General features: G+C 39.4%; 57 protein-coding genes and 1 riboswitch. Of the genes, 24 read left to right on the plus strand and 33 right to left on the minus strand.

All coding sequences use genetic code 11. The annotated features are described in order from the left end of the window. The 6 genes from Q0R88_RS17460 to Q0R88_RS17485 all read right to left on the minus strand — a co-directional run. Positions 1-1,170, minus strand: a 1,170-nt coding sequence (locus tag Q0R88_RS17460; protein ID WP_295718536.1) for a DNA gyrase subunit A, incomplete at its 3' end; no start/stop codon positions are given. A 160-nt stretch (positions 1,171-1,330) separates the two neighbouring features. Beyond that, positions 1,331-1,729, minus strand: coding sequence for a hypothetical protein (locus Q0R88_RS17465; RefSeq protein ID WP_295718539.1), 399 nt, complete (start codon positions 1,727-1,729; stop codon positions 1,331-1,333). Between the two features lie 9 nt (positions 1,730-1,738). Next, positions 1,739-2,653, minus strand: coding sequence for an oxygen-dependent coproporphyrinogen oxidase (hemF, locus tag Q0R88_RS17470; protein ID WP_295718542.1), 915 nt, complete (start codon positions 2,651-2,653; stop codon positions 1,739-1,741). A gap of 115 nt (positions 2,654-2,768) precedes the next feature. After that, complete coding sequence (locus Q0R88_RS17475; protein ID WP_295718548.1) at positions 2,769-4,001, minus strand: MFS transporter; 1,233 nt, start codon at positions 3,999-4,001, stop codon at positions 2,769-2,771. 111 nt (positions 4,002-4,112) lie between these two features. After that, positions 4,113-4,310 (minus strand): cold-shock protein, encoded by a 198-nt coding sequence (locus Q0R88_RS17480; protein ID WP_091142652.1) that lies wholly within the window; start codon positions 4,308-4,310, stop codon positions 4,113-4,115. Positions 4,311-4,452: 142 nt separating this feature from the next. Next, positions 4,453-5,088 carry a peroxiredoxin gene (locus Q0R88_RS17485; RefSeq protein WP_295718551.1) on the minus strand — a complete coding sequence of 212 codons (636 nt, stop codon included), beginning with the start codon at positions 5,086-5,088 and terminating at the stop codon, positions 4,453-4,455. A gap of 147 nt (positions 5,089-5,235) precedes the next feature. Between Q0R88_RS17485 and Q0R88_RS17490 the strand changes: the two genes are divergently transcribed. Then, positions 5,236-7,020, plus strand: coding sequence for a glycoside hydrolase family 15 protein (locus Q0R88_RS17490; protein WP_295718552.1), 1,785 nt, complete (start codon positions 5,236-5,238; stop codon positions 7,018-7,020). 87 nt (positions 7,021-7,107) lie between these two features. Here the strand turns inward: Q0R88_RS17490 and Q0R88_RS17495 are convergent, their stop codons facing one another. From Q0R88_RS17495 to Q0R88_RS17525, 7 genes are all read right to left on the minus strand, one after another. Then, positions 7,108-9,306, minus strand: a complete 2,199-nt coding sequence (locus Q0R88_RS17495) for a bifunctional alpha,alpha-trehalose-phosphate synthase (UDP-forming)/trehalose-phosphatase (protein ID WP_295718553.1) — start codon at positions 9,304-9,306, stop codon at positions 7,108-7,110. Between the two features lie 150 nt (positions 9,307-9,456). Continuing rightward, positions 9,457-9,936 carry a hypothetical protein gene (locus tag Q0R88_RS17500; RefSeq protein ID WP_295718554.1) on the minus strand — a complete coding sequence of 160 codons (480 nt, stop codon included), beginning with the start codon at positions 9,934-9,936 and terminating at the stop codon, positions 9,457-9,459. Positions 9,937-10,163: 227 nt separating this feature from the next. Then, complete coding sequence (locus Q0R88_RS17505; protein ID WP_295718555.1) at positions 10,164-10,973, minus strand: SDR family oxidoreductase; 810 nt, start codon at positions 10,971-10,973, stop codon at positions 10,164-10,166. Between the two features lie 128 nt (positions 10,974-11,101). Next, positions 11,102-11,881, minus strand: a complete 780-nt coding sequence (locus tag Q0R88_RS17510; RefSeq protein ID WP_295718556.1) for a menaquinone biosynthesis protein — start codon at positions 11,879-11,881, stop codon at positions 11,102-11,104. 17 nt (positions 11,882-11,898) lie between these two features. Next, positions 11,899-12,519: a histidine phosphatase family protein gene (locus Q0R88_RS17515; RefSeq protein ID WP_295718559.1), complete on the minus strand. Its 621-nt coding sequence runs from the start codon at positions 12,517-12,519 to the stop codon at positions 11,899-11,901. 89 nt (positions 12,520-12,608) lie between these two features. Next, the gene (gene mqnE / locus Q0R88_RS17520) at positions 12,609-13,805 is read right to left on the minus strand and encodes an aminofutalosine synthase MqnE (protein WP_295718560.1); all 1,197 of its coding nucleotides are present in this window, start codon (positions 13,803-13,805) and stop codon (positions 12,609-12,611) included. Positions 13,806-13,898: 93 nt separating this feature from the next. Beyond that, the gene (locus Q0R88_RS17525) at positions 13,899-14,426 is read right to left on the minus strand and encodes a hypothetical protein (protein WP_295718562.1); all 528 of its coding nucleotides are present in this window, start codon (positions 14,424-14,426) and stop codon (positions 13,899-13,901) included. Positions 14,427-14,524: 98 nt separating this feature from the next. Here Q0R88_RS17525 and Q0R88_RS17530 point away from each other — a divergent pair, with 98 nt between their 5' ends. The 4 genes from Q0R88_RS17530 to Q0R88_RS17545 all read left to right on the plus strand — a co-directional run bounded on the left by Q0R88_RS17530 (position 14,525) and on the right by Q0R88_RS17545 (position 20,315). Continuing rightward, positions 14,525-15,643, plus strand: a complete 1,119-nt coding sequence (locus Q0R88_RS17530) for an aminotransferase class I/II-fold pyridoxal phosphate-dependent enzyme (RefSeq protein WP_295718564.1) — start codon at positions 14,525-14,527, stop codon at positions 15,641-15,643. Positions 15,644-16,274: 631 nt separating this feature from the next. After that, positions 16,275-16,385, plus strand: a riboswitch (SAM riboswitch). A 250-nt stretch (positions 16,386-16,635) separates the two neighbouring features. Continuing rightward, positions 16,636-17,961: an O-acetylhomoserine aminocarboxypropyltransferase/cysteine synthase gene (locus tag Q0R88_RS17535; protein ID WP_295718566.1), complete on the plus strand. Its 1,326-nt coding sequence runs from the start codon at positions 16,636-16,638 to the stop codon at positions 17,959-17,961. A gap of 87 nt (positions 17,962-18,048) precedes the next feature. Further along, positions 18,049-19,104, plus strand: coding sequence for a homoserine O-acetyltransferase (gene metX / locus Q0R88_RS17540; protein ID WP_295718567.1), 1,056 nt, complete (start codon positions 18,049-18,051; stop codon positions 19,102-19,104). Further along, positions 19,104-20,315, plus strand: a complete 1,212-nt coding sequence (locus tag Q0R88_RS17545; protein WP_295718568.1) for a homoserine dehydrogenase — start codon at positions 19,104-19,106, stop codon at positions 20,313-20,315. Before metX ends, Q0R88_RS17545 begins: the two co-directional genes overlap by 1 nt. Positions 20,316-20,378: 63 nt before the next feature. Here Q0R88_RS17545 and Q0R88_RS17550 read toward each other — a convergent pair whose 3' ends face one another. Further along, positions 20,379-20,864: a hypothetical protein gene (locus tag Q0R88_RS17550; RefSeq protein ID WP_295718570.1), complete on the minus strand. Its 486-nt coding sequence runs from the start codon at positions 20,862-20,864 to the stop codon at positions 20,379-20,381. A gap of 115 nt (positions 20,865-20,979) precedes the next feature. Beyond that, a complete protein-coding gene (gene gpmA / locus Q0R88_RS17555) occupies positions 20,980-21,669 on the minus strand; it encodes a 2,3-diphosphoglycerate-dependent phosphoglycerate mutase (protein WP_295718572.1) in 690 nt (229 codons plus the stop codon). Positions 21,670-21,775: 106 nt separating this feature from the next. Here gpmA and Q0R88_RS17560 point away from each other — a divergent pair, with 106 nt between their 5' ends. Continuing rightward, positions 21,776-22,366 carry an acetate uptake transporter gene (locus Q0R88_RS17560; protein ID WP_295718574.1) on the plus strand — a complete coding sequence of 197 codons (591 nt, stop codon included), beginning with the start codon at positions 21,776-21,778 and terminating at the stop codon, positions 22,364-22,366. Between the two features lie 23 nt (positions 22,367-22,389). Further along, positions 22,390-22,773 carry an SRPBCC domain-containing protein gene (locus Q0R88_RS17565; RefSeq protein ID WP_295718577.1) on the plus strand — a complete coding sequence of 128 codons (384 nt, stop codon included), beginning with the start codon at positions 22,390-22,392 and terminating at the stop codon, positions 22,771-22,773. 103 nt (positions 22,774-22,876) lie between these two features. Here Q0R88_RS17565 and Q0R88_RS17570 read toward each other — a convergent pair whose 3' ends face one another. From Q0R88_RS17570 to Q0R88_RS17580, 3 genes are all read right to left on the minus strand, one after another. Continuing rightward, positions 22,877-23,311, minus strand: a complete 435-nt coding sequence (locus Q0R88_RS17570; RefSeq protein ID WP_295718579.1) for an OsmC family protein — start codon at positions 23,309-23,311, stop codon at positions 22,877-22,879. Positions 23,312-23,403: 92 nt separating this feature from the next. After that, the gene (locus Q0R88_RS17575) at positions 23,404-23,820 is read right to left on the minus strand and encodes a DUF3052 family protein (protein WP_295718582.1); all 417 of its coding nucleotides are present in this window, start codon (positions 23,818-23,820) and stop codon (positions 23,404-23,406) included. Between the two features lies 1 nt (position 23,821). Continuing rightward, the gene (locus Q0R88_RS17580) at positions 23,822-24,256 is read right to left on the minus strand and encodes a DinB family protein (protein ID WP_295718585.1); all 435 of its coding nucleotides are present in this window, start codon (positions 24,254-24,256) and stop codon (positions 23,822-23,824) included. A gap of 86 nt (positions 24,257-24,342) precedes the next feature. Between Q0R88_RS17580 and Q0R88_RS17585 the strand changes: the two genes are divergently transcribed. The 4 genes from Q0R88_RS17585 to Q0R88_RS17600 all read left to right on the plus strand — a co-directional run bounded on the left by Q0R88_RS17585 (position 24,343) and on the right by Q0R88_RS17600 (position 28,388). Further along, on the plus strand, positions 24,343-25,581 hold the full coding sequence (locus tag Q0R88_RS17585; RefSeq protein WP_295718607.1) for a nucleoside recognition domain-containing protein: 1,239 nt from the start codon (positions 24,343-24,345) through the stop codon (positions 25,579-25,581). Between the two features lie 136 nt (positions 25,582-25,717). Next, complete coding sequence (locus Q0R88_RS17590; RefSeq protein WP_295718608.1) at positions 25,718-26,083, plus strand: hypothetical protein; 366 nt, start codon at positions 25,718-25,720, stop codon at positions 26,081-26,083. 302 nt (positions 26,084-26,385) lie between these two features. Beyond that, positions 26,386-27,018 (plus strand): sigma-70 family RNA polymerase sigma factor, encoded by a 633-nt coding sequence (locus tag Q0R88_RS17595; RefSeq protein ID WP_295718611.1) that lies wholly within the window; start codon positions 26,386-26,388, stop codon positions 27,016-27,018. Beyond that, positions 27,015-28,388: a hypothetical protein gene (locus tag Q0R88_RS17600; protein ID WP_295718614.1), complete on the plus strand. Its 1,374-nt coding sequence runs from the start codon at positions 27,015-27,017 to the stop codon at positions 28,386-28,388. The genes Q0R88_RS17595 and Q0R88_RS17600 overlap by 4 nt, the downstream gene beginning before the upstream one ends. Before the next feature lie 63 nt (positions 28,389-28,451). Here the strand turns inward: Q0R88_RS17600 and Q0R88_RS17605 are convergent, their stop codons facing one another. Further along, on the minus strand, positions 28,452-29,066 hold the full coding sequence (locus tag Q0R88_RS17605) for a 2OG-Fe(II) oxygenase (RefSeq protein WP_295718616.1): 615 nt from the start codon (positions 29,064-29,066) through the stop codon (positions 28,452-28,454). Between the two features lie 48 nt (positions 29,067-29,114). Next, complete coding sequence (locus Q0R88_RS17610; RefSeq protein WP_295718618.1) at positions 29,115-29,777, minus strand: NAD-dependent epimerase/dehydratase family protein; 663 nt, start codon at positions 29,775-29,777, stop codon at positions 29,115-29,117. Positions 29,778-29,936: 159 nt separating this feature from the next. Between Q0R88_RS17610 and Q0R88_RS17615 the strand changes: the two genes are divergently transcribed. Genes Q0R88_RS17615 through Q0R88_RS17650 form a run of 8 tightly spaced genes read left to right on the plus strand, consistent with a single transcriptional unit; the run spans position 29,937 to position 39,358 of the window. Next, a complete protein-coding gene (locus tag Q0R88_RS17615; RefSeq protein ID WP_295718621.1) occupies positions 29,937-30,764 on the plus strand; it encodes a glycosyltransferase family 2 protein in 828 nt (275 codons plus the stop codon). A 15-nt stretch (positions 30,765-30,779) separates the two neighbouring features. Continuing rightward, positions 30,780-32,195, plus strand: a complete 1,416-nt coding sequence (locus Q0R88_RS17620; RefSeq protein ID WP_295718622.1) for an oligosaccharide flippase family protein — start codon at positions 30,780-30,782, stop codon at positions 32,193-32,195. 52 nt (positions 32,196-32,247) lie between these two features. Continuing rightward, on the plus strand, positions 32,248-33,939 hold the full coding sequence (locus tag Q0R88_RS17625) for a hypothetical protein (protein WP_295718624.1): 1,692 nt from the start codon (positions 32,248-32,250) through the stop codon (positions 33,937-33,939). Then, complete coding sequence (locus tag Q0R88_RS17630; RefSeq protein WP_295718626.1) at positions 33,929-34,897, plus strand: glycosyltransferase; 969 nt, start codon at positions 33,929-33,931, stop codon at positions 34,895-34,897. Before Q0R88_RS17625 ends, Q0R88_RS17630 begins: the two co-directional genes overlap by 11 nt. Continuing rightward, complete coding sequence (locus Q0R88_RS17635) at positions 34,894-35,964, plus strand: glycosyltransferase family 4 protein (RefSeq protein ID WP_295718628.1); 1,071 nt, start codon at positions 34,894-34,896, stop codon at positions 35,962-35,964. The genes Q0R88_RS17630 and Q0R88_RS17635 overlap by 4 nt, the downstream gene beginning before the upstream one ends. Before the next feature lies 1 nt (position 35,965). Continuing rightward, positions 35,966-37,108 (plus strand): DUF1972 domain-containing protein, encoded by a 1,143-nt coding sequence (locus Q0R88_RS17640; RefSeq protein ID WP_295718629.1) that lies wholly within the window; start codon positions 35,966-35,968, stop codon positions 37,106-37,108. Beyond that, positions 37,071-38,387: an O-antigen ligase family protein gene (locus tag Q0R88_RS17645; protein WP_295718632.1), complete on the plus strand. Its 1,317-nt coding sequence runs from the start codon at positions 37,071-37,073 to the stop codon at positions 38,385-38,387. Before Q0R88_RS17640 ends, Q0R88_RS17645 begins: the two co-directional genes overlap by 38 nt. 5 nt (positions 38,388-38,392) lie before the next feature. Continuing rightward, complete coding sequence (locus tag Q0R88_RS17650; RefSeq protein WP_295718634.1) at positions 38,393-39,358, plus strand: hypothetical protein; 966 nt, start codon at positions 38,393-38,395, stop codon at positions 39,356-39,358. Between the two features lie 47 nt (positions 39,359-39,405). Here the strand turns inward: Q0R88_RS17650 and Q0R88_RS17655 are convergent, their stop codons facing one another. Genes Q0R88_RS17655 through Q0R88_RS17680 form a run of 6 tightly spaced genes read right to left on the minus strand, consistent with a single transcriptional unit; the run spans position 39,406 to position 45,922 of the window. Then, the gene (locus Q0R88_RS17655; RefSeq protein ID WP_295718636.1) at positions 39,406-40,266 is read right to left on the minus strand and encodes a DMT family transporter; all 861 of its coding nucleotides are present in this window, start codon (positions 40,264-40,266) and stop codon (positions 39,406-39,408) included. Between the two features lie 53 nt (positions 40,267-40,319). After that, complete coding sequence (locus Q0R88_RS17660; RefSeq protein WP_295718639.1) at positions 40,320-41,135, minus strand: class I SAM-dependent methyltransferase; 816 nt, start codon at positions 41,133-41,135, stop codon at positions 40,320-40,322. Beyond that, positions 41,132-42,604: a radical SAM protein gene (locus tag Q0R88_RS17665; protein ID WP_295718642.1), complete on the minus strand. Its 1,473-nt coding sequence runs from the start codon at positions 42,602-42,604 to the stop codon at positions 41,132-41,134. Before Q0R88_RS17665 ends, Q0R88_RS17660 begins: the two co-directional genes overlap by 4 nt. A 4-nt stretch (positions 42,605-42,608) precedes the next feature. After that, the gene (locus tag Q0R88_RS17670; protein WP_295718644.1) at positions 42,609-43,715 is read right to left on the minus strand and encodes a radical SAM protein; all 1,107 of its coding nucleotides are present in this window, start codon (positions 43,713-43,715) and stop codon (positions 42,609-42,611) included. After that, complete coding sequence (locus tag Q0R88_RS17675; RefSeq protein WP_295718646.1) at positions 43,661-44,410, minus strand: methyltransferase domain-containing protein; 750 nt, start codon at positions 44,408-44,410, stop codon at positions 43,661-43,663. The genes Q0R88_RS17670 and Q0R88_RS17675 overlap by 55 nt, the downstream gene beginning before the upstream one ends. A 12-nt stretch (positions 44,411-44,422) precedes the next feature. Then, complete coding sequence (locus Q0R88_RS17680) at positions 44,423-45,922, minus strand: radical SAM protein (RefSeq protein ID WP_295718648.1); 1,500 nt, start codon at positions 45,920-45,922, stop codon at positions 44,423-44,425. 186 nt (positions 45,923-46,108) lie between these two features. Between Q0R88_RS17680 and Q0R88_RS17685 the strand changes: the two genes are divergently transcribed. From Q0R88_RS17685 to Q0R88_RS17695, 3 genes are read left to right on the plus strand one after another with little or no spacing between them, the layout of a single operon-like run. Continuing rightward, positions 46,109-46,852, plus strand: a complete 744-nt coding sequence (locus tag Q0R88_RS17685; RefSeq protein ID WP_295718650.1) for a class I SAM-dependent methyltransferase — start codon at positions 46,109-46,111, stop codon at positions 46,850-46,852. After that, complete coding sequence (locus Q0R88_RS17690) at positions 46,849-48,018, plus strand: hypothetical protein (protein ID WP_295718651.1); 1,170 nt, start codon at positions 46,849-46,851, stop codon at positions 48,016-48,018. Before Q0R88_RS17685 ends, Q0R88_RS17690 begins: the two co-directional genes overlap by 4 nt. Positions 48,019-48,020: 2 nt before the next feature. Continuing rightward, positions 48,021-49,133 carry a glycosyltransferase gene (locus Q0R88_RS17695; protein WP_295718653.1) on the plus strand — a complete coding sequence of 371 codons (1,113 nt, stop codon included), beginning with the start codon at positions 48,021-48,023 and terminating at the stop codon, positions 49,131-49,133. Here the strand turns inward: Q0R88_RS17695 and Q0R88_RS17700 are convergent. The 3 genes from Q0R88_RS17700 to Q0R88_RS17710 all read right to left on the minus strand — a co-directional run bounded on the left by Q0R88_RS17700 (position 49,119) and on the right by Q0R88_RS17710 (position 52,496). Beyond that, a complete protein-coding gene (locus Q0R88_RS17700) occupies positions 49,119-50,174 on the minus strand; it encodes a glycosyltransferase (protein ID WP_295718656.1) in 1,056 nt (351 codons plus the stop codon). The two genes, Q0R88_RS17695 and Q0R88_RS17700, sit on opposite strands and share 15 nt — an antisense overlap. Further along, positions 50,167-51,834: an ABC transporter ATP-binding protein gene (locus Q0R88_RS17705; RefSeq protein ID WP_295718658.1), complete on the minus strand. Its 1,668-nt coding sequence runs from the start codon at positions 51,832-51,834 to the stop codon at positions 50,167-50,169. The genes Q0R88_RS17700 and Q0R88_RS17705 overlap by 8 nt, the downstream gene beginning before the upstream one ends. 131 nt (positions 51,835-51,965) lie before the next feature. After that, a complete protein-coding gene (locus tag Q0R88_RS17710) occupies positions 51,966-52,496 on the minus strand; it encodes an OmpA family protein (RefSeq protein WP_295718660.1) in 531 nt (176 codons plus the stop codon). A 319-nt stretch (positions 52,497-52,815) separates the two neighbouring features. Here Q0R88_RS17710 and Q0R88_RS17715 point away from each other — a divergent pair, with 319 nt between their 5' ends. Beyond that, positions 52,816-53,826 (plus strand): fatty acid desaturase, encoded by a 1,011-nt coding sequence (locus Q0R88_RS17715; protein ID WP_295718661.1) that lies wholly within the window; start codon positions 52,816-52,818, stop codon positions 53,824-53,826. 27 nt (positions 53,827-53,853) lie between these two features. On the opposite strand, the gene Q0R88_RS17720 is transcribed toward Q0R88_RS17715, so the two are convergent. Beyond that, positions 53,854-54,435: a GNAT family N-acetyltransferase gene (locus tag Q0R88_RS17720; RefSeq protein WP_295718664.1), complete on the minus strand. Its 582-nt coding sequence runs from the start codon at positions 54,433-54,435 to the stop codon at positions 53,854-53,856. Positions 54,436-54,523: 88 nt separating this feature from the next. Here Q0R88_RS17720 and Q0R88_RS17725 point away from each other — a divergent pair, with 88 nt between their 5' ends. Beyond that, the gene (locus Q0R88_RS17725; protein ID WP_295718666.1) at positions 54,524-54,820 is read left to right on the plus strand and encodes a YciI family protein; all 297 of its coding nucleotides are present in this window, start codon (positions 54,524-54,526) and stop codon (positions 54,818-54,820) included. Between the two features lie 7 nt (positions 54,821-54,827). On the opposite strand, the gene Q0R88_RS17730 is transcribed toward Q0R88_RS17725, so the two are convergent. The 3 genes from Q0R88_RS17730 to Q0R88_RS17740 all read right to left on the minus strand — a co-directional run bounded on the left by Q0R88_RS17730 (position 54,828) and on the right by Q0R88_RS17740 (position 57,545). Then, a complete protein-coding gene (locus Q0R88_RS17730) occupies positions 54,828-55,400 on the minus strand; it encodes a Crp/Fnr family transcriptional regulator (RefSeq protein WP_295718668.1) in 573 nt (190 codons plus the stop codon). 40 nt (positions 55,401-55,440) lie between these two features. Then, positions 55,441-55,617 (minus strand): hypothetical protein, encoded by a 177-nt coding sequence (locus Q0R88_RS17735; RefSeq protein WP_295718670.1) that lies wholly within the window; start codon positions 55,615-55,617, stop codon positions 55,441-55,443. A 167-nt stretch (positions 55,618-55,784) separates the two neighbouring features. Next, the gene (locus Q0R88_RS17740) at positions 55,785-57,545 is read right to left on the minus strand and encodes a glycoside hydrolase family 9 protein (protein WP_295718672.1); all 1,761 of its coding nucleotides are present in this window, start codon (positions 57,543-57,545) and stop codon (positions 55,785-55,787) included. Positions 57,546-57,671: the final 126 nt, after the last annotated feature.

Consider the following 57,671-nt stretch of genomic DNA (forward strand, 5'->3'; position numbering starts at 1 on the left):
TAAACCTTCTAAGATATGCGCGCGTTTTTCGGCTTCAGAAAGCTCAAATTTTGTACGGCGTACAACTACCTCATGTCTGTGATCAACAAAATGATGGATAAGGTCTCTCAGGTTAAGCATCATCGGGCGGCCGTTAACCAACGCGATATTGTTAACGCTGAAAGATGTTTGCAACGCGGTGTATTTAAACAAATTGTTTAATACGATAGCTGCATTTGCATCACGTTTTATTTCATATACAATACGAATACCCTCCCTGCTTGATTCATCACGGATGGCTGATATGCCTTCCAGTTTTTTATCATTAACCAATTCGGCAGTGCGTTCAATCATTAAAGCCTTATTTACCTGGTAAGGTACTTCGGTTACAATAATGCGCTCTCTTTCACCATGATGCATTTCAATTTCAGCTCTTGAGCGAATTACTATCCTGCCCCGGCCTGTTTCTAACGCTTCACGAGGACCTTCAAATCCATAGATGATACCACCTGTAGGGAAATCTGGTCCTTTAACATATTTCATCAGTTCAGAAACCTCTATCTGTCTGTTATCTATTAATGCAATAGTGGCGTCAATAACTTCTGATAGGTTATGGGGGGCCATATTGGTAGCCATACCCACCGCGATACCCGATGCGCCATTAACCAAAAGGTTGGGAAATTTCGCAGGTAAAACGGTTGGTTCCTGTAACGAATCATCAAAGTTTAACTGAAAATCAATAGTGTCTTTATTAATATCAGCAAGCATTTCTTCAGCAAGCTTTTGCAAACGAGCCTCAGTATAACGCATTGCCGCTGGTTCATCACCATCGATAGAACCGTAGTTACCCTGGCCTTCAACTAACAGGTAGCGTAAACTCCACTCCTGCGCCATACGAACCATAGTATCATAAACAGATTTATCACCATGGGGGTGATACTTACCCATTACCTCACCTACAATACGGGCAGATTTTTTATAAGGCTTATTGTTGTTTAAGCCCAGATCAAGCATACCAAATAAAACACGCCTGTGTACGGGCTTTAGTCCATCGCGAACATCGGGTAGTGCCCTGGAAACGATTACTGACATTGAATAATCAATGTAAGCCGATCGCATTTCCTCATCAATATTTATCGAAATTATTCTGTCTTCTTTGTGTGAATTATCGTTTTCTGTTCCTTCGGCCATTTTTATTTATTTGTGGAATCTTCTCTCTATAATTGTACGTTAAAATTGAATTTAAACGACCTGCGAAGTTAAGAAAATAGTTGACTATTGTGCCATTTTTAGCAAGAATATGCTGTCGAATTTATGCACGCAACCTAATTTATTAACGTTGCAGGCTAATTTATTTGATCTTTACCCAGTGATCTTCAATCTTATTGCCATTTGGCAAAACAGTTAATAATTTAAGAGTATCATTACTAATTGAATAGTTATATTTTAAAACCTTGTTAAGTAGCTTTGAGGATTGCAGGCTGTAAGTTTGCGTTTCAAAACAAGTATCAGCCACAAGTTTGTAATCGCCTTTTTCGTAGATAACGTCCTTCTCCCCTTTTTCTTTTAGCACCGCTTTATAATGAGATTTATCATATATGCGTTGTAACGTATATGCGGTTGAAACGCTATCTGTTTTATCATTAAAAAGGCCACCCGCGTACTCCCATGTTCCTTTTAGCGGGTTATCACCTATATTGAAAGAGCACAAAGCAATAATGGCTACAATTGGAAGAATAAGCTTTTTCATACACAGATTTTAAGCCCAGGCAATGCCTTTTTTAAGTAGAGACAAAGTTTTTTCTTCTTCGCTGCCGGGTACTGCCTGGTAGTTATATAGCCATTTGGCTGTTGGCGGCAGGCTCATTAAAATAGATTCAATACGACCATTTGTTTCAAGGCCAAATTTAGTACCTGCGTCATAAACCAGGTTAAACTCGGCATAGCGGCTGCGGCGTTGATATTGCCATTGCTGCTGCTCATCAGTAAACGGATTGTTACGATTGCGGTTAACCAATTCTGTGTAAGTAGGAATAAATGACCTTCCCAGGGCTTTTGAAAAATCAAAGATGTTTTCCCAGCTTAACTCATCGTTAGCGGTTAAGCGATCATAAAAGATTCCGCCAATTCCACGAGTCTCATTACGATGTTTTATATAGAAATAATCGTCGGCCCAAAGTTTAAAACGATGATAGAAATCATGATAGTAGCTGTCGCAAACCGCTTTTAAATTAGTATGAAAAAAGCGGGCATCCTCCTCAATAACATAATGTGGCGTAAGGTCAATACCTCCGCCAAACCATCTTATCGGTTTTCCATTACTTATAAGGGATGATGGCATCTCGAAATACCTGATGTTCATATGTATGATCGGCACCAAAGGGTGGTTTGGATGAATCACTATAGAAACTCCGGTAGCAAAAAAATCATCTGATTCCACCTGCAACGCTTTTTTCATAGTATCGGGCAATTGACCGTGTACCGCCGAAAAATTTACCCCGCCCTTTTCAAAAACATTACCATTTTGAATTACACGCGTTCTACCGCCGCCACCACCTTCACGCTCCCAATTCTCTTCTTCGAACTTAGCTTGTCCATCGGTTAGTTCAAGCGCTGCACATATCTCTTCCTGTATCTGTTTATAATCGGCGGCTATTTGTTCTTTGCTTATCATCAATGCAAATGTAGTTTATTAGTTTTATTTGGGAATTTGAAGATTTAGAATTTAAAAATGGCGTTTGTTTGCTTTCTCAACTATTTTCAAACTTTTAAATTGTTAAATTTTCAAATTAGCTTATCTCCACATAATCCAAATCTTTGCCAAAAGTCTCCTTTAGCTGACTTAATGAAAACAAGGCAATTAGTGTAAGTATCACCATCATTATATACCCGCTTGTTACCATGCCATAGCTTTTTGCAAAAGCTGCAAAAGCCATATTTATAGGAATTAATGATCCCCTCACAAAATTTGGAACTGTGGTGGTTACCGTGGAACGAATATTTGTACCGAATTGTTCGGCCGCAATAGTAACAAACGTAGCCCAATACCCAACGGAGCAGCCCATGAAAAAACAGAGCCAGACAAAGCGAGCATTGGTTAGATCTTTTGAACTTAAATAGAATATAACGCTTACCACAGATAGCAATAAGAACACCACCATGGTAAGTTTTCTTGATTTAGTGATTTGTGCAAGCAGCCCCGCAAAAATATCGCCAATGGCTATGCCAATGTATGAATATAAAATCCCGTCGGCAGCGCTTAGGGTTTCTTTTGCCCCCATTGCTTTACCAAACTCGGGCGATAAGGTTACCAATACGCCTACTACATACCATAATGGTGCACCTATTAAAATGCAATAAATGTATTTTTTGAACCTGTCCCAGCTGGTAAAAAGCATGAAAAAGTTTCCTTTTGATACCTTGCTTTGCTCAATGTTTTTAAACATGCCCGATTCAAAAGTGCCAATTCTCAATAATAATAAAAGCAAGCCAAGTCCGGCGCCTACCTTATAGGCATTTTGCCAGCCATGTTTGGCTACCATAACCGCCGCTGCAGCACCAAATAAACCAATAACTGCCACAATCATAGTTCCGTATCCACGTTTTTCTTTACTTAAGGTTTCGCTTACCAGGGTAATACCGGCACCAAGTTCACCAGCCAGGCCAATACCTGCAATAAAGCGTACTAAGGCGTATGTGTTTACATCATGTACATAAGCATTAGCAAAATTGGCTACAGAGTATAACAAAATGGAACCAAACAGTACCTTAATACGGCCAAGCTTATCGCCAATCACGCCCCATAAAATGCCGCCTAATAAAAGCCCGAACATTTGAACATTGATGATGAAAATGCCTTTGGGCAATACATCAGCTGCAGAAACGCCTATATCCAGCAAACTGGCTTTGCGTACTATCGAGAAAACTAAAAGATCATAGATATCAACAAAATAGCCGAGGGAGGCAACAAGAACCAGGAATATCATATTTCTTGTCGCTTTGGCAGCGGTAGCATCAGTCATAATTGTAGTAATTGGATGGCTAAAGTAGTAGAATTATGTATATAATTTCAAAAAAAAAGCACAAAAAAACCCCTGTGATTGCAGAGGTCTCTTGTTAAGAACTTTGGTTAACTATGCTTTTTTAACATTTACTGCTTGTAATCCTTTTCTGCCTTCTTCCACTTCGTAAGTAACGCTATCATTATCTTTAATGGCATTTACGCCGCCCTGTACATCCTTAAAGTGTACAAAAAGATCTTTACCATCATCGGTAACAATAAAGCCATAACCTTTTTGTGTGTTAAACCATTTTACTTTTCCAGTTTTCATAATTATAATTATCGTATTAAAAATTTTTGTTGTTAGATTAAATACTAAAGCCAAACTGAAAATAAAATGGTTTTAATGTTCAGACGGAATAGATAACCCTATCTTTCTCAAATATATAAAATAAATGATAAACCAAATAAAATTATTTATTTGGTTGTGGAGTAATGCGTAAATAAGGTTTTATGGCTGTGAAACCCTTTGGAAATTTGGCTGGAATGTCCTCTGTTTTTATTGCGGGCACCACAACTACGTCCTCTCCATCCTTCCAATCAACTGGGGTGGCTACTCCATAATTCGCGGTTAATTGTAATGAGTCAATCACCCTTAAAATTTCCTGGAAATTTCTACCCGTTGATGCAGGGTATGTGATAATTAATTTAACTGCCTTATCAGGGCCTATGATGAATAATGAACGTACAGTTGCATTTACTGATGCGTTTGGGTGGATCATATCATAGGCTTCAGAGATTTTACGATCTTCATCTGCAATAATTGGAAAATTAACTTCTACACCCTGTGTTTCATTAATATCATTTATCCAGCCGGCATGTGATTCAACAGAATCAACGCTAAGGGCCAGAATTTTAACATTGCGCTTGGTAAATTCGTCTTTTAAGGCTGCTGTTCTGCCAAGTTCGGTCGTACAAACTGGTGTATAATCGCCTGGGTGCGAAAATAATACTCCCCAGCTATCACCAAGGTATTCGTAAAAGTCAATGTCTCCAGCGGAGGTTTTTGCTTTAAAATCTGGGGCTTTATCGCCTAATCGTAAACTCATTGCTTATATAATTTAAGGTTGATTAAAGACTACTAAGTTAATATACAATGTTTAATAAATCAAAATTATACAGAAATTGTATACCTGCTCAACAACATTACACAGTCAACGGTGTTGAACAGTATACAAACTAAAGCAAAACTATTAATGGAACGACATACCTATGATACCGGGATAATTGGAAACTGTGCGTTTTTGGCCCATATACATAAAAATACGAATGTAGAATGGCTTTGCTGGCCCCGATTTGACAGCACTTTTATTTTTGGCGGATTGCTGGATAAAAAGAAAGGTGGCGAGTTTTCAATTCAGCCCGAAGGAGAATTTACCTCGCATCAATATTACCTGGAGAATACCAATGTTTTAATTACCGAAATAAGCCCTGCCAGTGGCGGTAAGTACCGTGTAACAGATTTTGCCCCTCGTTTTTATCAACACCAGCGCTATTATAAACCCCTTATGCTATTCAGGAAAATTGAGGCCATTGAAGGCTCACCAAGGGTAAGGGTGAAATGTGAGCCTGTATCTGAGTACGGTGCAGTAAAACTAACCGTTAACCGTGGTAGTAATCATATACAATACCTTGGCGGTGAAGAAAGCATAAGGCTTACAACCAATATTCCCATTAGTTATGTATTTGATGAGCAGCCATTTGTATTAAATGAAGTTAAATATCTTGCCCTTACTTATGGCGAACCATTGGAAGCTCCCCTTATAACTACAACCGAGCGTTTTTTAGCGGAAACCATACAATATTGGCGAACATGGATTAAGCACTCATCTATCGCTACTTATTATCAGCCCTTTGTTATCCGCTCTGGCCTGGCCTTAAAAATTCACCAGTTTGAGGATACTGGCGCCATTATAGCAGCAAGTACAACCAGCTTGCCAGAGTCGCCCGGAAGTGGTCGTAACTGGGATTATAGATATTGCTGGTTGCGTGATACTTATTACGTAATTACCGCACTTAATCACATAGGCCATTTTGAAGAAATGGAAAAGTATTTTAGTTATGTAACTGATATTTCTTTTTCCGATGATGACCGTTATCAACCACTTTATAGTATTACTGGAAAAAAAGACCTGGTTGAGCAGATATTGACTGATTTGGAAGGATATATGGGCAATCAGCCGGTGCGCATTGGCAACCAGGCTTCAGAGCATATTCAAAATGACATTTATGGGCAAGTAATGATCTCTATGCTACCACTATATACAGATCATCGCTTTGTTTTTTCTGAACGAAAGGATTCTGTAAGATGGATAGAATCTCTACTTAATAAAATTGAGCGCACGATTGACGAAAAAGACGCGGGCATTTGGGAGTTCAGAAATATGGCAAATATACATTGTTACAGTAATCTATTTCAATGGGCCGGCGCATCGGCTGCAGAAAAAATGGCCCGCACTATTGATAATAAAGAGTTGATTGATAAAGCCATATCGCTAAAAAATCGAGCTGCTGTGCATATTGAAAGCTGCTACAATCCTATCAGGAAAGTTTACACCAATTCGGCAGGTAGCTCAAACCTTGATGCCAGTACCTTGCAGTTGATCATGATGAATTATCTTGACCCGGAATCCCAAAGAGCAAAGGATCATTTACTTGCATTAGAAAAAGAATTAAAAACACCTAATGGGTTATTTTACAGGTATTTATATAAAGATGATTTTGGTAAACCTAAAACAACTTTCCTGATATGCGCTTTTTGGTATGTTGAAGCCCTGGCCAGTGTTGGGCGTATTGATGATGCACAACGTGAGTTTGCCAACCTATTGCAGTATTCAAATCACTTGCTATTATTCAGTGAAGATGTTGATGAGGAAACAGGTAGCCAATGGGGTAATTTTCCGCAAGCTTACAGTCACGTTGGTTTAATGAATGCCGCCTACCGGATAGCCATTAAATTAGACAGACCTATATTTTTGTAATATGATTTAAAGATTTGCTGGATTAACAAGGTTTTAATGTTTGAAGACTAAAAAGCCCTGTAAATCCCGCAAACTTTTGTAATCATGTTATACTTCTTCTACCACAGCATTTTTTGTAAAACTGGTAAGTAGTTTGCGAACTTCTTTGGGATTGCGCAGATAAAACTTGGCTGCCGATAAATTACTTCCAACCTTAATGGTAATTGCGCTATCGGGGAGAGCTTTAAATATATCCTCATCGGTATAATCATCACCAAAAGCTATAATGAAATCATAATCTTTGCCTTCGGTAAGCGTTAAAGCCGCCTTACCTTTGTTAACATCCATATTCTTCACTTCCAATACCTTATCCCCTGCCAGTAATTGTAACCCTTTGTCACTTGCGTGATATTTTAAGTTGTTCATTAACTCGCCTGCCCTGAGTTCGCCCAGGCCTGCCTGAGCTTTGCGATAATGCCACACCAGTGAGTATGTTTTTTCTTCGATGAATGAGCCCGGTGTACGATCTACATAAGTTTCCAGAATTGGGTAGATATCTTGTTTCCATTGGTCTGATAAACCTCCAATTTTATGCCATGATGTGCCCTGCTGCTTAAACCACGAGCCATGTTCAGCAATCAGGTACATGTTGGTATGCTTAAACCAGTCGTCGAGGTTTTCATGCTTTCGGCCACTAATCAACACTACTTGGTTGGCAGGATCTTCGGTGAGTTTGTTGATAATATTATAAAGTTCTCTATCCGGACTCGCCTGATCAATGTTTGATTTAAAACCTACAAGCGTACCATCATAATCTAAAAATATAATGCGTTTCTTGGTTTTAATATAGCGATTAATGATAGATTGCTCGGTAGTGTTACTTACATGTCTTGCTTGCAATGACCGCTGCATTAGTTTTACCTCTTTCAGCCGATCCATAAATATTTTAACCCAGTGCGAAACATTAAATTTGGTTACCAACTGTCGCATTGGTATCATCCGTCTTTTCTGTTCACTCAAAGGCATGTTAATAGCCTGTAATATCGCCCTGCAAACCTCACCGGTATTATTTGGATTTACAATTATAGCGTCAATTAATTCCTTAGATGAACCAGCCATCTCGCTCATAATCAATACACCATCATCTTTTATGCGGCTGGCTACATACTCCTTGCTTACCAGGTTCATGCCATCCCTCATGGGTGTTACTAAACATACGTCGGCAGTGTAATATAGGGCCGAAAGCATCTCAATAGGGAAAGAGCGATAGTAATAATGTATAGGGCTCCAATCCATTGTTCTATAAATAGAGTTGATATTACCCACCTTTTTGTCTATTTCATCACGTAAATGAGCATACTGAGGAACAGTATCCCGCGATGGTACAACAATCATATAAAGCGCTATTTTTCCTATGCATTCAGGACATAGTTGCAACAAAAGCTCAAAAGCCTGCAAGCGCTGCAATATCCCTTTGCTGTAATCAAGCCGATCAACGGAAAGAATAAGTTTGGTATCTTTAAAATTGTCTTTAATTAGTTCTATTTGATGTTGAACATCTTTCTGTAAAGGCAATGAAGCATATTTTTTTTCATCTATCCCCATCGGGAATGATTCAACAACAATTGATCGCTCACCTGTTGTAATGATGTTTGATGACGATATTACTGGTAAAATGCGGGTTGTTGCTCCTATAAAATGCCGTACATCATCAAATGTATGAAAACCTATCAGGTCGGCCCCAAGCATTCCTTCAAGTAACTCTGAACGCCATGGTATGAGCCTGAACATTTCATGCGAAGGAAATGGAATATGAAGGAAAAAGCCTATAGAAACATCAGGCAGTTCATGTCTTACCAGGGCGGGCAATAGTAATAACTGGTAATCATGTACCCAAATCACGTCGCCGGGCTCGGCAACACTAAGTACTACATCCCTGAATTTTTTATTAACGGCCTGGTAATAATCCCAGTTGGATTGTTTGTAATTTGCATAGGTTGAGGCATAGTAATGGAAAACTGGCCATAAAACCTCATTTGAAAAGCCTTCATAGTATTGGTTGATCTCTTCCTGATCAAGAAACACAGGAATAAGACTTAATTCTTTTAACTGGTTGGTTACCTCATCTTTATCATGTTGATCGATAATCTCCACTCCCGGCCATCCAATCCACACATTATCGTCTTGTTTGTATATTGATCCTAAACCGGTTGCAAGCCCACCTTCGCTTGATGATAGTATATATTCATCATCAGTTTTGGAGATCTTTACAGGTAATCGGTTAGATACAATGATAGTCTTTGGCATAATACTTATTAATATTTACAACTTATATATTTTATAAAGGTGTAAACAGCCAAGTTGTTTGCCAAAAGATGAGAATTGCAACATTTGTAACACAAAAAAGCCGCCCAGATTTACTGGAGCGGCTTTAATAATTTTACAATTCCTTAGGAATTATTTCACTTGTTGAAAAAATTCAAGGTTAGCTTGTTGGGTTATCCTTACAAGCACTTCGTGAGCATCATTTTTAAGATCAACGAAGTATGAAGTTTGATCGATGTTTGAGTTTACATCAGTATTAGCCTGGTAAACAATAACTTCGCCAATTTGGTAACCAGCATAATCTTTGTTGATTTGTTTCATTGTTTTTGCAGGGATCGCTTTAGGATCAACACGTTGAGTAACACCAAGGTACTCACCGTTAAGGTTGTAAAAAGCGGTTTTTCTAACGCCATCAACAGTGAAAGTAGCTTTCTGGCAATTTTTAGTTACTGTCCAGTTTACATCTTTTGCATCAGCAAAATCAACTGTGAAACCATGTAAGGCTACGTAAGAAACGTTTGTGCCTCCATCTACTCTTTTACCACCATCGGCAGCAAATACATTAACACTTAATAAAGCGGCAATTGCGGTTGTTAAAAATATCTTTTTCATGTATGTTTAAATTTTAAATCCACAACAAAAGTATGCTACAATTAGTGATTTGGCAAATAAAATTTAATTTTTATGAATATTTGATAATAACAGTCAATTTGACGTATAAAATTTAGATTTTTGCAATCTACTTAGTGTATATTTTACAATATGCTAAACAAAAAACATTTACAAAAATCGGTTTAGCAAGGTTAAAAACAGCTTGTTTATATAAAATTAACCTCAATTTAACCATTCTCGGCGAAGCCTGGGTATAAGGTCATGCCGCCATCCATAAATATTGTGGTACCGGTTATATAATCGGCTTGATCAGAAGCCAGCCAGGCCGCAAGTTGCCCAATATCATTGGGTTGGCCTATCCTGTTATATGGGATGAGGGTGAGTAGTTTATCTAAAGCTTCAGGGGTATCCCACGCAGATTTATTGATCGGGGTTTTTATAGCACCGGGGCCAATACCCACAACCCTGATCTTATGTGGAGCCAGTTCCTGAGCTATACTTTTCATGAACATGCTGATGCCTCCCTTGCTTGTTGCATAATTAACGTGACCGGCCCAGGGAATTATTTCATGTACACTGCTCATACAAATTATCTTGCCCGCAGCACTACTCCTATCTTCAATTACTCCCCTGCGTATGAACTCTTTAGCCGCTTCGCGTGAACATAAAAACTGACCGGTTAAATTAATGCCAATCACTTTATTCCAGTCGTCCAAAGTCATATCCACAAATTTGGAATCTTTTTGTACGCCGGCATTATTAACTAAAATATCAATAGTACCGTACCGCGCAAACATTTGCGCAAACATGGCCTTTACTTCTTCTTCATGACTCACATCTGCCTGGATAGCAAACGCTTCGCCGCCGGTAGCTTTTATTTGGCTTACTACCTCTTCGGCGGCATCATGGTTATGGGCATAATTTATAACTAATTTGGCTCCGGCGGCAGCCAGAGCCAAAGCAACACCTTTACCTATTCCGCTATCGGAACCTGTTACCAGGGCGGCCTGATTTTTTAATGATGGAGTTTGGTTCATTTAACAACAGTTTTAATTGTTCAATATAACCAATGTAATTGGAAGAATAATGTTTTGCCTTCATTAAAGGAATTGACATAATTAATGCTTTTTCTGCTCAATCTTATGCAATCCTGTGCGGTATTGTTTTAATCCTGTACAATCCTGAGCGGCTCAGGTTCATCCTCTAAATGTTTAATAAAGTCAAGAAACATAAACAGTGCTTTCTTTTTGTCTGCTGTCAAATCGTAATCAATCTTGTCCATCAGGTAATCTATAATGTCAAAATCATCGCGCATCGGAATTTCTTTGAATAGCTCGTGGCGGTGGTCGAGGCCGTATTTGAGTGCGGCGTTAAACTCATCCATAAATTCCTGCGGAATGGGTTTGTTGGCTATCCAACCGGCGAACATAAATGGAAGGCCGGTAAAATTTTGCCACTCCCCGGCAAGGTCATACGCGTATTTATACTTCTCTTTTTTGCCAAAAGTGCGGTCGCCTATTTGAACGAATGCGGTATTTGCTTCGGCTGATGTGCCATAATCGGCAGCATCCTTAATTAATTCGGGACTTACTTTCCAAAAGTTTTTAAGTAGCACAAGGGCCAGGTTATTGGATGACCGCGATTGCGGATCAAGCTGCAGGTATTTGATATCCTGCACCGCGCAATTGCTAAAGATGAATACAGAGTTAACTGGCCCTACTGCACCAATGCAATAATCAGATATTATTTCCCACTGCGGCAGATTTAAGGTAGCTGCTACCGGGATTAACCCGATGTCTACCACATCATCTATGAGTTTTTGAGCACAGTCTGACGGCATGTCCAAACTTAGTTCTATCTTATCTATGAACCCGGTTTGTTGTAAACCGTATATAAAGGGCTTGGTGTTGGTATAGCTTACTGCTGATATTCTGATCTTTTTCACAAGTAAAGTACTTTCTTTCAGGATTGTTTTAAATGTTCGGCATTATTGAAATCTACGATTTCGAATTTCTCGCCATCGGTCACAACCTTGTATAAAACAAGATTCTGGTGCGGAAATGTTTCCATTTCTGTTAAAGGCTTGCCGGTTAAAATGCATAGTAATAAACGCATGGCACGGCCGTGCATACAAATTAGCACTGTTTTTTCTTCTGGGTGACTCATGATCACCTGTAACGCTTCACGTTGGCGGATGGCAACCTCATTGGGGCTTTCGCCACCTTCAAATTTACTATCTAAGCGGCCATCGAGCCAATCGCGCATGATCTGTAAAAAGGCCGCTTTGTTTTCGGTAGTACTTGGCTGCCCTTCATGTATGCCCCAGGCCAGCTCATCTAAACCACTTAATTTTTGGTAAGGGATGTCAAGATCAATAAAGGATTGCACGCTTTGCTGGGTACGTTTTAATGCTGATACATAGATCTTATCAAAAGCAACATCTTTATAAGCCTCGTAAAACTGACTGGCTTGTTTGCGGCCCTCGTCATTCAAATCGGTGTTCATGCCGCGTCCTTGTACAATGCCCTGTCTGTTAAGCTCTGTTTGGCCGTGGCGTACTATATATAAGGTTTTTTGTATCATTCTTTTTTAGCAGATTGCTTGAAGCCGAAGCTTAAAGCTTTATCTGCATGTTTATTATTGAAGTTGCGCCCCGGGCTTTCTGCCTTGGGCTAATTAATTACTGGTAGTTTGTAATATTGTGGCTTTTTCTCAGTCTCCGGGAATTCAAAATTATTGTAATCGGTAACCACATTGTAAAGCGTGTCGCGCTCTATAGGGTACCTGCCCACATTTTTAATTAATTCAACCAGTTGTTTGGTGCTCATGCCCGGGTGTTGCTCTTCTGCACCTGCCATAGAATAAATTTTTGTGGTATCATCAAGCGTTCCATCAATATCATCCACACCAAAATTAAGAGAAAGTTGCGCTGTAGTGCGACTGATCATTGCCCAATAAGCTTTGATATGATCAAAATTATCCAGGTATATACGAGCTATAGCGTAGTTGCGAAGATCCTCAACCACACTTGATTCAGGCACATGCGACATCTGGTTATCCTGGTTGCGGAATTTTAAGGGGATAAACGTTTGGAAACCTCCTGTTTTGTCCTGTAACTGCCGCAGCTGCTCCATATGGTCAACCCGATGGTGGAATTTTTCGATATGGCCATAAAGCATGGTAGCATTTGAGCGCCCACCCAGTTTATGCCATTCTTCATGAATAGCCAGCCATTGGTCGCCGGTACATTTATCCTTCGAGATTAGCTCACGAACTTCCGGATGGAAAATTTCGGCACCACCGCCAGGTATTGAGCCTAAACCAGCTTCATACATCAGGCGCATGCCGGTTGCATAGTCTATTTTAGCTTTCTTAAATATGTAATGGTATTCAACAGGTGTTAGCGCTTTAATGTGCAGTTCGGGTCGGTGTTTCCTGATCCTGCTAAAAAGCTCCTGATAAAAAGGTACGTCGTATTGGGGTAATACACCGCCTACAATATGCACTTCGGTTACCGGCTCACCATCGTATTTGGTTACCATATTAAACATCTCATCCATGGTGTACTCCCACCCTTCTGATTTTTGTTTAAGCAGGCGCGAATACGAACAAAATTTACAATCATAAACACAAAGATTGGTAGGCTCGATATGAAAATTACGATTGAAATAGGTTATATCGCCGTGGCGTTTCTCGCGGATGTAGTTGGCCAAAACGCCCAGATAGCCCAGGTCGCACTGCTCATATAGCGTAACACCTTCATCAAAGGTGATCCGTTCGCTCCGTAAAACTTTTTCGGCAATGTGCTTTAAATCAGCAGGCAGATCCGGATTTTGTAATAATAATTGTAAATTACTCTCAGCTTCCATTCAAAAAACTTTGCACAAATGTAATAAAAAGCACAAAACAATACTTCATACAACAGGTACATCACTTAATGATAGCAAGTAATGACATTGAGTTTACAGTGCATTTATATACCAAATATGTATGCCAACAGTACAATCATCCTGACAGCCTTTGGGCCTGTAGCTGCATGTTGATATCATTCCATTGATAGTTGCCTCAAAGAAAATATCATTAGTTTTTTTATCGGCAGTAAGCCATTCATTTTTAGCTTTTTTGTAAACATCATCTAAGGTAAGTACCTGTCCTGCCGCATTTCCGTGTGTATTTAAATTGGTTTTATCTTCGTGCCATTCACTTAAAGTAGTTTTTACACTCCCTGTACCGGTCGTGTTGGGGCTATATTTATAAGACGTATAATCTCTTGCTATAACAACACCTTTATTCACGGTGATTTTGGTTTCTCCACTAACACCTGACACCACCGAGCCGTTTATAGTCGTATATGAATAGGAGTTGTTGTTAGCTCGTTTAAAACTCAACCAGGCCGAATAACTTTTATCATAATCGTTTGTAAGTGCATCTTTTTTACAGGCCGATAAACATATGGTAATAAGCAAGGTAATGATAAGGGGTTTTTTCATGGTTGCGGTTTTTATACCTATTCGCAAAAAAGAGGTTGAGTGCTACAGCAAATCACAAATAATCTTATTTACTTTGAGGCAATAACATACACACGATAATGAAAACTGAAACTATAGCCATACATGCAGGTAACCATATTGATGGATCATCAAGAGCTGTGATACAGCCGATTGTAATGTCTACCACTTTTGAGCGTGGTGTAGATGGCGATTTTCCTGGTGGGCATATCTATAGCCGGTCATCAAACCCTAACCGTTCATTATTGGAAAATGTTATAGCTCAATTAGAGGGTGGTGTTGATGCCGCTTCGTTTTCATCGGGCAATGCAGCTGGTATGGCGATATTTCAATCTCTTAAACCGGGCACGCATATTATTTGTCCCGACGATATGTATCACGGTTTGCGTAATCAGCTTAAAAACCTGTTCGCAGGCATTTTAACTTTCGATTTTATTGATGTTAATGATAGCGAAGTGCTCCAGCAGCACATTAAGCCCGAAACCGGTGTGATATGGATAGAAACGCCCTCAAACCCCCTGCTTAAAATCACTGATATTAAAAAGGTGGTGGGTATTGCCAAGGCAAAAGGACTTAAAGTTGTTGTTGATAATACCTTTGCCACCCCGATATGTCAGCAGCCGTTGGCATTAGGGGCTGATATAGTGATGCATTCGGCAACAAAATATTTTGGCGGCCATAGCGATCTGATGGGCGGGGCGCTAATTACCGCTGAAAAAAGCGACTGGTGGGCAAAAATTCGCCAGGTGCAGGAAATGGGCGGTGCCATCCCCTCCCCAACCGATTGCTTTTGGTTGGTACGCAGTATTAAAACGCTGCCATATCGGGTTAAAGGGCATGTGTACAACGCCCAATTATTAGCTGAATTTTTAGAATATCACCCAAAAGTAGAAAGGGTTTTATATCCCGGCCTGGCATCACACCCGCAGCATGAAATTGCTAAAGACCAGATGCTTGCCTTTGGAGGAATGCTGTCCTTTATAGTTAAGGGCGACGAAAATGATACCCATAATATCATCAATAAGCTAAAAATATTCACCAGAGCAACCAGCCTTGGCGGCGTGGAAAGCCTGATAGAGCATCGTGCTACCGTTGAGGGGCCGGATACAAAAACACCGCGCAATTTACTGCGGGTATCGGTTGGATTAGAGCACATTGATGACTTGATAGAAGATTTGGAGCAGGCTTTAAATGGATAAAGGATGAAAAGATCAAGGAGCAAGGATTAAATAAGTAAAGCATCTTTGCTTATTTGTCCAACAGTCTTTAATCTAATTGGTGTTTAAATAAATATATACTCCTACTCAGTTGTTTGTGTCCTCACAAACAACCATTCCGGCGTGTTAAACTAAGGTGGAACTTACGCTGGCCCTCCCCGCTAAACCTATGTTTACACAATTGCATGCGCCGTTAGGCGCTACCTGTTTGTAGCAATATCAACAAAAAACAAAATTGCGCCGTAGGCGTTACCTGCAAATTAGCAAGGTATAGGCTTTCTTAGCAGGCAGGTAGCTTCTAACGAGGCAAAGGTTAAGGGCGTGGTTTTTCTACAAACAGGTAGCACCTAACGGTGCAGGTAACCTCGATTGATTTGTGCCCTATGCAAATTTTGTTAGCTAACCTGATTTAACCTTTCTCTCCTACTTACCGAGAGAAGAGATCGCAGATACCCACGCTTTTTATTTCTTCCTGATACTTTTGTTCCTTTGTCCACCCATCTTTTATCTAAATAAAATTTAATTTGGTATTTTAATAAATATCCGCTTATCTTTGGAACATTATTTGGTAGCAATACCATAATCGATCAATCCTCCGCATAGTTCGGGTATTGATTTATAAAGAAGCGGCGAGAGATCAGGCTCAATGACCCGCTGGCAACCCTTCAATTTTGAAGAAGGTGCCAATTCCTGTCCCGGCAAATAACACCGGGGAATATAAATTTATAACCATGAAAAATTTAGTTAAAATTACTACAGGCAACATTTTTAATACCCAAAACGGTAATATACAACGTATTAGCTCAAATATTAGCTATATGTGTATGTGTTGCTGCTGTTGATGCTTTAGCACGTTCCTCTTTTTCAAATCCCGAAAAACGCACGTGTTGTTAAACTGATATTCATTTCCTATTCAGCTTTCCAAAGTCCATTTAAACATCAAAGAATTAATTATAATCTAAAAAAACACACCTATGTCTACCAGCAATTTAAAATTCGAAACCTTACAACTACACGCAGGTCAGGAAGTTGATCCAACAACGGGTTCACGCGCGGTACCACTTTACCAAACCACATCTTATGTATTTAAAAATGCCGAGCATGGTGCCAACCTGTTTGCATTAAAAGAGTTTGGGAATATATATACCCGCATTATGAACCCTACTACCGATGTATTTGAAAAACGCATAGCAGCTTTAGAAGGTGGTGTTGCGGCTTTGGCTACCGCATCGGGCCAGGCAGCACAATTCATTGCATTAAATAACATATTACAAGTTGGCGATAACTTTGTTTCCTCACCATTTTTATATGGTGGTACATATAACCAGTTTAAAGTTTCCTTTAAACGAATAGGCATCGAGGCACGTTTTGCCAAGGATGATACTGCCGAAAGCATTGAAGCGCTTATCGATAATAAAACCAAAGCTATCTTCCTGGAAACTATTGGCAACCCTGGCTTTACCATTGCTGATTTTGATAAGTTGGGTGCTCTTGCAAAAAAGCATGACCTACCTTTAATAGTCGACAATACTTTTGGAGCCGGCGGTTATTTATTTCGCCCGTTGGAGCATGGCGCCAGTATTGTGGTTGAATCAACCACCAAATGGATAGGTGGTCATGGTACCAGTATTGGCGGAGTAATAATTGATGGCGGAACTTATAACTGGGCTAATGGCAAATTTCCGCAGTTTACGGAGCCATCTGAAGGTTACCACGGTTTGGTTTTTGCAGATGTATTTGGCATTGGCGGTCCTTTTGGCAACATCCAGTTTATTATACGAGCCCGTGTAGAAGGTTTACGTGACTTTGGTCCGTCGCAATCTCCATTTAACTCATGGCTTAATATCCAGGGTTTAGAAACCCTTTCATTGCGTGTACAACGCCACGTAGATAACACGTTGGAGCTTGCCAAATGGCTTGATCAGCACCCGCAGGTAGCATCAGTTAACTATCCCGGATTGGAATCATCTCCTTACCATCAATTGGCAAAAAAATACCTTAAAAATGGATTTGGAGCGGTGCTATCATTTGAGATAGATGGCGATAAGGAAGATGCCGGTAAATTAATTGACAATCTTTTGCTGGTTAGTCATTTAGCTAACGTTGGTGATGCTAAAACATTGATTATTCAGCCGTCAGCAACTACACATCAGCAGCTGTCTGATGAAGAACAATTATCAGCAGGTGTAACACCTAATTCATTACGTGTAGCTGTCGGTATTGAGCATATTGATGATATTAAAGCAGATTTTGAACAGGCATTTGCCAAAATAAAAAGGGCATCGGCCCAATTAGTATAGTATAGTTTTTTTTAAGTGATATATTAAAGTTGTTACGGGATGCAGCTAAATTAAAATTAGCTGCACCTGTGATAACAAAACAGAAGAATGAACACAGAAATATTTAAGTACACACAACCATTCGGTCTTGAATCCGGCGAGCAATTACATGAATTGGAGATTGGCTTTCACACTTATGGCAGATTAAATAAGGAGAAGGACAACGTGATATGGATTTGCCATGCGCTAACTGCCAATGCCGATGTTTTTGACTGGTGGAAAGGCTTTGTGGGTACAGGCAATAAATTTAACCCCGAAGAGCATTTTATTGTATGTGCCAATATCCTGGGTTCACCCTATGGCACAACCAATCCTTTGAGCATTAATCCGGCAAGCGGGGAGCCATATTTACAGGCTTTTCCGCAATTTACCATCAGGGATATTGTAAAAGCACACCAGTTACTTGCAAATCATCTTGGAATAGGAAATATTCACATCCTTATCGGGGGCTCATTAGGCGGCCAGCAAGCAATTGAATGGGGGATTATTGAACCAGCCAGGATTAAAAACCTGATACTGATAGCTACCAATGCGCGCCATTCTCCATGGGGAGTAGCATTTAATGAATCACAGCGTTTGGCTTTGAGTGCCGATCCTACTTTTCATGATAATACCCCGGATGGAGGTCAAAAAGGTTTGAAAGCCGCAAGAAGTATTGCGCTGCTCTCCTACCGTACCTATAAAACCTACGGCATAACGCAGCAGGAAGAAACAGACAATAAAACTGATGATTTTAAGTCATCATCATACCAGGACTACCAGGGGCAAAAGCTGGTAAACCGCTTTAACGCCCATAGCTACTGGTATTTAACGAAGGTGATGGATTCGCACAATGTAGGCCGTGGTCGTAACGGTGTAGAAAAGGCGTTAAGCCTGATCAAAGCACGTACACTGGTTATTGGCATAAAATCAGATGTGTTATTCCCTATTGAAGAACAGGAATACCTGTTTAGGCATATTCCCAAATCGGCCTTTGCCGAGTTGGATTCATTTTATGGTCATGATGGGTTTTTGATTGAAACAGAAGCATTAACAAATATTATAACATCGTTTTTTAAAACCGATGTAAAAGGAAAAATTATAGAATTGCAACGTACAGCGTAATGAGTAAAAAGTTAAATATAGGATTATTTGGATTTGGAGTTGTTGGACAGGGATTATATGATATCATCATAACAAAAAATTTAAACATCGAAATAGTAAAATTTGCCATTAAGGACCCGCATAAAAAGCGCACTTTACCCGCAGAATTATTTACCACTGATAGAGACGAGTTGCTGAACAACCCGGAGATTAATACCATTGTTGAGCTAATAAATGATACCGAAGCTGCCTTCGAGATAGTTTCAAGGGCGTTAAGCTCAGGAAAAAATGTTGTATCGGCCAGTAAAAAAATGATCGCGCTGCACCTGGAGGAATTGATAGAACTGCAGCATAAACACGGTACCTCATTGTTATATGAAGGTGCGGTGTGTGGCAGTATCCCCATTATCCGTAACCTGGAAGAGTATTATGACAACGAATTGCTGCACTCCATAAGTGGCATTTTTAACGGATCATCAAATTATATACTATCCAAAGGGTTTATTGAAGGTTTGGATTATGATAGCGCCCTCAAACAAGCGCAGGATCTTGGCTTTGCCGAAACTGACCCTACAAGCGACGTTGGCGGCTTTGATGCCAAATATAAGCTGGTTATTGCAGCTGCACATGCCTACGGTGTTATTGTACAGCCGGAGGAGATTTTTAACTTAGGGATCCAAAACCTGGCTGCCCAGGACCTGCAGTATGCCCGTGAAAAGAATTTGAAAATTAAATTGGTACCTGTTGCTAAAGAATTGGATGATAAAAACGTAGCTATGTTTGTATTACCCAAGTTTGTAAATAGTACCGAGTTTTTATACAATGTAGAATATGAATACAATGGTGTAACTGTGCAGGCAGCTTTTGCCGATCAGCAATTCTTTTTTGGTAAAGGCGCTGGTGGGCACCCTACAGGCTCGGCAGTACTATCTGATATTGCGGCGCTGCGTTACAATTACCAATACGAGTATAAAAAGGCTAAAGAAAAAACCGACCTTAAATTCACCAATAACATTGAATTAAACATCTACTTAAGGTACGATGACGAGAGCCTGGTAGAAGCTTTGCAGTTTTTGCACATACAAGAGCGTTATTATTCTGGTAGTTACAAATTTGTTATAGGGAAAGTGAATTTGCAAAGTTTGATAGCTAATCAATTGCGTATAGCTGATAGTGGGGCATTTGTTGCCTTTGCCGATCAGCTAACGGGGGTGAATTTGGCATCGGCATAAAATGAAAAAGGCTCCAAGTCGGAGCCTTTTTCATTTATTAAGAATTCTTTAGGATATCATTGTTTATTTCGCAAAGAAAGCGGCAATGCGTTTTCCATATGCTACGGTTATAATGCCGACGAATATTTTTGTTATCGATGATATTACTGAGTTTTGATCGCTAACGTTTGATAAATTGTATAAGCGGTAAAGCAGATCGGGCAGGCTATTAACAATAAGCAGGCCGCCAATGATGATCAATGCTATCTCATAGATCACTTTTCTATCGGCAAATAACTTTACATTTTCCTGCTTGTCTGCTGTGGTGGTTACTAACCGGGTAATAAATCTTGTACCTGCAATCAGAAAAATGGAAAAGGCCAGCATCAACACAAAATTTGCAATGTTTAACCAAAATAAATTCATTTGCTCACCGGCATGGTCGGCTGATGAAATGGCACCGAAGCTTTTTAAAAATGTAAAAAAGCCGGGTACTTTAGATAAATTGGATACCAAAAGGTAAACACCCAGAATTTTTATGGTTATTTCATAAATATCAGACTTCTTCATTTTTTAATATAGGATATGGTTTATAAGAACGACGAATATAAACAAATACGGCACATATTGAATAAATGAAAACCTGATTTTAGAAAAAGCAGCGAACTAAAAATCAAGATAAATTTCAATCCAGATAATAATGCCTTATCTGGTTTAATCCATGATCCAATTCATAAACCCAGGGTGTTGCCGTAGGGATCTCTAACTTGATTACCTCCTCATCGGTAAGGCAGTCAATATATTTTATTAATGAACGCAGGCTATTGCCATGGGCCACCACAACTACCTTTTGGTTGCGGCGTATGGCATTTACAATGCTTTCATTCCAGAAGGGTAAAACCCTGTCCATGGTTTCGCTTAGGTTTTCGGTTAAGGGTAGTTCGCGGTCTGTTAAATCTTTGTAACGCAGGTCGTGCCCGGGGAAACGTGGATCTTCGCGGGTTATTGCGGGTGGATGTTCATTTGGGTCGCGCCGCCACTTTAGTACTTGTTCGGCCCCGTACTTGGCTACGGCTTCATCCTTATTCATTCCTTGCAGGGCGCCATAAAAACGCTCATTCAACCGCCATGATTTTTCAACCGGGATCCATAAGTGATCAAGCTCCTCCAATACAAAATGCATGGTTTTGATTGATCGTTTGAGGTATGATGTAAAACCGGCATCAAAGTTATAGCCGTTCTTTTTAAGTATCTCCCCTGCTTTTCGGGCTTGCAGGTAACCATTTTCTGATAGATCAACGTCTTCCCAGCCGGTAAAACGGTTTTCGAGGTTCCATATACTTTCGCCGTGGCGTATTAGTACTATTTTTTGCATAGGTGTTTACTTAACGCAAATGTAAGCCGCGAGTTGTAAATAAAATTGTAAAATATTTATAATTCAATTAGCTTGCGGTATAAACCAATTAAATACTAAACCAATTATGATTCCAACTACAACTATCCCTGTAAAGGATGGTATTGCCAACCCGGCCCCACTTGGGCTTTGCGCCTTTGGTATGACAACCGTTTTATTAAATATCCATAACGCAGGCTTTTTTGAAATGAATGGTATGATACTGGCCATGGGTATATTTTATGGCGGTATGGCCCAGGTTATTGCGGGGGTTATTGAAGCCAAAAAGAACAATATTTTTGGGTTAACAGCTTTTACTTCCTACGGCTTTTTCTGGCTATCATTAGTGGGGCTTATTGTGATGCCAAAATTAGGCTGGACAACACCAGCTTCAGAAGGCGCCATGTGCGCTTATTTAGGTGTATGGGGTATTTTTACGTTTCTGATGTTTTTTGGTACGCTAAAATTAAACAGAGCACTTCAATTTGTATTTGGATCATTAACCATATTGTTTCTTTTATTGGTGATAGGCGATGCTACAGGCAACCCTGCTATTAAGCACATTGCCGGTTACGAGGGTATAATTTGCGGAGCCTCGGCTATATATACAGGTATTGCCAATGTATTAAATGAAGTTTACGGGCGTGTAGTATTACCTATTGGCCCTGTAAAGGTTTAAAATAATGTTGCTAAATTGCGCAGGTGAAAGATTTTAAAAAATACTACAGCATACCGGCTACGCCCGATGAAATTTATACAGCCTTAACCAACCCAATTACCATTGAATTATGGACAGGCGAGGTTGCAGAAATGAGTACAGAGCCAGGCTCTGAGTTTTCCATGTGGGATGGCAGCATAACCGGTAAAAACCTGGAGTTTGAACCGGGTAAAAAGATTGTGCAACAATGGTACTTTGAAGGTAAATCTGATAACTCCATAGTAACTATTAAACTACACGCTGATAAAGAAGGAACATCTGCCGAATTAAGGCACACCAACATTCCTGATGAGGATTTTGATGACATAGCCGAAGGCTGGACATATAGCTACTTTGGCGGGTTAATTGATTTTTTTGAAGGCGAATAAAGCCGTAGTAAATACTCTGCCTGGATGACAGGCTTTTAAAAACAACAAAAGCCGCTTAACTCAAGCGGCTTTTGTTGTTTTAATCGTAATTATTTGTAAGATGTTAAATGGCTACCGCAGGGTGCACAAACACCTTTGATTTAATTTCAGCGCCTGCTTTGCTAAGCGTAGCGGCCACCGAACAATATTTATTAAGTGATAACTCAACAGCACGGGCTGCCTTATCTTCATCAATATCGCCATATAAATGAAATTCAATGTCAATATCCTGCCAAAGTGAAGGTTCTTTACCTGCTTCACGTTCGCCGTTTACAACCATTTTATAATCCTTTACTTCCTGTCGTTGTTTTTTAAGTATGCTGATAACGTCAATTGCAGAACAACCTGCCAAACCCATTAAAAGCATTTGCATTGGGCGTATGCCAAAATCATCGCCACCGCTTTCGGGGCTGCTATCCATTTTTACGGTGTGACCATTGGCATCTACAGCCTCAAAGCCGAAATCTTTATGCACACGTTTAAGTTCTATTGTAGACATAGTATTGTAGTTTATAATAATGCTAAGTTAAGTATAAAATTTAGTGTTGCTAATCAGCAGGGCATTATTTACGCTCTCATTACCAAAAAATTTCATATAAATTGCATCCTGTCTTTAACAGGGATCACCAATTTCAACCCCGACCATGTTTCGTCAACGGCGCAAACTTTTATATCCACCAGCCCAATTTCAAGTGCGAAATTCCTGATAATGTCTTCGGTAATATCAGTAACAACCTTTGATGCCTTCTTTGGCCAGGATACCCATATCATCCCCTCGGGTTTAATTTGCTTCATTAATTGGGGAAGCATGGTTAAAAATTCATCCTGTTGCTTGGTAAAAAAATGGATCACATCTTTTTTAACATCGCCTCCACCCACAAAATATACATCTGCAGGCAAATCGATAAGCAATTGCAGGTAATTGTCGGGCGCGTTAATCAGCATTAGTTTTGCTCCCGGTTTTATGCCCAGCTTTTTTGCCAAGGGAGTGCCCGAGTAGCCTGCCATGTTATTTAATTTGTTTTAGGTGGTGTAATAAATGCTCAACGTAATCATTTGCCAGCCATTCAACAGTTTGCAGGTTAGGTTCCATTTTACTGTTATCGCAACGGGCGGTCAATCTTTCTGGTGGGTAGTTTTCCCAAACCCTGATAATTTGCCGGTTAAGTAAGTTCCACAGGTCAAGCAGCTCATTGATGTCAGCCTTTTGATAATGCTGTGCCGCAACCCATTCCACCTGCTCATAAGTAAGCCGGAAATTTTCTTCGTAAGTACAACGCACAAAACGCTGTAGGTTTATTTGCGCGCTATCAATCAGGTGGCCTATGATTTCCTTTTTTGACCATTTACCGGGTGTTGATTTGTTTTCCCAATCAACCTGATGGGTTTTTATCTGCAGGAAATCATTGATCACATTGTTTAAAATTGCTGAGGTAGTAGTCATGATTATGCTTTGGAAATAAGTATTTAAAGATTGTTATTTCATATTAAAATACAAAACCATTAACTTCAAAGCCTTAAACATAGCTAATGGCCCTTAATTATATCTGGATAGCATTTTTCCTTATCGCTTTTGTTGTTGCCCTCGTTAAGCTTATATTTTTAGGCGATGTAGAAGCATTTAAATTATTGGTTGACGGCATTTTTAGTTCCTCAAAATCATCGGTGATGGATATTGCGCTGCCGCTGGTTGGTGCCATGGCTTTTTGGCTGGGCATTTTAAATGTTGGTGAAAAAGCAGGTGCTATAAATTTTCTTTCGCGCATTGTAGGTCCATTTTTCAGTCGCCTGTTTCCCGAAGTTCCTAAAAAGCATCCTGCAGTTGGGCAAATGCTCATGAATTTTTCAGCCAACCTACTCGGATTGGATAATGCCGCTACCCCACTTGGACTAAAAGCAATGGGAAGCTTGCAGGAGTTAAATTCCGATAAAGATACCGCCTCAAACGCGCAGATTATGTTCCTTGTGTTACATACCTCGGGTTTGCAAATGTTACCGGTTACCATTATAGCCCAGCGTGCCATCCTTAATGCTAAAGACCCCGCCGATATATTTTTACCCTGTGTAATAGCAACTTATGTGGCTACTGTTGTGGGCTTATTGGTGGTGGCCGTTAAACAAAAAATCAATCTGTTTGATAGGGTGATTATCACGTGGCTTGGTGGCGTAACCGCTTTTATAACCCTGGTAGTTTGGTATTTCACCACGCACCTATCCAAAGACGAGATCAGCACCGTATCAAAAGTGGTGAGTAACTTTCTGTTGTTTGCCATTCCTGTTATTTTTATTGTTGGGGGATTGATCAAAAAAATCAATGTATTTGATGTTTTTGTTGAGGGTGCAAAAAGCGGATTCGAAACTTCGGTAAAAATTATCCCCTACCTGGTTGCCATGCTGGTGGGCATTAGCGTATTTCGCAGTTGCGGAGCTTTGGATTATATGAACGAAGGCTTACGCTGGGTTTGTACGAAAGCAAGTTTAAATACGCGCTTTGTAGATGCGATGCCGGTGGCCTATATGAAACCCTTAAGTGGATCGGGCTCAAAGGCGATGATGATAGATGTAATGAAAACTTTTGGCCCCGATAGTTTTGCCGGACGATTGGGAAGCATATTCAATGGCTCGGCCGATACTACTTTTTATATTGTTGCGCTGTATTTTGGTACTGTAGGTATTAAAAAATCAAGGTATGCTATCCCCGCCGGTTTAATTGCTGATGCGGCCGGTATTATAACTGCCATTTTCCTGGCTTATTTGTTTTTTGGATAGTATCATACTTTGTTTTACTGTTTTATTTAAGTTTACATATTGTAGTTTTATTATTAATAACAATCTTCATTGGTTTACCGTATAAACCGTTTTTATTTTTACACCCTGTATATTTAAAATCATATAACCTAAATTGATGGAGAAAATCTATCCAAAATCAAAACCTGAACTTTCCTACCTCAAAGACAAACAGCATAAAAAGAAAACGGCTATGACCGGCGTGTGGGTGCTGGTGGTTTTCGGAATTATTTTTACTGCAGTAATAGCAAAGTTTGCTACCTCAGGCGGCTCATCAGATATTTTATCCTTCACAACATTTCCCAATAGCGATGATGCTTACCAGGTAGCAAAAGAATACATCAGTCCTACTGTAAAGGCTGGAAACCTGGTGTTTGCCGAAGATCGTTATCAATTTGCCAAAAAATCCGATTCGGTATTTGTTATTAAATCATATGTTACCTCAATTGATGAAAAGGGTGCGAAGATTAAAACCAATTTTTAGATCATATTAAAATATAATGGTGGCCCAAAAGGTGTTCAGGATAATTGGACTATGGTTGATATGAATGAAAATACTGACTGACCGGGTTAGTTAAAAAATGTTTTTCTCATCTAAATGATGAGTATTTTTTAATTGTTTTATTGTTGCGTAGTCTTGTTTTCTATATATTTAGAGATAAAATAATGCTATAAAACAATATTTATAAATCCTTAAAAAAAGTAAACGTTGTGGCAACCTTTAGTTGCTGAATACCGTGTTAACTGCAGATAAGGAAATTTAAAAAAGGTTGGAAGCCCGCATATATGGGAGAAGCAGAACTACAACAGTTAATTGCAGGCTGTTTACAGCATAACCGGAAGGACCAGAAAATGCTTTATAAGGCGTTTTATGGTTTTGCTATGAGTATATGCCTGCGATATGCCGGTAATAGGTATGAAGCTTCTGAGATCATGAACCAGGGGTTTTTAAAAGTGTTCACCAATTTGCAAAAATATGATACAGGCAGGCCCTTTATAGCCTGGGTAGGCCGTATCATGATGAATACATCGGTTGATTATTACAGGAGTAACCTGAAACTTTCACTCAATGATGATTTGGATGCTGCTGAAGATGTAGGACATAATGAATTACCTGACCAGAAATTAAATTACGACGACCTTATTGGGATGATACAGCAATTACCCAATGCTTACCGCACGGTGTTTAACCTGTTTGCGATTGAGGGTTTTTCGCACGAGGAGATAGCAACACAACTGGGTATTAGCACAGGTACATCAAAATCAAACCTGTTTAAAGCCAGAGAAAAATTAAAGAATATGGTAATTAATTCCAGACGGCTTCCGGATGCAAATTCCGGTGACTCACAACAAACCATTGTTGCAATAGGTGCGGTGAGTATCAGCATGTCTGTTTTGATTCAATTAATAATAAGATGAAAGAGAAATACGAAAATAAATTGGATCAATTATTCAAAGACGGGTTATCCGGCTCTGAGGATCGCTTTGCTTTTCGTGAGGAGGATTGGGAATCAATGGAAGCATTGCTGGATAACAAATCCGGCAAAAAGAAAGTATTGTTTCGCATAATTTATTATGCATCGGGTATTGCCGCATTATTACTGCTTGCTATCGGCTTATATTTATATACCAATAACGATAAAACAGATCCAACAAAAACGAATTTACACAGCAAAAACACTAAAAATAATCCCCAAAAGGATGGCTTACAAAGTGGCGATCCGGTTAAAGTGCCTGCGGCTAAGCTACCTGGTCAGGAGGAAAGCTTGGGTAGTAACAATACTCAAAATCAATCGCTTGATCCATCGAATCATCCTAACACAGGTAAACATCAGTTTAGCCCATTTTCTGGTATAACACCTTCAACTGGTTACAACGCTTTGGCGGTAGATACCAATGCCGCCCGTAGCAATAATTTAATAACCAGGAGTAAAAAAGATACTATTACTGATAAGGTTAATAATTTGATTGCTAATAATGCATTACCAAATAACAAAACACAAAACGTAAATGTGGCGGCAGTTGATACCATAACAGAAAAAAAAGCGGTGCTGGATGCAAAAAAGCAAATGGCGGCTATAAATACGCAGGGTAAAAACGGCAGTGCCGATACCATAACGGATAAAAACGCAGTACAAGAGGCAAAAAAACAAATAGCCGCTATTAAAGCATCTGCCATAAAAAACCGGCCGCAGTTTGCAATTAGTATACTGGCGGCATCTGATGCTAACGCTGTTAATTCATTTAATCGCAGCCAGGCAGGTACTAATTATGGAGTGCAGTTTTCGGTACGCTTAACAAAGAAATTATTTATAAGCACCGGTGCATCTTATGCTATTAAGCCGTATTCAACCAATTATGACAGTTACAATTCGGCATCCTACAATCCATCTGTAATACCTACCAATATACAGGCAAATTGCAAGGTTCTTGATGTTCCTTTAAATATTAGTTATCAACTATATTCGAGAGGAAGCAACGCTATCGCGCTGGGTACCGGTTTATCCTCCTATTTTATGCTGAAAGAAAATTACAGGTTTGATTATTCGGCCGAAAGCGGATGGAAGCCTTATAATCTGGAGATCAAAAATCAAAATACTCACCTGTTTAGTGTGCTTAATATCAATGCAAATTATCAGCGCAAAATAAACTCAAAATTCAGCGCGGTAATACAACCGTATATGAAGCTGCCGCTTACAGGCATTGGCAATGGCAGGGTCGATTTAAAATCAACAGGTATTGCACTTGGTGTAAACTGGAATTTAAATTCGGTATTAGGGCCTAAATAACGTACGGATGTATTTAAATAATGAACGGGATCATTTAATCCCGTTTATTATTTAACCAAACCTTTAATGATCTACCTTTAGCCAGCCGGTTATACTCATCCTTGATTTTTGCGTGCATAAAACTTCATGTAAAAGTTCGTTGCTTTTAAAAAACACCGTTCTTCCGTTTTCGGGGCTGATGTTTTGGTAAGTATTGTTTTGATGAATACACAGCTCGCCCCCATCAGCAGCTTGCCAATCAGTATTTAGATACATGATCATGGAGTATTTTCGGCTATCGTTATTCTGAAACTGATCAAGATGCTTTTTATAAAAAGCCCCCTTTTGGTATAATGTGTAATGGAATTCGTAGCCGGTAATGCCGGTATAGCATGTTTGGTTTAAATAGCCTACAAAGTTATCCATCAGATCGAAAAAAACATTCTCACAAGGCGTATCATGCTTACGGTCGAGCCAGTAAATGCTATCACCCCGTACTAATTGGTTATTAACCACTATACGATCATTACCAATACCGGCAGAAAGGAGTTGATTTTGCTGAAAAAGCGATATGAGATTTTGTTTTAGATCAGCAGCCAGTGTATCACTTAAAAAGTGATCGGCAATGCCCACCTTATTGTTTATATAACTATCAATAAGGCAATTAAAGGTATCTTCCAATAAATGGTGGTTTAGCATGTTACCTGGCAAATACCGGCATGTTGCTAAAGGTAACCTTTTAAAGCGCTATTTAGCCAAAGCAATTATATCTTTTCCTTCAATCACTTTTTTAGGATATGGCTGATTCACAATGTGTATCATGGCAGCGGCAAGCTCCTTTAGTGTACAAAATCCATTGGGGTAAAGCGCACGGCCAATGGGGAATAGCCAGTTTATATATTTGTAATAGCTATGTGTATTTGATAGGCCTTCTATAGGTTTAATAAAACCCGGTCGTAAAGCATACACCTGTTTAAAGGGTAGTTTCATCAGGTCGTTTTCGGTTTTACCTTTTACTGCGGCCCAGCCATTGCCTTTTTCCTTACTATCGGTACCCGCTCCTGATATATAGCAAAAAGTCATATCTGGATTTAGTTTTGCCAATGTTTCGGCCACATGCATGGTGAGTGTATAGGTAAGTTCATAATATTCATCGGCTTTTTTGCCAACAGAGGTTACACCCAAACAAAAGAAACAAGCGTTATACCCGGTAAGCTTATCGCTAATTGCTGACAGATCAAGGAAATCGGCATGGATGATCTCCTTTAGTTTGGGGTGAGAAACTCCGGAGGGTTTCCTGTTAATTACTAAAACCTGCTCAACGTCGGGATTTTGCAAACACTCATGCATTACCCCCTCGCCTACCATTCCGGTTGCTCCGGTAACAATTGCTTTTATTCCAGTTTTCATATGTAAAAGTATCTATATAAAATGGAGTGTTTAGGTTGATTAACTGATATTACTAAAATAAGTTTTTGGTGCTATGGGCAACCTTTTGCGTAAAATCAGCGATATAATTAATAGATACGTGTTGCTTGATTTGCCAGGCACAGCTAAAAATTTAACCGCATGACTTCTATTTCTGTTGTTATTATCACCAAAAATGAGGCTGAGATGTTGGCCAAAAGTATGCCCATACTAAAGCAGATCACCGATGATATTATTGTAATAGATAACGGCAGCACAGATGGTACGCTAAAAATAGCGGCTCAAAACGGATGCAGGGCTTATCATAAAAACTGGGATGGTTATGGCGCTAATAAAAACAAAGGAATTCAACTGGCCCTTAATAATTGGATACTGAGTATTGATGCCGATGAAATACCGGATGAAACGCTTATAAGATCAATAAAAGCATTGAATTTTGACGATGAGAAAGTAGTTTATGATATTGATTATAAAGCTTATTACGGCAATAAACTCATTCGTTTTGGTAATTGGGGGCGAGATCATCATATCCGCATTTTTAACCGGACCCAGGTAAAATGGGCCGAGCCCACAGTGCATGAAACTTTAATCCTCCCAAAAGAGGCTGTGGTGAAAAAATTGAAAGGTCACATTCAGCATTACTCAGTGAAAAATGAGCAAGAGCATGAAGCAAAAACAATTCATTATGCACAGCTTAGCGCTATTAAATATTTAAAGTGCGGCAAAAAGGCAGGTTTTATGAAAATGTACCTTGCGCCTTTATTTCATTTTGTAAAAATCTATTTATTTTTTTTAGGATTTTTGGATGGCAAAGAAGGTTTTAAAATTGCAAAAATGGCATTTAAAAATACAAGGTTAAAATATCACTACCTTAGTGAAGCTTCGCAAACCATTAGGCAAAAAAAATTGTATAAGCCGGCCAGGCAGGTTATGCCTTACAAGTTTAAAGCCAATACGCGTGTTGAATAAACCGGTTAGCCGTTCATGAAAAATAAGCTGGTACACAATCTTTCGGCAAATACGTTGCAGCTTGTCATAAACCAGTTGTTTGGCTTATTTATATTTTACATCCTTTCGGTAAATCTTGATAAAAACAGCTTTGGCCAGGTTAACCTGGCCTTGGCCGTGCTGTTATCCGCATTTAATATTCTCTCCTTTGGTATTGACCAGGTTGTCATCAAAAAAGTAGCCCATGGAGATGATGCTCAAGCTGTATTATCACTTTACGTATTCCATGTAATTTTAACTGGTGCATTCTTTTATGCGATATTGTTAATCAGTAAAATGTTTTTTGTGCAAGACGGGGATTTATACAGGCTGATACTACTGATAGGTATTGGTAAGTTGATGATGTTCTTTTCCACACCGTTAAAACAGGTAACCAGCGGTATGGAACGCTTTAAGTTGTTATCATCCATGTTAGTGGTGTCGAACATAATTAGGGGTGCAGGATTAATTATATTGGCATTATTACACCTTGTTAGCATCAATTTCATAATTGGGGTTTTTATAGCGGGGGATACGATAGAATTACTGGTAAGCGTTCATCTTTTCAGGAAATATATCAAAATACCGGTATTTGCGCGATGGAATAAAACAGCATACTTATTGTTGTTACGAGAATCGTTACCGCAGGTGGGTGTGGTACTCATCACATCGGCTTTGGCCCGGTTTGATTGGTTGTTTATCGGGTTCATGGTATCGGCAGTAAAGCTTGCCGAATATAGCTTTGCATATAAAGTATTTGAGATCTCTACTTTACCTTTGCTCGCGATAGCACCCTTGTTAATTCCCAAATTCACCAAATTGTTTAAAAGCGGGAATTCCCGTCCGGCGGATCTGATGCTGCTGATCAGGATAGAACTCGTTATAGCCGTATTTACGGGCTTGCTGCTAAATTTATGTTGGAATCCTGTGATTGATATCCTTACTAAGGGAAAATACGGAGCTGTTAATACCCATACAATATTTATCCTCTCTCTTTGCATGCCCCTTTTATATTTTAATAATTTTTTGTGGACCATATCATTCGTGCAAAACCGGCTAAAAATGATCTTCCATTCATTCCTTATTACTTTTGGTGTAAATGTAATTGGCGATTTGGTATTAATACCTATTTATAAAAACGAGGGGGCCGCCATTGCCTTTTTATTGGCATGCCTGGTACAGTCTGTTTTTTATTGCTCAAAAAATCAAAGCTTTGGATTTAAGGGCGCTTTTACGTCCTTGATTATTTGTACCGGATGCGCATTAATTAGTATTTTTTCAGCAAGGTTTTTATTTCAAAATTTGTGGGTGGCAGGCGCGCTTTCAGTTATGTTTTATTTTGTTTCCCTGCTTATTACCATGCAACTAAGGGTTGATGACCGTAAAAGCTTAATTAGGATTTTAAATAGCTAAATAAAGCGTTTTCAAGGTTTATAAAGGCAACCAATCCCATTTTGAGGTCGTAATGACTTTAAGAAAACCCAGGGAAATGTTGATTGACAAAGCAATTTTTTATTTTAATGAGAAGATAAAAAACAAGGTGGATTTAAAGCTCCTTGCCTTTTTGCTTTTGTTTTTAAATGTAAAGTTGGTCATTAAAATTCCGGTCATCATCCTGTTTACTTTACTGCAATTCAATTTTAAATTCGGTTTCAGTTTTAAAAACTCCCGTTTACCAATTTTTTATCCTTTGGTTATAGCCATAGCTGTTTTCAATTGGCTTATTGGTAATAACTACGCTAATCTTAACTATACAGTGGTGCTTTTAACCGGCATCGGTTTTTGGATTGTTTGTATCCTGGCCATTCACCAGGTTAAACTGGCAGTTGAGCAAAATGATCCGGCAGTGATTCATCAAACCATTATTGTGTTTTTCATTATAAACGCGCTGTTTTCTGTGGGCAACCTCGCTGTTATTTTTTTAGATACGCATGCCATTAATCCTTATACCTACCAGGCCCAGCTTCAGAAATACTTCATTAACACCGGCGATTATGTAAGGGGGATCACTTTTGATACTTCAACTACCAATGCTGTGTTGAATGCTGCCGGTGTAATATATTTCCTGGTTCGCAAAAATGCGCTCATGCTTTTTGTTTGTATGGCTACCCTCCTGCTTACCGGCAGTAACTTTATCAATATTGTTATCCTGCTGATATTTTTGCTGGTATTTGCTTTCCGGAGCAATCGCTATCAAAAAAGCCTGATCGTAATTTGCCTCGTTTTCCTGAGTGTTTTTATGGCGAAAATATCCCCGCAAAACAACAACTATGCAACAGATACGGTAAAGACTTTGCTTCATAAAGATGTATCTGTAGCAAAGCCCTCGATATGGGCAAACGTCCAAATCAGATTTAGACCAGATAGCGTACTGAACGCTGATGAGCGCAGGCAAAAGATAGCTAAAATATTTATGGATAGCGTTTACACTGTAAAGCATCTACATGATAAAGCGATCACAAACGCCGAGAGCAAGGTTTATGTAGTAGATGGTGGCCGTATTGCCATTAAAGGACCTGATATCAATTCGGCCTCCTATCAAAGCAGTAAACAAACACCCCCCGAACAAGAAAAACTCGTTCAATTTATAGATGCACATAAAAAGGAGCTGCCAATTTCAGGTAAAGAAACTCCGGAGTCAACTCCAACTACGCCAGGCAAGATTAAAGGTTTTTTACAAACTGCCTTTTTTTTGCAAAAACATTTAAACAATACAATTACCGGTATTGGCATGGGGAATTTTTCATCCAAACTGGCATTCCGGGCTACCGGGCTTGGTTTTGCTGGCGGCTATCCGCATAAATTTGTTTATATCAATCATGATTTTATGGTGAATCATCTTGATGTGTACCTTAATTATTTTAGCAAAAGGGCTGGTTTGCATTCACTAACCAATAGTCCTTTTTCTGTTTACGATCAACTACTCGCCGAATATGGATTGATTGGCATTGCAGGGTTTTTCATTTACTACCTGGGCTTTTTTGCCAAACATCACAGCGTGTTAACTTATGGTTTGCCCATTTTGCTTTTAATGCTGGCTGTTTTTTTCATAGAATACTGGATTGAACAACTATCAGTGGTGGTGTTTTTTGAACTGTTGCTTTTGCTTAATATAAAAGAAAACTCAACCCTTAAACCGTTAACAAATGAATTTTGATATTCCCAAAATAACGGTTTTGATGCCGGCTTATAATGCAGAGAAATATATTGGTGACGCCATTGAATCTGTATTGAGGCAAACTTTTGCTGATTTTGAGTTATTGATAGTTAACGACGGATCGACAGATGATACGGTTGAGGTGATTGGGGCATTTAATGACCCCCGTATTGTGGTTATATATCAGGACAATAAAGGTATAGCCAATGCCTTAAATTATGGTTTAAAATATGCCCGTGCACCGTTTATTGCCCGTTTTGATGCCGATGATATTTGCTACCCCGAAAGGTTGCAGCTGCAATATGACTTCATGGTAGCCAATCTCGAATACAGCGTTATAGGTTCGGCAGCAGACTATATTGATATGGATGGGCATTTTCTATTTACACATAAACCTCCGGCATTTAATAATGAGGAGATCCAGAAGCTTAAATATTCGGTTTGCCCATTCATCCATTCCTGCGTTTTTTACAAAAAGGATATGGTTATCAGTAAGGGGGGCTATAATGAGCATGCTTATACCTTTGAAGATCATTTTTTATGGGTAAATATCCTTAAAGATCAAAAGGCTTGTAATCTTGCTCAACCACTTATTAAAGTGAGGCTCAACCCCGAATCTGTTACTATTGATGAAAAGTGGAGGCCGCGCAAATTCAGGCATATTAAATATACTACTCTTAAAAACCGCGCTATAAGTATCAGCGAGGGTAACTTGCTGGCTAAGATTGGCGAAAAACAATATTCAGCTAAAATTAAGCAGGGTTCTTATTATGCGCTTTGTGGTAAAAAATTATTGCTCAATAATTTTCAGCCACAAAAGGCCCGTTTATATGCCGCAAGAGCCATCAGCATATCTCCGCTTAGGTTAGATAACTACCTATTGTACACAGTTAGTTATTTTCCAGCGGGTATAATCTCCTGGTTGCATAAATTCATTTCGGGAGGGCCAGCGTTATGAAAGTAGCATTTATAACCCGGTCTACATTGTATACTGCCCCTGGTGGTGATACTGTTCAGGTTGTTCAAACTGCCCGTCACCTTACATTTATGGGTATCACCGCCGAAATAAAACTGGCAAACGAGCATATCAATTACAACAGTTATGATCTGCTGCATTTTTTTAACCTCAGTCGCCCCGCCGATATTTTGTATCACAGCTATAAGGCGGAAAAACCCTTTGTGGTGTCAACTATCCTTTGCAACTACAGTGAATATGATCAGCAACACCGCAAAGGCTTAGGCAGGCTGCTCAGGTACTTACCGACTGATGGTGTTGAATATGTTAAAACAATGGCAAGATTTCTGCTCGGCCGTGACGGAATGGCCAGCATGTCGTACACATGGAAGGGGCAGCGTAAAAGCATCATGGATATTTTACGCCGTACGGCTATGATCCTGCCAAATTCACAATCAGAATATCAGCGTGTATTGAACAATTACCCTGGCGAAGTAAAGCATATGGTAATACCAAACGGCACAGATCAGCATTTATTTAAATATGATGGATCCGTCATCAAAGACGATAAACAGGTTATTTGTGCCGCGCGAATAGAGGGAATTAAAAACCAGTTGAACCTCATTAAAGCATTAAATAACACCGCGTACCACCTGCTACTTATCGGGGGCCATGCGCCAAACCAGGCGGCGTATTACCGTGAATGCCGGGATATAGCTGCTGATAATATTGAATTTGTTGACCAGGTACCCCAGCATCAGCTGGTAAAATACTATGCCCGCGCCAGGGTACATGTGTTACCCAGCTGGTTTGAAACCACGGGCTTAAGTTCAATAGAAGCTGCGCTGATGGCTTGTAATGTAGTTATTAGTGATAAGGGTGATGTGAGGGAATATTTTGGCAATGATGCCTTTTATTGCGACCCTGCTTCACCACAAAGTATATTCAATGCAATAGAAAAGGCAAGTCAGTCACCCGTTAATAATCATTTGAGAAATAAGATCCTTGAAAAATATACATGGAAACACGCCGCAACACAAACGCTAAAAGCATATCAATCTGTATTATAACATGAAACTACGCATAGCAATATTAGGAACCAGGGGCATACCGAATTACTACGGAGGGTTTGAGCATATATCAGAATATGTATCTGCCGGCCTGGTAAAACATGGCCACGCTGTAACTGTTTATAATTCGCACAACCACCCCTATTCAAAGGATAACTGGAATGGTGTGGAGATAAGGCACTGTTATGATCCTGAATACCTTATAGGTACTGCCGGTCAGTTTATTTATGATATGAACTGCCTGCTTGATGCCCGCAAAAGAAATTTTGATGTGGTAATGCTCATGGGGTATACCAGCAGCTCGGTTTGGGGGCCGCTTTATCCTAAAAACAGTACTATTATTTCCAATATGGATGGCATGGAATGGAAAAGATCAAAATATTCCAGGGCCGTACAAAAATTTCTGAAATATGCCGAAAAACTGGCGGTGCAATACAGTCAGTACTATGTTGCCGATTCGATGGTGATAAAATCATACCTAAAGGATAAGTACAACATTGATAGTAAGTATATTCCATATGGCGCAGATGTTTTCACTGATATTGAACGCGAGCAATACCATTTTACACAAGCTGTTAAAGAAGACTACTTTTTGCTGATGGCACGCATGGAGCCTGAAAACAATATCGAAACCATATTAGAGGGTTTTAATAAAAGTAACTCCACTAAAAGTTTTAAAGTTTTGGGGAATACCGATAACCGATTTGGAAAATTCATCACCAATAGATTTGCCAATGATGAACGGATCCAATTCAAAGGGGCCATTTTTGATACGCCTAAAGTTAGGTCGTTGCAAAACAACTCCTACCTGTATTTCCATGGGCATAGCGTTGGTGGTACAAACCCTTCTCTTTTAGAAGCCATGGCCAGTGAAGCCTTAATAGCCGCGCACAACAACCCTTTCAATAAATCAGTATTAAATAAGGATGCGTTTTATTTTTCAAATGCTGCAGAGGTAACTCAACTAGTGGAGAATGTTCAACGGAAGGATCTGGAAAAAAATATGGTAATGAATAACCTACGCAAAATAAAATACCAGTTTAATTGGGAGCGGGTTATTGATCAATACGAAGAATTTATTGTAGAGAGCTATAAACGTAAAAACTATGAAGCAATTGTTGCTGATATGCGATACCAACGCTAATAAGATAAGTTACTTTCACATCATGTTGCTGATGGCAAGCCTGCCGTTTGATAGGTTTTACAGCCATATTATATTGATTAGCTTTATAATTCATACACTTATCTACTTTAAAAAAGGAACGCTGGTATCGGTCTTTACTGTAAAAACGGCAGTATTACAATCGGTATTCTTAGTATCGCTGATTGCTACGGTTTATTCCCTTTACCGCTCCCAGGCTATTAACGAGTTAACATTACGCTTGCCTGCTTTGTTGTTTCCTGTTGTGTTTGCACTTAATGCCCTCGATTTTAAAAAATACAGATCAAATTTATTGCTGGCATTTGGCCTTGTTTGTACGGCAACCATAATTTATTTATATGTCGATGCCCTTATAACCATCAGATACTACCATTTACCCATAAAAACAATATTATCAGCTGCATTTACCAATCATAACTTCTCGGAACCAATTGATATGCATGCCACCTTTTTTTCCCTTCAGCTGGTAATAGGGTTGGTATATTTATTAACCCTGCTGTTTAAACCCTTGGCGTTATCGTTAAAGCTGCTTTATGGCGTCTGTTGTTTTATACTATTATGTGGTATTATTCAATTAAGTTCAAAATCTATATTGGCAGTGTTGTTCCTGATTGTTAACCTGGCACTTCCATATTGCCTGTTCCTGGGCAAAAAAAGGCTCACATTTATGTTAGTAGGGCTCGCTTTGTCAACTTTGGCCTTTGTTATAGTTTTAAATGGAAAATCGTTCAATGAACGGTATATAACCAGTTTAAAAGATGATTTTGCTGTTGCCAGACCAGGCGAAAGTACCGATCCCCGCCTGGCCCGTTGGCATGTGGTGGTCGAACTAATAAAGCAACGGCCGTTAATGGGTTATGGTTCGGGCTCAGAGGTTTCCTTACTGCATGATGAATTTTTTAAGGCTAAAATGTATAGTTCGTTTCTTGCAGGTTTAAATTCCCATAATCAATACCTCAGTTTTATAATGAAATCGGGCGTTTGGGGTTTGCTTGTCTATTTGCTTACACTGGGCTACGGATTTAAAATGGCCTTTAAAAAAAAGGACCTGGTTTTTATCAGTTTTATGCTGGTAATAGCTATCGTATCCTTATCCGAAAACGTGCTGGATGCGGACAAGGGTGTTATGTTTTACAGCTTTTTCTTTGCGTTTTTCTTATTTTCCGATAGCTCAGAAAAATCATCCCTCGCCGGCAAAAACAAATCACATGAAAATTCAAACGAGATAGCAACCAACCGTTTAACAGTTACGTCATACTAATATATATGCAGATCAGGTCCGCTTTTAGTCAAAATTTAACCATCAATAAAGTGTCAGAAATTAAAAAGAACATATTGGCTACCCTGGCCTATTTTGATGCGTTTAATTATCCACTCACCCGCGAGGAAGTTTGCCTGTTTTTGCCCGTAAAATATGAGTGGAAAACGTTTGATGAAGCATTGGCTTGTTTAGTGGGCGGCCGGTTAATATTTCGTTTTGATAAGTATTATAGTCTTAAAAATGATCAATACCTGGTACAGCGTCGCAACAAGGGAAACCAAAAAGCCTTTGAGATGATAAAAACCGCTTATAAGGTTGGTAACCTGCTAATTAGGTTTCCTTATGTGCGTGGGATTGCCATTTCTGGCTCTCTCTCAAAAAATTATGCAGATGATGCATCTGATATTGATCTCTTTATTATTACGGCCCCTAATCGTCTCTGGATAGCACGTACGTTGATGCATTGTTTCAAAAAATTAACTTTTTTGGTTAATAGGCAACATTGCTTTTGCATGAACTATTACATTGACGAATGCGAGCCTGAAATTGCCGAAAAAAATATTTATACCGCCACAGAAGTAGTAACACTAATACCCATACAAGGCGATACTACCTTTGCTGATTTTTTTACTGCAAACGCCTGGACACTAAAATATCTGCCTAATCATATCATGAGGGTATCAACGGCTAAAGCATTAAAAAAGAATATTTTAAAAAGTTTATTTGAGGTATTACTGAATAATAAAGTTGGCGACAGCCTGGATGATAAATTGATGAAAATTACCGCCGATAGATGGAATCTTAAAACGCAGCAAAAAAGAGTAAACAATCATGGCACCGTATTGGCAATGGTAACCGGCAAACATTTTGCCAAACCAGATCCCGCAAACTTCCAGTTTAAATTGATTAGCCGCTTTGAAGCTAAAGTTGCACAACTATTAGAAGAAAATCAGCACAGTGTGGCTAATTGATCTACTTAATTAACAGCTGAATTATCTGGCAATATTGGATGATTTTCTTAACCCTTCATTTTAGAAATAACCAGGCCCGAAACTACCAGTAATGTACCTGCAATAGCATAAATGGTAATGCTTTCGCCAAGTAACAGGTATCCAAAAGCATATCCAAATACAGGTGTAACATACAGCCAGGTACCGGCTGTAACAGCATCCTGCCCTACCAGGTGGAGCCATAGCTGATTGGCTATAAATGAAAGTACAACGATTAACCAAAAGAGCGACAGAAACAAGTTAAGATCGACATGATGGATGTGATTTTGATGAAACAAGGGGCAAAAAGGTAAAAGTATTATCCCTCCCACAAATACCTGCCAGATGTTAAAGGATACATTTGGTAACGAAATATTTAAAGTTGAAAAATAAACGCTGCTTGATGCATAAGCCAGTACATAGATGGTCAACAATAAGATGCCTATAGGTTTTATAGTGGCATTAGGCAATGCTGTTGCAGAAGCAAGTACCAGGCCGGTAAAGGCAATAAGCATACCCACAATTTCAAACCGTGTAAGCTTTCTCTTTAAAATTAATGATGAAAACAAAGCGATTAATAATGGAGCTACCGCTATAAACAACATACTAATACCGGCCGAGGCGTAACGTTGGGCAGCAAAAAAAGACCCCAGTGTTAAGGTAGTGCATAAAAAGCCGTAAATAAATATGCTTTTCCATTCGTGTTTTAAAGGCCAGAATCGCTCCTTCCTGAATAAACCAAAGTACGGGCCAAAAAACAAACCGGTTGCTATAAATCTTATACTGGCCAACATCAGGGCATCTGCAGAGTGTATTCCTAACTTAACAGCAACAGACCCTGTAGCCCAAAGCATGCTAAACAATAAACCAGGAATAATTTTTTTAAACATGGGCGTGGCGATTTGCCCGGCAAAGTTATTTTTTCAAGGCTTATAATGGTCATTTATTTTTTCTCTAATGAAATAATAAAGTAATCGCCAATATGCTTCCAGGGCCATGTGCTTTTTAATTTGTCTTCTTTATTCTTCAGGAATTTATAAGTTATAGGATGTTTTTCTGCAAAGCCTTCTATATATGAAGGAGGCACTATCGTACATAAACCTTCCAGCTTTAACACTTTAAATGAATTTTGTAAAGTGTTTATAATAAATGAGTTGCTATAATAAAAGCATTTGAAATAAGCACCTTCAACGTGTGCTAATCGTCCCTTGCTGCTAAATAAACGCCTAAATGCTGTTTTAAACTTTCCTTTAAAAATCAACAATGTTTCCCATAAGCAAAATGGAGTAATGATAACCATCGTTACTTTTCCTCCGGGCTTTAAAAGGGCATCAAATGATAATAAAACCTTATCCAGTTCGGCGGTACAATTTAAGCCGCCGAAATTGGAGAAAATATGATCATATGGCCCTTTTTGATTTAATTGACTAAGTTGAGTAAACGAGCAGGTTTCAAAGCTGATATGATCCCGATAAGGTGCGGATTTTTGCTCCAATATATTTTGCATGCCTGTTGATATATCAGTTGCATGTACGTAATGACCTTGCTTAGCGAAGAAGAGGGCATCCTCACCCGTGCCGCTGTTAAGCTCGAGTATCCTGCTGCCGGGCTTTAAATACTGTAATACATGATCTCTTACTCTTGCTCTTTTATAATTAATAATGGCATTGTTTGAGTAAATTTCGTCAAATACCACTGATTGCCTGCTGAAGGCATCAGAAGCATTTGCCTCATTATTTGTAAAGGTGACTTCACTCATAGCGCTTTTTCCAATTTGCTTAATTTAAACCCGGCTATCAGGGTGGCTGGGGCATGGTATATCAATGAAACCGCTTTCCTGATTCGTTTTATATTGGGGTTAAGTGGATTTTTAAACAGCTTGATAAGATTATATTTTGCCAGGTGGGCATGATAGTTCTGATGCACATATTTATGTAACTGCTTGTAATAGGCCGGACTAAAGGTATTACTAAACATCAGCGCCATCTCGTCAGAATCTGTCCAGTTGGTTTTTTGCTGCATGTTGGCTTTTACCTTTTCATAAAATAAGGTACCAGGCAGTGGGTATGATACCGATATGCCGATCTCATACGGTAACAGATCGTTAATCATGTTGATGGTAAGCGCAATATCGTCCTTTGTTTCGCCGGGATAGCCAAACTGTATAAAAAACGATGGTTTTATACCATGGCTTTTCATCAGTTGTGTTGCTGCAGAGATCTGGTGAATGGTAGTTCCTTTATCCATGGCGTCCAATATTTTTTGCGAACCGCTTTCTGCCCCTATCCAAACATTATCGCAGCCAGAGGCCGCCAGCGCGCTTACATTTTCATCATCCAAAAGCAGGTCGGCACGGGATTGAAGCTTGTACCTGAACCGTAAGCCCTCCTGTTTAACAAGTTTGGCAAACTCATTAACCCAACCTGGTTTCAATCCAAAAATATCATCACAGAACCATATGTGATCCATGTTGAACATGTTCTTCAATAGTTTCAGTTCGGTTATCACGTTCTCTGGGCTGCGTGAATTGTACCGGTTGCCATAAATGGGCTTGGCGCACCAGTTACATTTAAAGGGGCATCCGCGCGTGGTACCAATGTTCATGGAAAAATACCCAGCATGTTTTACCCAGCTTTCCTTATAAGGAGTAATATCAATCAAATCCCAGGCTGGTAAAGGCAATGCATCCAGGTTTTTTAATACAGGGCGGGCAACGGTTTTAAATGCAGCATCGTTTTTTAAATAAGCAAGTCCTGGTATTTGTGAAAAATCCTCTTCTCGATTCTTAATCGCACTTGTTAGCTCAAGAAGGGTTTGTTCGGCTTCGCCAATTATTACAAAGTTGGCACCCTCCAGCAAATACTCTTTATATCTGTCGGTAGAGTCTGAGCTTGAAACTATTACCGTGCAGCCGCGGTCTTTAGCCAGTTTACACATTTTAAAAGCAGCCTCCCGCATATTGGTAAGGCACATTTTGGTGAGGTAATTGAACCCATCATCATAAATTACAAAAAAGCCCGGTTTGATTTGTTCAATCACAGGTATAATCTCTTCTGCCGTGTGCGAAAACATGTTATCGAAAAACGAAACTTCGTAGCCGTTCATCCGCATATTTGAGGCTGCATACAATGTTCCCAAAGGGGCATATGGTTGCCCCATGGCCCATTGCTTTGGGTCGAACCGCAAAAAATAGGAATGCGTAAACAATATGTTATTTAACTGGTTCATAAAATTACGATAGATGTGTTAATGGCGACAGATTAAGTGAGCACACGCATTTTACACAGGTCGGATTTGTTGAAGTATTTAATGATTTGCGAAACGCGATAGCATCCGGGCTATTCAATATATTGATTAACGATGTGTCGCGGATATTTCCCATCGATTCTAAAAAAAAGCATGGCCTAACCGTTCCATCAGCTTCCACAACGGTAGATACCCAGGGGGCGTTGCATTTTTTAAAAGGGAATTCATTTAGGCCGTAAAACGCTGCATAATAATGATATATATCCTGTATCTTTTCTTTACTTTCAGCAATGAAGCCGTTGTGGAATTCATGGTTAAACTCGGTAAATAAATAGCTGATCACTTCGCAAAGCTCGGGCAGTTCTTTTTCCGATATCAGGATCTCGTTCTGCTTAGGTTCGGCCCAAGCTTGCTGGCGGTTAAAAGCGTAACTGCTAACATCGGCAGGTAAAAAGCTTACCTGGTTAAGTCCCATTTTTTTGGCCTCGGTTATGATGGCCGCCCAATTGCGATAATTGAGGCGATGGATTACCGTACGGCCTGTAATTCGATATGCAGGGTTTAGCTTCTTAATATACTCCACGCCCTCTTTTAGTTTTTTAAAGGCATTGGGGATGTTCCTGATGGCATCATGCAGTGGTTCATCTCCATCAATAGATACAATTACCTCGCTAACGTATTTTAAAATATCATCGGCATTGCTTTTTATAGATAAGCCGGTAGTGAGCAATATAACACTAATCCCCACATCTTTCAAAATTTTGCATAATGTGAAAAAGTTTTTATTGAGTAAAGCTTCTCCGCCAGACATCAGCACTTGCGTGGTTCCTAATGATTTAAGTGACTCTAACAAGCCGCTGATATCTTCGGCCGTAAGCTGCTTTAAGTTTTTATTGTCTTTCCATATATCACACATTACACAACGGCAATTACAGGCGCTGTGCGGCATCAATATTACAATTGGCAATGCCGATATCCTGTGTGTTTGCAGGGTGCGGTAACGCTTAAACGTTTGCAATATGGTTTGCCCGCTCATGTTCAGGGTTTTAATATTATCCAGTAAAAAATGTTTTTTTTGGTCAACCTGTTCCATAATGTTGTTGGATCGATCATCGTTTTGTGCTTAAGCTCCAACACTTGTTTTAAGGGGTGATGATAGTAATAGTGAGACATTTGCGGAAAGCCCAGAGAATCATAATAAACAAAACTCCTTTTAGCGGCCATTTCTAATTCGTTTGTATGATAAAAAGGAGTGTCAAGTACGTGTACCCGCCCTGTTTTGCTTAATAAAGAAAAAGCATCAGCTATGGTATCTTTTATCGACGGGAAATATTGTATTGACGCCGCAAATATGATCACATCAAATTTTACAGGTCCGTTAAAAGTATTGTTATCAAATGAACCGTGAATAAATTTCAGGTTGGGCTTTTTTTTAAATACGCGTTTTGCCTGTTCAATTTCTACCCGGTTAGGATCAAGCCCGGTTACCTGGGCATTATGGATATTGGCAAGCCTTGAAGAAAGCCAGCCATTACCGCAACCAACTTCCAGTACGTGAAGTGGCTGTTGCCTTTGTTTAAGATAAGTGATAAGTTGTTCTGACGATTGCTTTCTCTTTCTCCATTCTTTGTAATACCTATGCCCTTTATCTATATTGGGTAAGCGGGCTACCTCTTTATCGCTATATAACCTACCCTCTTTATCACGAACAGCAATATACATTTCCTCAAATGCTTCCTGGGCAGCTTGGGTTATATCGGGGGCAATATTATTTACGTTGGTCTTCAATGGTTTTACAAATTAAAAGCCCTGTATTTCTGGCTGGCGGTATTCCCATAAGCGTTGCAGTATTTTAATTTCGTAAGGATATTTATACAGGTTGGTTTTATAACGCAGGGTAGATACTAATTTGATCGCTTTTCTTTTAATATCATTAAGCTTAATATCCGTGACAGTTGGATATACGCCATTAAGTACAGTTTCAAAGTTGCGGATCTTATCTATCATTTCTGGTTTTAGCCAGGGTGTTAATGGATTTTTACGCAGATCAAAATTTTCCCAGGCCGGACTTATCCAATCTTCAAGACTTTTTGGGTATTCAAAACCCTGTTCCAAAACCTGTTTATAAAGTTCCGAACCTTCGGTGGGTACCGGGGTATAAGTATACAGTACAATCTCGGTACGCGGATTTACAGCTTTTACCTTTTTTATAAAATCAATTTCAAAATCTATCTGTGCCTGTACTTTTTCGGGCGTTGGGGCTGGTGTTCCCAAAACAAATGAATACTCAGGGATGATATCAAACTTTTTTAACCGCTCGGCAAAACGGATGATTTGTTCGCCTGTTTGGGTGCCTCCTTTATCCAGCTGCTCCAAAATATCATTATTACCACTTTCGGCGCCAAAAAATATGATTTTGCAGCCAGCTTTACGAATCTGTGCCAATGAGGCATCGCTGAATTTATCCATGGTGTCGATACGGGCCATCCCCCACCATGTCATATTTTCAGGCTCTATCAGTTTCGCAAACTCAACGGTACGTTTTTCTGATACAAAGAAGTTATTGTCATGAAACTCAATGGCATCTGCGCCCCACCTGTCTTTAATGTATTTAACATCCTTATAAACCGTTTTGGCCGATTTTGCTTTCCAGCGTGCTTCATAAATTGGCACAACGGCACAAAATGAGCAGGTAAAGGGGCAGCCAATACTGGAGTGATAGGCCATGGTACGTTTTCCTAAATAGGTTTTGCCCAGGTACCTGTCTATAGGATAAAAAGTGGCAAGTTTATCATAAGGTAATGGCGGCAATGAGTCCTGATCAAGCAGATCTTCCTTAATGGTTTTGGTTATTTTGCCATCGGCTTTGTAAATCAGGTTTTTAATAAACTCATAGGGTTCATGATTTTCAAGGGCATCTATCAATCTCGGGAAAGCATTATCTCCCGGACCGTTGATGATAAAATCAACAAAGCCCGAGCTTAAAACCGCTTTTGGCTGACTTGAAGGGAAGTATCCTCCCCATATCATAGTAGTGTAAGGGTATCTCTCTTTTATTTTTTTTGATAGAGGAATAGCTTCCCTTAGTTGAGGCCCCGGCATCACTGTAAAACCAAGGTAGCCAAACTCACCGGTTTTTAAATAACTTTCAATCTTTTGAAGGGGATCTGATTCACAATTACCATCTACAATCACCCAATCATATTTACCTTCAACAGACGCGGCGATATTTAAAATAGAATTGGGAATGCGGTGCTTGGCTATAGCACTTTTAGGATTGTAAAGTAATATCTTATTCATACTTACTTATTTTGGCAGTTAAATGAAGGCGATAAGCTTTTATACCCATCGCCTTCTAACCCAGATCAACATTAAACTATTCATAATATACTACGCTGCATAATTGACAGGGGTTGCCTGCTTAATAATAAAAATGACGGGCAACCATATCACTTTTGTGCCCGTTATTATGATAAACCCTGCACAATGCTGACTACTCTCAAAAACTATATTAAAAGCAAGATAAACTCCCCGGCTGTTATAGAAAAAAGTGTAGTGGAAGCCTACGACCTGTGGGCATCTGACTATGATAAACAGCCCGGAAATTTAATGTTGCACCTTGACAAAAGACTATTTGAAAACCTTATTGAAAATATAGATTTTAAAGGCAAACAAATAGCTGATATAGGCTGTGGCACAGGCAGGCAGTGGCCCGCTATTTTCAGTAAAGCTCCCGCAGGTGTTACAGGTTTTGATGTATCGGGTGGTATGCTTGATAAATTAAAAGATAAATACCCATCATCACAAACCAGGCAGATTAAGGATAATGCTTTTGCTGATATTCCCGACGCTGTTTTTGACATCATCGTTTCAACACTTACTGTGGCTCATATTGAACATATCGAAGAGGCTTTGCAGGCCTGGTGCAGGATGTTAAAACCCGATAGCGATATTATTATTACCGATTTTCATCCACACACGTTAGCATCTGGTGGCAAACGTACTTTTAAACACCGCAATACCTTAATGGCTGTTCGTAACTACGTACATCCTATCTATAGCATTAAAGATGTTTTGTTGAAAAATAACTTTCAGGTGGTAAGCCAGCTGGAAATAAAAATTGATGACTCCATGAAACCATTTTACGAAAAGGCAAATGCGATGCATGTATATGAAAAGTATTATGGTTTTCCGGTTATTTATGGCATTCATTTAAAAAGGATTAAATGATACTGCGTAATGTGAGGTTGGCTGATAGCGGAAAGATGGTTGACATAGGGATTGTTAACGATAAGATCGTTGACGTGAATTATCCAGTGATCAATAGCGGCGACAAGTTTCAGCTTTACTTTGATGATTGCATTGTTTTTCCTGGACTCATCAACTCGCATGATCATCTTGATTTTAATCTTTTTCCACAGTTGGGTAACCGCATTTATAATAATTATACCGAATGGGGAGCATACATTCATAAGGAGTTTAAGTATGAGATAAACGCTGTGCTTCATGTTCCCCAACATTTGCGTACGTTATGGGGGATGTACAAAAATTTGCTTTGTGGGGTTACTACGGTGGTAAATCATGGGGAACAATTATTTGTTGAACCTGCGCTCATTAATATATTTGAAAATACCCACGACCTGCATTCGGCAGCGTTTGAAAAATACTGGAAAATAAAATTAAATAATCCACTTAACAGAAAGTTGCAGGTAGTGATCCATACCGGTGAGGGAACTAATACACAAGCCGAAAAGGAAATTGACAGCCTCATTAGCTGGAATAAAATGACCCGGGAACTTATAGGAATTCATGCGGTGGCCATGACCTCGAAACAGGCTCCAAATTTTAAGGCCATAGTCTGGTGCCCTGCATCCAACTATTTCCTGTTGAATGCAACAGCACCTATACAGAAACTAAAATCTTTTACAAACATTCTTTTGGGCACCGATTCAACTCTTACAAGTAGCTGGAATATTTGGGATCATATCGCCATAGCACGAAATACCGGAATGCTTAATGATGAAGAATTGTATCTATCCCTTAATAAAACCGCTGCAAACGTCTGGAAAACAAACAATGGTAAAATTGCAGCCCACAAATATGCCGACCTGGTAATTGCAAAAGCAAAAGGTCAAACACAAGGTTACAATGCCTTTTATGCTACAAAACCGACCGATATTCAATTGATAGTACATCAGGGGAACATTCGTTTATTCGACCAGAGTTTATTGCCCAAATTGGCGAATGAACTTAAAGGAAAGCAGTTTAGTTTGATTAAATTGGGAGATGTTTACAAATATGTGGAGGGAAATATAGGCGAACTTATGTCGTCTATTCATTCTTATTTACCGGGCGCTGTGTTCCCGGGAACATTTATACATCATCAAATATTGTAAAATTGATAAAACTGGTTGATCTTATTTATCACTCCCATTTAAATTACACCCGGCCAGAACAGGTTAAGGAAAACCATGCTCCTGCCCTGGCTTTTGCCTCTTATCTTAAAAATCACGTCGATATTACTTTTGTTAAGCATGCGTCTTTTGAACAGCATGTGATCATGGACGATGTTCCGTATTATTTTTTTAGAGGGAAAAATAGATTTTGGTCTGTTTCTATTAAAACCCATCGTTTTATTAAAGCTTTAAAACCCGATATTATATTGGTACAAGGATTGGTATTTCCTATCCAGGTGATGTTTCTTCGGCTGTTCTGTAATCAAAAATTTAAGCTAATCATCCAACATCATGGCGAATTACCATCGACAGGTATAAAAGGTTATTTAGAAAAAATAGCCTGTAGCCTTGCCGATGCATTTCTTTTTACAGCGGCAGGCAATGCGGATGTGTGGAAGAAAAAAAATATCATAAAACGGGATGCCAAAATATTTGAACTTTTGGAAGCTTCAACCGGCTTTAAACCCATTGAAAAGCAGTTGAGTAAAACATATACCGGTATTACAAGTGAAACCAGTTTTCTTTGGGTGGGTCACTTAAATGCTAATAAAGATCCGATGACGGTTTTGAGCGGATTTGAACAGTACCTGCAAGCCAGGCCCGGCGCCAAACTTTATATGATATATCAAACCGACGAGCTGTTGAGCAGGATAGATCAAAAGCTGGCATCAAACAGGTTATTGTCAGCATCAGTTGTATTGGTTGGGAAAGTTACTAATGCTGCTATGCCTTATTGGTTTAGCGCGGCAGATTATTATATATCTGGCAGTCGTAAAGAAGGGAGCGGTTATGCACTGCTTGAAGCAATAGCCTGTGGTTGTATCCCTGTTGTTACAGATATTCCACCATATCAAAAAATAATGGCGAATGGCAAATACGGCTTCTTATATCCGCCCGGCGACGCAGATATGCTGGCCCAAACACTTAAGGAGACTGAAAGAATCAACCCAAAAGAAATGTCGGCAGCTGTTTTAGCCCACTTTAATCAATGCCTTAGTTTTAAAACCATAGCCGATGACCTGGTTGAAATTTGCCATAGGTTAATGACCAAATAAAGCGGCTACCCTTGCCGTCACAGTTTTAATTGGATAAGCCAAACTTGGTTCGTGAAGTAGGTTTTTATTGCTAAGCAAGTCTTTAATTATATCCGGCAAATGTTCCGCGTTATCAGGCACATGGTGCTGGGCTGGGCGGGTATTCATCCCATTAACCAGGCTTACCACATGGCAGCCTGCGTATAAAGCCTCACTTAAAACGGTACTATAACCCTCATATGCCGATGTATGTAAAAATATTCTTGAACGCTGCATCAACGCAAGTACTTCGGGGTGTGCTAATTCACCTATTAATTGGATGTTGTTTTCCAATTTTAGTTTGCTTATCTGTTTTAGAAGACTTTCCATTTGGGGGCCTTTACCGCAGATAACTGTTTTTACGTCCGGGAACTCGGCGGTTAAGCTTTTAACAACATTAACAAACAAATGATATTGCTTAAGCGGAATAAGCGAACCTGCGCCCATAATATCAATATCCCTATCAACTGATTCCGTATTAAAAAGTGTAGTGTCGATGCCCGTGGGAATGGTATATGCAGGTTCTATCCCATAATTTATCCTGAACTCCCGTGCCAGGCTATCAGATATAGCTATTAAGGATTCTCCTTTAGGTTTTATCCGGTTTACGTATTCGTTGCCGGCCTTTGCATCCTGACCAAGCAGCCATGCGTAATGCAGTAAACTGTATTTTTTGGCAAAGCGGTCGCCAATATAGGCACACTCGCCCATCCAAAAGCTTAACAGTCCGCTGAGTTCATACTGATTATAAAGCTTTTTTAGAGTTTGCCATACACGCCTCCAGGTAATTAACCTGAATAATTGTCCCTTGCCTTTACCCGCAATAGCTATAACTTCCACCCCATACCAGTAATATCGCGAAGCGGTGAAAGGATATTGAAAGCTAACCACTATAATATGCAGTTGCGGATTATGCTGCTTTAAAGCTTTTACAAAAACCTGCATCGGTGGTATACAGGTAGTATCATTACTATCCGCAGGAAAACCGGGACTCAATATTACCAATGCTTTGGGCTTATTCATTTACCAGGGGAATTATTTTGTTACAGTGGTTTAAACTTGCGGTGTTATGCGTAATAAATAATATGATTTTACCCTCGGCAGTTAGGAGTTTTAACCGATCAAGGATAGCCTCTTCGGCTTGTTGGTCCATTTCGCCAAAAGGCTCATCTAATATCAATACATCAAAATCATGATACAATGCCCTTGCCAGCGTAATACGCTGGCGTTGACCGCCACTTAAATTTTTACCGTTTTCACGAATCACTTTATTTATCCCTTCGGCATAGCCCGCTAATAATGGTTCAAGCCCGCAAAAGGATATTACCTCGGCCAGCTTTTCGGGGTCATGTTGTTTATCGGTAAGGGTAATGTTTTTAAGGATGGTATCATGGATGAAGAAAGTTTGTTGTTTTACGTAGGCAATCTTTTTCCAGTAATGTTGTCTTTTTATGGTATTTGCAGGTCTGCCATTTATATCTATGTAGCCGGATTCGGGAGTTAAAAATCCCAGAATTAAATTTATGATTGTAGTTTTGCCAGTACCTGATGCAGCCGAAAAGCCTACAAAATCGCCTGAGCAAACCTCAAAACTAATACCGTTTAATACGGTCTGTTCTTTATAGCTAAAACGGATGTTATTAAAACGGATAGAATTTATGGGTTGAACAATATTGAGCAGATCGGCAGATACAATTGTTTCTTTAACAGCCAATAGGTCATTTAAAGTAAACTCATAAGTTTTAATTTGCCCGGCACTGTTCAATATTTTAATGATACCGGGAATAATTTTATAAGCTGCGGCCATGAACACGCCAATAGTAAGGATACCTACTATTGGCCCATGAGCCGAAAACTTATTAATGAAAATCAAAATAAAAAAGCCAAATATGGCAAACACTTCCACTAGTCTTGACGGTAAGCCCTGCAGGGTTTGCTGTGAGGCAATGTTATTATTTAATTGCTGTTGATAGTTGTTATACCTATCGGCCAAAAAATCGCTCGTATTATAAATATTGCTTTCTACAAAGCCGGATAGCGATTCCTGTAAATACTGGATACTTTTCTCGCTGGTTAGTTTGGTATGTTCGCGTACTTGTTTTGATTTTCGTTTTATAAAATAGGCCAAAATAATTATTGGAGGTACTAAAAACGTCAATAACAATAAAAACAACAGCGGCTGGTAAAATAAAATTGCGCCGACAGTAAATAAAATGAGGATGCTTTGCGATATGATCTGTTGAACGTTGTTTAGTATATAATGACTAAACTCAATAGGTTGTTGACTTATCTGCCGGATATGCACCGATGAATCAACATTTACAAATTTTATATAGTCATCCTTAAGATAATGTAAAATATTCCTTTTGGATAAGCGCGTTGCCACACCGTAAAAAAAGTGATGTTGAAAACGAAGGATAAGGTACCCCAACCAATTTTTAAAACAATACAGTACCAGGAACAAGCCGATGAGCAGGATAGAATCCTGGTTGAACCATGCGCCTGGAATAAAATAGTGTTTGTCGGGCTTCCCGGATGTATAAAAGCCGATAACGATTAGCAGTAATCCTAAAAATAGAATATCCAATACACTAATAAACAGATCGAGCAGGATGAGCCTGCACAACTTGTTTTTTTCTTTAGTATTTAGCAGGGTTAGGATCCCCTTAAAAATATGCTTCAAATCGCCCGATAAAGTTTGTTACTACTTTAAACATTAACGAATATTAAAGCATAATGGTTGCCTGTTATAAACTATAAAGCACCGGTTTTAAACTGCCGATGCTTTATTTTATGATAAGTGTTTTAAGCTTATTAATTAAGCTTTATCTCTACGCGTCTGTTTAAAACTCTTCCCTCTTCGGTTGAGTTATCGGCAACTGGTTTGCTTTCGCCATAACCTTTAACACTTAAATTATCGGCACTTATACCGCTGTTTACAAGGTATGTTTTAACTGAGTTGGCTCTTTCAACAGATAGTTCCATATTACGCTGATCTGTGCCTTCGGCAGATGAATTACCATTTAATACAAATTTTACTGTTGCATCTTTCTTCATTTCTGCCACAGCCTTATCTAATGCCTGGTATGAAGCTGTTTTTAAAACAGCTGAGTTAAATTCAAACTGAATATTGCTGAAATTATAGTTTGGTTTTGCAGGTGGCGGCGGCGGTGTTTGCGCAGGGGCCGATGCAGGCGGCGGTGTTGGTTTTGGAGCCGGGGCATACATTTTTTCTGTTTCAACCGGCGCTGGTTTTTCGGCTAATTTCTTGGCTTTACAAGCAGGAAAAATCAGCGCAACTAATGCAATAAGTACAGGAAATAAAAGGGTTTTTAAAACTCTCATAACTAAGATTGATTTTTTTGGTAAACATAAAAAAATAATCGTTATTCAGCCTAAACTGCCATAACGTATCTATAAATAAAGGAATATCGTGACATTTTTTTGGTAGATGTCGTTATTCTTTGCTGTGAATTAGAACGGAAAATTGTTGTGATAAGTATTTATCCATTTAATGCGCCTTAAAAGTTTTTGCAGCAATTGCGGTTAAAACTGTGTTATTGATATGGGTAATTAAGTATTTATACGTGGTTAAATTGAGTACCAGCACTGCGGATTGGGTTGAAGAATTTATGTTATTTAGCATAGCCTAAAACATATCGTTATGAAAAGTAATTCCCCTTTTGAAAACATTCAAACACCTGATATTCATTTTTTGCGGCGGATAGAAGTATTAAAGAAACATCCCGAAGTAAGACAGTTGATGGGATATGATCCCTGGGCGGCTGTGCTTACATTTTTTATTGTAGCCGGACAACTTTGTTTTGCCTGGGGTGTAAGCGTGTGGTTTCCCTCATTTAGTGGCTACTGGTGGCAAATAATCCTGTTATCGTATGTGGTTGGTGGTACTATGAACCATTGGTCGGCAATGGCCGTACACGAAATGGCCCATAACCTGATGCTTAAAACACCTGCCCAGAATAAAGCGCTTGCCATATTTGCTAATATCCCGGTTTTGGTACCTGGAGCTATCGCTTTCAGAACCCATCACATGAAACACCACTCCCATTTAGGCATCGAGGAGATAGATAACGACTTCCCCAGCCACTGGGAAGTTAAAATGGTAGGCAAATCGGGCATCAGGAAGTTTTTTTGGTTGTTTTTTTATATTTTCTTTCTTTTTTTAGTGCGGGGATTTGATACTAAACCTACGCGATGGGAATGGGCTAATATCATCACATTAATCATTACCGACATCCTGATCTGGGTATTTCTTGGGAAGATAGCCATCATTTACCTGTTCCTCTCAACGTTATGGGGATTTAGCCTTCATCCCGCGGCAGGGCATTTTATTCATGAACACTTTATTTTTCAGGAAGGACAGGAAACTAACTCCTATTACGGATGGCTAAACCTGGTATGCTTTAATGTAGGTTACCATAACGAGCATCACGATATCATGAATATCCCCGGCCGGCACTTACCAAAGTATTACAAGATTACCAAAGAGTTTTATCAGCACCTGGATTCAACCCACTCGTGGACAAGGATGTTTTATGATTTCATCACCCAACCCAATTTAGGCGCCGATAAACGTTATGTACGTAGTGAGCAGGTACGCAAGCAGGGTATAAAAATGGCCGAAGCTATGAAGCGGGAAAGGGAATTTGTATAAACAGCGTTTATATGATTTATCAATTTATCATGCACTGTTTTTTATATCCCACACCACCACATTCCAGTCTTCTAATCCGTCGTTATGTGTACTCACAACTTCAAATCCCATTTTTTGGTGAATCTTTAATGATTTGGTGTTTCTTACAGCTACTTCTGTTATGCAAAGTTCATAATCTTCCTCCACCTCATTAGCCGTTGCGTTGTAAAGTTTGCTTAATAAACCCAGGCCACGAAAATCTTTATCTACACAAACCTGACCGCCCACAAAAAATTTGTAATCTATTAAAGGTTTGCCCAGGTACTGGCTTTTATGAAACTCCCTAAACATGGGTGCAAGGCTTGGCAATTCATTTTCCATGGCGGCAGTCATCGCCAGGTTATAACCTATTACTTTGTTTTTATATAACGCTATAATTTGTGGTATTTGAGCTGCCATTACTTGTAATAAGGGTACGCTATGCTCGGCAAATACGAAGCCTTGTTGTTCCTGCTGCTCGGTGCTCAGACTTTTGTACAAGTTTTGATTTTGTAACTGAACTATCTGCTCAAAATGCTCAATTGACGTTGCTGCTTGAAAAGTTATTTCTGATAGGCTATTTTTATTCATGCTATGGGCAAATGTCTTATTTTATGAGTATTTGCGCAAGCATAAATAAATTTACCTTTATCACTATCTTATTCAATAAATCAAAAACATGGAAAAATTACATTTTGCGGTTAAATTATTATCGCCCCGCCCCACATTTCCGAATGATATGACCGATAGTGAGCGCACCATTATGCAACAACACATTGCCTACAACCGGGATTTTATGGATAAGGGCATCATACTTGTGTTTGGGCCGGTAATGGATCCTGCAGGAGTTTATGGCCTGGGGATATTTGTCGTTGATGACGAGGAGCAGTTAAAAAACATAATAGCAGGCGCCCCAGTTACCAGTTTTGCCAAATATGAGTATCACCGCATGATGGCCGTTACCCCTTCAAATTAGTTAAATATCAGCGAATATTTTTCCTGATACGGCTAAGGGATTGCGGCGTAATACCTAAATAAGAAGCAATATCATTCAGCGGAACACGCAGTGCAATATCAGCCTGCCTCATCATAAAAAGCTTGTAACGCGTAGTCGAATCCTGTCCCAAATAGATATTTCTTACATTGATCTTTTCAACCAGGGCCTGTTGTATTATTTCATCTATCAGGCTTTTTAGGTATGGGACCCGAAGGTACAGAGCCATCAGGTTGGTATGTGTAACAACCAATACTGTTGCTTTACAAGCCGCCTGGATACTTTCATGAGCAGGTACCTGGTTAATAAAACTTTTCAATATAGTACAAAACTGGTTTTCCTTTAAAAAATAATGGGTAACCTCATTCCCCTTTTCATTTCTGACCATAATACGCAATACCCCTTCAACAATAAAAAATAACTGCTGACAAACCCTGTCACCTTTAAAAAGGTAATCGCCTTCATCAAATGTTCTGGCTTCAAATGTGTTTGTAATAAGCTCCTGATCATCTGCTGATAGATGCTTAAATAAAGATAGAAACGAAATAAGTTTATTGGGCATGGTCCAAATTTCAATCATTTATAAACCATCAGCAAAAAAATTATTGTTCTCGCTCTTTATGTTCATTCATCTTTTCAAGCCAGCCATCTTTGTTAACCATATATTTAGACAAGTTTGTTGGCCTGGTGAGTTTGGCGTTAGTGTTTTTTGAAGGGCCGCGCAAAGGTACTATCAATACGCATAAAAATATAAGGATCATCAATACCGCAATCATCATAAATTAAATTTTTAGCTACAACCGTATTAGTTGTAATTGCCTGAATATTAAACATAATGATTGGTTGAGGGGTATTTAGGTAAAACTCCGGGGCGATTAATTCCTTTGTTTTGCAACCTCATGCCCTAATATAGGTAAATCCGATAAAACTTATGAAGTTGTTACGCTTATTTTTCGTCGGCCATAGCTGTAATTGCCTGTAAAAACCAGGCCGCGTGAGGGAGCCATTGTTCTGTCCAGCGCCATTCATTGCCATTATCTTCGGTTTTGTAATCAATGCCGCTGCCATCAGCATTTTCCTTTGCGCCGGTAATACCATTTGATATTCCCCCTTTACCAGAACCATGACCAAAGTTTGAGCTCATGTAAGGCACATTGTTTTTACCAAACTGGTACATAAAACACATGGAATATGGATTGCAACCAAGTATCCATGATAGTTGATTTGAGGCATAAGCTGCAAGGTCCTTTTTAACACCCCAGCCACCTTTTTCAGGATAAACCAACCGGCCTCCTATAATAGCCGCGGTGGCCAATGATGCCAGGCGGGCATTTTCGCCCTGCCACCACCAGCCGGTCTCGTTTTGGTGCGGAATAAAGAAGCCATTCTGAATTTTATCTTTCAAACGGAAAGTCTGTCTTGCATAGCCAAATGGATTGCTTGTTTCGGCAGTTACCCGCAGGTTATAATCCAATGCTTTTTTTATAGTGTTTAACGCGGTGGTTCGGTTAGCAGCGTCTTTCTCTTTGCTTAAATACCGGCTTAAAGCAACAACCGGCATACCAGCATCAGATGCGTGCCAATATGGGCGGCCACTATCATTTGCATAAAAGTACCCCGCCGGACTCATCTTCTTTTCAAGGCTTTCAGCACGCTTTCGGGCTTCGGTTTGGTAGTATGAGCTGTCGGTAGCTATCCAAAGTTCGGTAGCGGCCATCAAGGCGCAGTAATCATCAATGATGTTCTCCTTACCATCGTCATCATATTCGGCATTATGGATTAACAGGTGCGCAAAGGCGCGTTTGGCACCAGCAAGATAGTCTGCAGATTTAAAATCTCCATCTTTTTTAAGCCGGGAGATTCTGGCAAGGGCAGCTATCGCCATACCTCCACCTTCGCGAAACGCGCATTGATATTCATTGGTTGTAACACTGTTTGCTTTCAACCCCACTACCCTACGTGCTTTTGGATCTTTATTAAAATAGCTAAAAACAATCATATAAAAATAATCGTCCGTTGATAAGGCTCGCATAAAGTAGTCTGCACCATACAGCGCTTCGTCAACCGTTTTATCATATATACTGAGCTTGTTCAATGTGGCAGGAATTGTTTGCACAGCGTTAATCATTGACCAGGTAACCAGCGGGATTTGCTGTGGCGACATATAATTGGCATATGCCAGGTGCGAAAAATACTTACTCACATCGCCCGAGGCATCACACCAGCCACCGTGCATATCAACCGTTTTATCACCACCATATAGCAATAGATGTTTATCAGCTTCAAGTTCGGTTGGTGTATTAGCCCGTTGCTTGTTGTAATAGTTGATAATTGAGGGCATCGTATTAATGGCAAGTGCATTTGGACTAATATTAAACTCATCCGACATGTATCGTTTGCCGTTTACACTGATGTTTACCTTATATATGCCCGATTTAGTTACCGATGAAAAATCGGCCTGGTAAAAGAAAGTTCCTTTTGCCCACTGGGTAATTTGTAGCGGACCTTTAAGTGTACCCGTAAAAGCAATTTTACCTTCCTGGTTGGTTAGTGTAAATATGGTTGAGCCCCTAAGCCTGGCGTCGTTACCAACAACCGCCATTTTTGCCCCCCGCGAATCAAAAGCTACCTGGTTCACATAAATTATAGGTGATGCTTTGCAAATACACGGGAGTAAGAGCATTAAATAACTCAGGATATATTTCATAGGATTTTAGGTTTTTTTAGTAATGCAGGATTAATTGATTTCCCGATATTTACAATTGCAAATTACCAATATTAAGTATCAGCATGAACAAAAGCGCGTTTAAAATCGGCGGTGCTTGCCCCTACA

The sequence above is a fragment of the Mucilaginibacter sp. genome (genome assembly GCF_025362475.1).
Classification (GTDB): domain Bacteria; phylum Bacteroidota; class Bacteroidia; order Sphingobacteriales; family Sphingobacteriaceae; genus Mucilaginibacter.

Excerpts from the sequence above, each read along its gene's own strand:
- Q0R88_RS17560 (WP_295718574.1), top strand. The coding sequence starts at position 21,776 with ATGATTCCAACTACAACTATCCCTGTAAAGGATGGTATTGCCAACCCG.
- Q0R88_RS17590 (WP_295718608.1), top strand. The coding sequence starts at position 25,718 with ATGGAGAAAATCTATCCAAAATCAAAACCTGAACTTTCCTACCTCAAA.
- Q0R88_RS17715 (WP_295718661.1), top strand. The coding sequence starts at position 52,816 with ATGAAAAGTAATTCCCCTTTTGAAAACATTCAAACACCTGATATTCAT.
- Q0R88_RS17685 (WP_295718650.1), top strand. The coding sequence starts at position 46,109 with ATGCTGACTACTCTCAAAAACTATATTAAAAGCAAGATAAACTCCCCG.
- Q0R88_RS17615 (WP_295718621.1), top strand. The coding sequence starts at position 29,937 with ATGACTTCTATTTCTGTTGTTATTATCACCAAAAATGAGGCTGAGATG.
- Q0R88_RS17525 (WP_295718562.1), bottom strand. The coding sequence starts at position 14,426 with ATGAAAAAACCCCTTATCATTACCTTGCTTATTACCATATGTTTATCG.
- Q0R88_RS17535 (WP_295718566.1), top strand. The coding sequence starts at position 16,636 with ATGTCTACCAGCAATTTAAAATTCGAAACCTTACAACTACACGCAGGT.
- Q0R88_RS17495 (WP_295718553.1), bottom strand. The coding sequence starts at position 9,306 with ATGCCAAAGACTATCATTGTATCTAACCGATTACCTGTAAAGATCTCC.
- Q0R88_RS17490 (WP_295718552.1), top strand. The coding sequence starts at position 5,236 with ATGGAACGACATACCTATGATACCGGGATAATTGGAAACTGTGCGTTT.
- Q0R88_RS17475 (WP_295718548.1), bottom strand. The coding sequence starts at position 4,001 with ATGACTGATGCTACCGCTGCCAAAGCGACAAGAAATATGATATTCCTG.
- Q0R88_RS17465 (WP_295718539.1), bottom strand. The coding sequence starts at position 1,729 with ATGAAAAAGCTTATTCTTCCAATTGTAGCCATTATTGCTTTGTGCTCT.
- mqnE (WP_295718560.1), bottom strand. The coding sequence starts at position 13,805 with ATGGAAGCTGAGAGTAATTTACAATTATTATTACAAAATCCGGATCTG.
- Q0R88_RS17650 (WP_295718634.1), top strand. The coding sequence starts at position 38,393 with ATGCAGATCAGGTCCGCTTTTAGTCAAAATTTAACCATCAATAAAGTG.
- Q0R88_RS17655 (WP_295718636.1), bottom strand. The coding sequence starts at position 40,266 with ATGTTTAAAAAAATTATTCCTGGTTTATTGTTTAGCATGCTTTGGGCT.
- Q0R88_RS17680 (WP_295718648.1), bottom strand. The coding sequence starts at position 45,922 with ATGAATAAGATATTACTTTACAATCCTAAAAGTGCTATAGCCAAGCAC.
- Q0R88_RS17730 (WP_295718668.1), bottom strand. The coding sequence starts at position 55,400 with ATGCCCAATAAACTTATTTCGTTTCTATCTTTATTTAAGCATCTATCA.
- Q0R88_RS17720 (WP_295718664.1), bottom strand. The coding sequence starts at position 54,435 with ATGAATAAAAATAGCCTATCAGAAATAACTTTTCAAGCAGCAACGTCA.
- Q0R88_RS17485 (WP_295718551.1), bottom strand. The coding sequence starts at position 5,088 with ATGAGTTTACGATTAGGCGATAAAGCCCCAGATTTTAAAGCAAAAACC.
- Q0R88_RS17570 (WP_295718579.1), bottom strand. The coding sequence starts at position 23,311 with ATGTCTACAATAGAACTTAAACGTGTGCATAAAGATTTCGGCTTTGAG.
- Q0R88_RS17515 (WP_295718559.1), bottom strand. The coding sequence starts at position 12,519 with ATGATACAAAAAACCTTATATATAGTACGCCACGGCCAAACAGAGCTT.
- Q0R88_RS17735 (WP_295718670.1), bottom strand. The coding sequence starts at position 55,617 with ATGATGATTGCGGTATTGATGATCCTTATATTTTTATGCGTATTGATA.
- gpmA (WP_295718572.1), bottom strand. The coding sequence starts at position 21,669 with ATGCAAAAAATAGTACTAATACGCCACGGCGAAAGTATATGGAACCTC.
- Q0R88_RS17640 (WP_295718629.1), top strand. The coding sequence starts at position 35,966 with ATGAAACTACGCATAGCAATATTAGGAACCAGGGGCATACCGAATTAC.
- Q0R88_RS17575 (WP_295718582.1), bottom strand. The coding sequence starts at position 23,820 with ATGGCAGGCTACTCGGGCACTCCCTTGGCAAAAAAGCTGGGCATAAAA.
- Q0R88_RS17550 (WP_295718570.1), bottom strand. The coding sequence starts at position 20,864 with ATGAAGAAGTCTGATATTTATGAAATAACCATAAAAATTCTGGGTGTT.
- Q0R88_RS17585 (WP_295718607.1), top strand. The coding sequence starts at position 24,343 with ATGGCCCTTAATTATATCTGGATAGCATTTTTCCTTATCGCTTTTGTT.
- Q0R88_RS17665 (WP_295718642.1), bottom strand. The coding sequence starts at position 42,604 with ATGAACCAGTTAAATAACATATTGTTTACGCATTCCTATTTTTTGCGG.
- Q0R88_RS17500 (WP_295718554.1), bottom strand. The coding sequence starts at position 9,936 with ATGAAAAAGATATTTTTAACAACCGCAATTGCCGCTTTATTAAGTGTT.
- Q0R88_RS17610 (WP_295718618.1), bottom strand. The coding sequence starts at position 29,777 with ATGAAAACTGGAATAAAAGCAATTGTTACCGGAGCAACCGGAATGGTA.
- Q0R88_RS17670 (WP_295718644.1), bottom strand. The coding sequence starts at position 43,715 with ATGGAACAGGTTGACCAAAAAAAACATTTTTTACTGGATAATATTAAA.
- Q0R88_RS17645 (WP_295718632.1), top strand. The coding sequence starts at position 37,071 with ATGAAGCAATTGTTGCTGATATGCGATACCAACGCTAATAAGATAAGT.
- Q0R88_RS17690 (WP_295718651.1), top strand. The coding sequence starts at position 46,849 with ATGATACTGCGTAATGTGAGGTTGGCTGATAGCGGAAAGATGGTTGAC.
- Q0R88_RS17595 (WP_295718611.1), top strand. The coding sequence starts at position 26,386 with ATGGGAGAAGCAGAACTACAACAGTTAATTGCAGGCTGTTTACAGCAT.
- Q0R88_RS17725 (WP_295718666.1), top strand. The coding sequence starts at position 54,524 with ATGGAAAAATTACATTTTGCGGTTAAATTATTATCGCCCCGCCCCACA.
- Q0R88_RS17635 (WP_295718628.1), top strand. The coding sequence starts at position 34,894 with ATGAAAGTAGCATTTATAACCCGGTCTACATTGTATACTGCCCCTGGT.
- Q0R88_RS17700 (WP_295718656.1), bottom strand. The coding sequence starts at position 50,174 with ATGAATAAGCCCAAAGCATTGGTAATATTGAGTCCCGGTTTTCCTGCG.
- metX (WP_295718567.1), top strand. The coding sequence starts at position 18,049 with ATGAACACAGAAATATTTAAGTACACACAACCATTCGGTCTTGAATCC.
- Q0R88_RS17710 (WP_295718660.1), bottom strand. The coding sequence starts at position 52,496 with ATGAGAGTTTTAAAAACCCTTTTATTTCCTGTACTTATTGCATTAGTT.
- Q0R88_RS17660 (WP_295718639.1), bottom strand. The coding sequence starts at position 41,135 with ATGAGTGAAGTCACCTTTACAAATAATGAGGCAAATGCTTCTGATGCC.
- Q0R88_RS17480 (WP_091142652.1), bottom strand. The coding sequence starts at position 4,310 with ATGAAAACTGGAAAAGTAAAATGGTTTAACACACAAAAAGGTTATGGC.
- Q0R88_RS17740 (WP_295718672.1), bottom strand. The coding sequence starts at position 57,545 with ATGAAATATATCCTGAGTTATTTAATGCTCTTACTCCCGTGTATTTGC.
- Q0R88_RS17580 (WP_295718585.1), bottom strand. The coding sequence starts at position 24,256 with ATGACTACTACCTCAGCAATTTTAAACAATGTGATCAATGATTTCCTG.
- Q0R88_RS17620 (WP_295718622.1), top strand. The coding sequence starts at position 30,780 with ATGAAAAATAAGCTGGTACACAATCTTTCGGCAAATACGTTGCAGCTT.
- Q0R88_RS17505 (WP_295718555.1), bottom strand. The coding sequence starts at position 10,973 with ATGAACCAAACTCCATCATTAAAAAATCAGGCCGCCCTGGTAACAGGT.
- Q0R88_RS17625 (WP_295718624.1), top strand. The coding sequence starts at position 32,248 with ATGACTTTAAGAAAACCCAGGGAAATGTTGATTGACAAAGCAATTTTT.
- Q0R88_RS17600 (WP_295718614.1), top strand. The coding sequence starts at position 27,015 with ATGAAAGAGAAATACGAAAATAAATTGGATCAATTATTCAAAGACGGG.
- Q0R88_RS17630 (WP_295718626.1), top strand. The coding sequence starts at position 33,929 with ATGAATTTTGATATTCCCAAAATAACGGTTTTGATGCCGGCTTATAAT.
- Q0R88_RS17545 (WP_295718568.1), top strand. The coding sequence starts at position 19,104 with ATGAGTAAAAAGTTAAATATAGGATTATTTGGATTTGGAGTTGTTGGA.
- hemF (WP_295718542.1), bottom strand. The coding sequence starts at position 2,653 with ATGATAAGCAAAGAACAAATAGCCGCCGATTATAAACAGATACAGGAA.
- Q0R88_RS17605 (WP_295718616.1), bottom strand. The coding sequence starts at position 29,066 with ATGCTAAACCACCATTTATTGGAAGATACCTTTAATTGCCTTATTGAT.
- Q0R88_RS17530 (WP_295718564.1), top strand. The coding sequence starts at position 14,525 with ATGAAAACTGAAACTATAGCCATACATGCAGGTAACCATATTGATGGA.